At 66.1% G+C, this 57,671-nt stretch carries 51 protein-coding genes (1 of these 51 running past the window's edge); 15 read left to right on the forward strand and 36 right to left on the reverse strand.

Annotated features, from left to right (window positions below):
* Window positions 1-186 precede the first annotated feature (186 nt).
* On the reverse strand, window positions 187-603 hold the full coding sequence (locus BDO18943_RS10215; RefSeq protein WP_175022186.1) for a DUF3995 domain-containing protein: 417 nt from the start codon (window positions 601-603) through the stop codon (window positions 187-189).
* A 331-nt stretch (window positions 604-934) separates the two neighbouring features.
* Here BDO18943_RS10215 and ald point away from each other — a divergent pair, with 331 nt between their 5' ends.
* Window positions 935-2,050: an alanine dehydrogenase gene (gene ald / locus BDO18943_RS10220; protein WP_175022187.1), complete on the forward strand. Its 1,116-nt coding sequence runs from the start codon at window positions 935-937 to the stop codon at window positions 2,048-2,050.
* Window positions 2,051-2,111: 61 nt separating this feature from the next.
* On the opposite strand, the gene polX is transcribed toward ald, so the two are convergent.
* From polX to BDO18943_RS10265, 9 genes are all read right to left on the reverse strand, one after another.
* Window positions 2,112-3,878, reverse strand: a complete 1,767-nt coding sequence (gene polX, locus BDO18943_RS10225; protein WP_175022188.1) for a DNA polymerase/3'-5' exonuclease PolX — start codon at window positions 3,876-3,878, stop codon at window positions 2,112-2,114.
* Window positions 3,879-4,033: 155 nt separating this feature from the next.
* Window positions 4,034-4,426 (reverse strand): TraR/DksA family transcriptional regulator, encoded by a 393-nt coding sequence (locus BDO18943_RS10230; RefSeq protein WP_043183498.1) that lies wholly within the window; start codon window positions 4,424-4,426, stop codon window positions 4,034-4,036.
* A gap of 335 nt (window positions 4,427-4,761) precedes the next feature.
* Window positions 4,762-5,535: an ABC transporter substrate-binding protein gene (locus BDO18943_RS10235; protein WP_235995908.1), complete on the reverse strand. Its 774-nt coding sequence runs from the start codon at window positions 5,533-5,535 to the stop codon at window positions 4,762-4,764.
* 70 nt (window positions 5,536-5,605) lie between these two features.
* Window positions 5,606-6,808 (reverse strand): thiolase family protein, encoded by a 1,203-nt coding sequence (locus tag BDO18943_RS10240; RefSeq protein WP_175022189.1) that lies wholly within the window; start codon window positions 6,806-6,808, stop codon window positions 5,606-5,608.
* Entirely contained in the window at window positions 6,805-7,467 is a 663-nt protein-coding gene (locus BDO18943_RS10245; RefSeq protein ID WP_235995910.1) for a 3-oxoacid CoA-transferase subunit B, read from the reverse strand. Before BDO18943_RS10245 ends, BDO18943_RS10240 begins: the two co-directional genes overlap by 4 nt.
* Window positions 7,442-8,122, reverse strand: a complete 681-nt coding sequence (locus BDO18943_RS10250; RefSeq protein WP_175022190.1) for a CoA transferase subunit A — start codon at window positions 8,120-8,122, stop codon at window positions 7,442-7,444. Before BDO18943_RS10250 ends, BDO18943_RS10245 begins: the two co-directional genes overlap by 26 nt.
* An 11-nt stretch (window positions 8,123-8,133) precedes the next feature.
* Entirely contained in the window at window positions 8,134-9,447 is a 1,314-nt protein-coding gene (locus BDO18943_RS10255; protein WP_175022191.1) for an aminotransferase family protein, read from the reverse strand.
* Between the two features lie 46 nt (window positions 9,448-9,493).
* On the reverse strand, window positions 9,494-10,255 hold the full coding sequence (locus BDO18943_RS10260; RefSeq protein WP_175022192.1) for an amino acid ABC transporter ATP-binding protein: 762 nt from the start codon (window positions 10,253-10,255) through the stop codon (window positions 9,494-9,496).
* Complete coding sequence (locus BDO18943_RS10265; protein ID WP_043183487.1) at window positions 10,252-10,914, reverse strand: amino acid ABC transporter permease; 663 nt, start codon at window positions 10,912-10,914, stop codon at window positions 10,252-10,254. The genes BDO18943_RS10260 and BDO18943_RS10265 overlap by 4 nt, the downstream gene beginning before the upstream one ends.
* 213 nt (window positions 10,915-11,127) lie before the next feature.
* Here BDO18943_RS10265 and BDO18943_RS10270 point away from each other — a divergent pair, with 213 nt between their 5' ends.
* Complete coding sequence (locus BDO18943_RS10270) at window positions 11,128-12,051, forward strand: LysR family transcriptional regulator (protein WP_043183486.1); 924 nt, start codon at window positions 11,128-11,130, stop codon at window positions 12,049-12,051.
* A 110-nt stretch (window positions 12,052-12,161) separates the two neighbouring features.
* Here BDO18943_RS10270 and BDO18943_RS10275 read toward each other — a convergent pair whose 3' ends face one another.
* Together BDO18943_RS10275 and BDO18943_RS10280 are read right to left on the reverse strand one after the other, a co-directional pair.
* The gene (locus BDO18943_RS10275) at window positions 12,162-13,577 is read right to left on the reverse strand and encodes an undecaprenyl-phosphate glucose phosphotransferase (protein WP_175022193.1); all 1,416 of its coding nucleotides are present in this window, start codon (window positions 13,575-13,577) and stop codon (window positions 12,162-12,164) included.
* Window positions 13,578-13,579: 2 nt separating this feature from the next.
* Complete coding sequence (locus BDO18943_RS10280) at window positions 13,580-14,368, reverse strand: Crp/Fnr family transcriptional regulator (RefSeq protein ID WP_175022194.1); 789 nt, start codon at window positions 14,366-14,368, stop codon at window positions 13,580-13,582.
* A 922-nt stretch (window positions 14,369-15,290) separates the two neighbouring features.
* Between BDO18943_RS10280 and BDO18943_RS10285 the strand changes: the two genes are divergently transcribed.
* The 6 genes from BDO18943_RS10285 (at window position 15,291) to BDO18943_RS10310 (ending at window position 22,209) form a co-directional block, all read left to right on the forward strand.
* On the forward strand, window positions 15,291-16,073 hold the full coding sequence (locus BDO18943_RS10285; protein WP_043183483.1) for a Crp/Fnr family transcriptional regulator: 783 nt from the start codon (window positions 15,291-15,293) through the stop codon (window positions 16,071-16,073).
* A 182-nt stretch (window positions 16,074-16,255) separates the two neighbouring features.
* Window positions 16,256-16,507: an acyl carrier protein gene (locus tag BDO18943_RS10290; RefSeq protein ID WP_006490451.1), complete on the forward strand. Its 252-nt coding sequence runs from the start codon at window positions 16,256-16,258 to the stop codon at window positions 16,505-16,507.
* Window positions 16,504-17,700, forward strand: coding sequence for an acyl-CoA dehydrogenase family protein (locus tag BDO18943_RS10295; RefSeq protein WP_175022195.1), 1,197 nt, complete (start codon window positions 16,504-16,506; stop codon window positions 17,698-17,700). Before BDO18943_RS10290 ends, BDO18943_RS10295 begins: the two co-directional genes overlap by 4 nt.
* Window positions 17,697-18,671: an amino acid--[acyl-carrier-protein] ligase gene (locus BDO18943_RS10300; protein ID WP_175022196.1), complete on the forward strand. Its 975-nt coding sequence runs from the start codon at window positions 17,697-17,699 to the stop codon at window positions 18,669-18,671. The genes BDO18943_RS10295 and BDO18943_RS10300 overlap by 4 nt, the downstream gene beginning before the upstream one ends.
* Window positions 18,668-19,726 (forward strand): DUF1839 family protein, encoded by a 1,059-nt coding sequence (locus BDO18943_RS10305; RefSeq protein WP_043183477.1) that lies wholly within the window; start codon window positions 18,668-18,670, stop codon window positions 19,724-19,726. The genes BDO18943_RS10300 and BDO18943_RS10305 overlap by 4 nt, the downstream gene beginning before the upstream one ends.
* Window positions 19,723-22,209 carry a glycoside hydrolase family 2 protein gene (locus tag BDO18943_RS10310; RefSeq protein ID WP_175022197.1) on the forward strand — a complete coding sequence of 829 codons (2,487 nt, stop codon included), beginning with the start codon at window positions 19,723-19,725 and terminating at the stop codon, window positions 22,207-22,209. The genes BDO18943_RS10305 and BDO18943_RS10310 overlap by 4 nt, the downstream gene beginning before the upstream one ends.
* A 46-nt stretch (window positions 22,210-22,255) precedes the next feature.
* Here BDO18943_RS10310 and BDO18943_RS10315 read toward each other — a convergent pair whose 3' ends face one another.
* On the reverse strand, window positions 22,256-23,647 hold the full coding sequence (locus BDO18943_RS10315; protein WP_043183473.1) for a sigma-54 dependent transcriptional regulator: 1,392 nt from the start codon (window positions 23,645-23,647) through the stop codon (window positions 22,256-22,258).
* A gap of 1,454 nt (window positions 23,648-25,101) precedes the next feature.
* Here BDO18943_RS10315 and BDO18943_RS10320 point away from each other — a divergent pair.
* Both BDO18943_RS10320 and BDO18943_RS10325 read left to right on the forward strand, forming a co-directional pair.
* A complete protein-coding gene (locus tag BDO18943_RS10320; protein WP_175022289.1) occupies window positions 25,102-25,686 on the forward strand; it encodes a GNAT family protein in 585 nt (194 codons plus the stop codon).
* A complete protein-coding gene (locus tag BDO18943_RS10325; protein WP_235995912.1) occupies window positions 25,683-27,248 on the forward strand; it encodes a mannose-1-phosphate guanylyltransferase/mannose-6-phosphate isomerase in 1,566 nt (521 codons plus the stop codon). Before BDO18943_RS10320 ends, BDO18943_RS10325 begins: the two co-directional genes overlap by 4 nt.
* A gap of 24 nt (window positions 27,249-27,272) precedes the next feature.
* Here the strand turns inward: BDO18943_RS10325 and BDO18943_RS10330 are convergent, their stop codons facing one another.
* The 13 genes from BDO18943_RS10330 to BDO18943_RS42595 form a co-directional block, all read right to left on the reverse strand.
* Window positions 27,273-28,562 (reverse strand): glycoside hydrolase family 71/99 protein, encoded by a 1,290-nt coding sequence (locus BDO18943_RS10330; RefSeq protein WP_175022198.1) that lies wholly within the window; start codon window positions 28,560-28,562, stop codon window positions 27,273-27,275.
* Between the two features lie 79 nt (window positions 28,563-28,641).
* Entirely contained in the window at window positions 28,642-29,859 is a 1,218-nt protein-coding gene (locus BDO18943_RS10335) for a glycosyltransferase (protein WP_175022199.1), read from the reverse strand.
* A 395-nt stretch (window positions 29,860-30,254) separates the two neighbouring features.
* On the reverse strand, window positions 30,255-32,060 hold the full coding sequence (locus BDO18943_RS10340) for an alpha/beta fold hydrolase (protein WP_175022200.1): 1,806 nt from the start codon (window positions 32,058-32,060) through the stop codon (window positions 30,255-30,257).
* 201 nt (window positions 32,061-32,261) lie between these two features.
* Entirely contained in the window at window positions 32,262-33,470 is a 1,209-nt protein-coding gene (locus tag BDO18943_RS10345) for a glycosyltransferase (protein ID WP_175022201.1), read from the reverse strand.
* 119 nt (window positions 33,471-33,589) lie between these two features.
* Complete coding sequence (locus BDO18943_RS10350; RefSeq protein ID WP_175022202.1) at window positions 33,590-34,828, reverse strand: MATE family efflux transporter; 1,239 nt, start codon at window positions 34,826-34,828, stop codon at window positions 33,590-33,592.
* Window positions 34,825-36,174 carry a DUF6418 domain-containing protein gene (locus tag BDO18943_RS10355; RefSeq protein ID WP_222106650.1) on the reverse strand — a complete coding sequence of 450 codons (1,350 nt, stop codon included), beginning with the start codon at window positions 36,172-36,174 and terminating at the stop codon, window positions 34,825-34,827. Before BDO18943_RS10355 ends, BDO18943_RS10350 begins: the two co-directional genes overlap by 4 nt.
* 101 nt (window positions 36,175-36,275) lie before the next feature.
* Window positions 36,276-37,457, reverse strand: a complete 1,182-nt coding sequence (locus BDO18943_RS10360; protein WP_175022203.1) for a glycosyltransferase — start codon at window positions 37,455-37,457, stop codon at window positions 36,276-36,278.
* A 42-nt stretch (window positions 37,458-37,499) separates the two neighbouring features.
* The gene (locus tag BDO18943_RS10365) at window positions 37,500-39,722 is read right to left on the reverse strand and encodes a GNVR domain-containing protein (RefSeq protein ID WP_175022204.1); all 2,223 of its coding nucleotides are present in this window, start codon (window positions 39,720-39,722) and stop codon (window positions 37,500-37,502) included.
* A gap of 232 nt (window positions 39,723-39,954) precedes the next feature.
* The gene (gmhB, locus tag BDO18943_RS10370) at window positions 39,955-40,527 is read right to left on the reverse strand and encodes a D-glycero-beta-D-manno-heptose 1,7-bisphosphate 7-phosphatase (RefSeq protein ID WP_175022205.1); all 573 of its coding nucleotides are present in this window, start codon (window positions 40,525-40,527) and stop codon (window positions 39,955-39,957) included.
* A complete protein-coding gene (locus BDO18943_RS10375) occupies window positions 40,517-41,248 on the reverse strand; it encodes a nucleotidyltransferase family protein (RefSeq protein ID WP_235995916.1) in 732 nt (243 codons plus the stop codon). The genes gmhB and BDO18943_RS10375 overlap by 11 nt, the downstream gene beginning before the upstream one ends.
* Window positions 41,245-41,826, reverse strand: a complete 582-nt coding sequence (locus BDO18943_RS10380) for a D-sedoheptulose 7-phosphate isomerase (protein WP_043183459.1) — start codon at window positions 41,824-41,826, stop codon at window positions 41,245-41,247. The genes BDO18943_RS10375 and BDO18943_RS10380 overlap by 4 nt, the downstream gene beginning before the upstream one ends.
* Window positions 41,823-42,869, reverse strand: a complete 1,047-nt coding sequence (locus BDO18943_RS10385; RefSeq protein ID WP_175022207.1) for a GHMP family kinase ATP-binding protein — start codon at window positions 42,867-42,869, stop codon at window positions 41,823-41,825. Before BDO18943_RS10385 ends, BDO18943_RS10380 begins: the two co-directional genes overlap by 4 nt.
* A 138-nt stretch (window positions 42,870-43,007) precedes the next feature.
* Entirely contained in the window at window positions 43,008-43,511 is a 504-nt protein-coding gene (locus BDO18943_RS42595; protein ID WP_235995929.1) for a hypothetical protein, read from the reverse strand.
* Between BDO18943_RS42595 and BDO18943_RS10390 the strand changes: the two genes are divergently transcribed.
* Complete coding sequence (locus BDO18943_RS10390; protein ID WP_374101797.1) at window positions 43,510-44,499, forward strand: polysaccharide biosynthesis/export family protein; 990 nt, start codon at window positions 43,510-43,512, stop codon at window positions 44,497-44,499. The genes BDO18943_RS42595 and BDO18943_RS10390 overlap by 2 nt on opposite strands.
* 74 nt (window positions 44,500-44,573) lie before the next feature.
* On the opposite strand, the gene BDO18943_RS10395 is transcribed toward BDO18943_RS10390, so the two are convergent.
* The 3 genes from BDO18943_RS10395 to BDO18943_RS10405 all read right to left on the reverse strand — a co-directional run bounded on the left by BDO18943_RS10395 (window position 44,574) and on the right by BDO18943_RS10405 (window position 48,142).
* Window positions 44,574-47,003, reverse strand: a complete 2,430-nt coding sequence (locus tag BDO18943_RS10395) for a right-handed parallel beta-helix repeat-containing protein (RefSeq protein ID WP_175022209.1) — start codon at window positions 47,001-47,003, stop codon at window positions 44,574-44,576.
* A gap of 390 nt (window positions 47,004-47,393) precedes the next feature.
* A complete protein-coding gene (locus BDO18943_RS10400) occupies window positions 47,394-47,564 on the reverse strand; it encodes a hypothetical protein (protein WP_175022210.1) in 171 nt (56 codons plus the stop codon).
* Window positions 47,564-48,142 (reverse strand): DUF4865 family protein, encoded by a 579-nt coding sequence (locus tag BDO18943_RS10405; protein WP_175022211.1) that lies wholly within the window; start codon window positions 48,140-48,142, stop codon window positions 47,564-47,566. Before BDO18943_RS10405 ends, BDO18943_RS10400 begins: the two co-directional genes overlap by 1 nt.
* A gap of 127 nt (window positions 48,143-48,269) precedes the next feature.
* Between BDO18943_RS10405 and BDO18943_RS10410 the strand changes: the two genes are divergently transcribed.
* Window positions 48,270-49,127 carry a LysR family transcriptional regulator gene (locus BDO18943_RS10410; protein WP_175022212.1) on the forward strand — a complete coding sequence of 286 codons (858 nt, stop codon included), beginning with the start codon at window positions 48,270-48,272 and terminating at the stop codon, window positions 49,125-49,127.
* A 29-nt stretch (window positions 49,128-49,156) separates the two neighbouring features.
* Window positions 49,157-49,807, forward strand: a complete 651-nt coding sequence (locus BDO18943_RS10415) for a DUF2625 domain-containing protein (RefSeq protein WP_175022213.1) — start codon at window positions 49,157-49,159, stop codon at window positions 49,805-49,807.
* Between the two features lie 33 nt (window positions 49,808-49,840).
* Here BDO18943_RS10415 and BDO18943_RS10420 read toward each other — a convergent pair whose 3' ends face one another.
* Together BDO18943_RS10420 and BDO18943_RS10425 are read right to left on the reverse strand one after the other, a co-directional pair.
* On the reverse strand, window positions 49,841-50,293 hold the full coding sequence (locus BDO18943_RS10420; RefSeq protein ID WP_175022214.1) for a DUF4087 domain-containing protein: 453 nt from the start codon (window positions 50,291-50,293) through the stop codon (window positions 49,841-49,843).
* The gene (locus BDO18943_RS10425; protein WP_186248565.1) at window positions 50,269-51,024 is read right to left on the reverse strand and encodes a hypothetical protein; all 756 of its coding nucleotides are present in this window, start codon (window positions 51,022-51,024) and stop codon (window positions 50,269-50,271) included. Before BDO18943_RS10425 ends, BDO18943_RS10420 begins: the two co-directional genes overlap by 25 nt.
* Before the next feature lie 525 nt (window positions 51,025-51,549).
* On the opposite strand from BDO18943_RS10425, the gene BDO18943_RS10430 reads away from it, so the two are divergent.
* A complete protein-coding gene (locus BDO18943_RS10430) occupies window positions 51,550-52,137 on the forward strand; it encodes an IMPACT family protein (protein ID WP_175022216.1) in 588 nt (195 codons plus the stop codon).
* A 346-nt stretch (window positions 52,138-52,483) separates the two neighbouring features.
* Complete coding sequence (locus tag BDO18943_RS43150; protein ID WP_374101796.1) at window positions 52,484-52,660, forward strand: hypothetical protein; 177 nt, start codon at window positions 52,484-52,486, stop codon at window positions 52,658-52,660.
* Between the two features lie 55 nt (window positions 52,661-52,715).
* On the opposite strand, the gene ppk2 is transcribed toward BDO18943_RS43150, so the two are convergent.
* From ppk2 to BDO18943_RS10460, 5 genes are all read right to left on the reverse strand, one after another.
* Window positions 52,716-53,672, reverse strand: a complete 957-nt coding sequence (gene ppk2, locus BDO18943_RS10440; protein ID WP_043183434.1) for a polyphosphate kinase 2 — start codon at window positions 53,670-53,672, stop codon at window positions 52,716-52,718.
* 89 nt (window positions 53,673-53,761) lie between these two features.
* Window positions 53,762-55,156: an OmpW/AlkL family protein gene (locus BDO18943_RS10445; RefSeq protein ID WP_175022217.1), complete on the reverse strand. Its 1,395-nt coding sequence runs from the start codon at window positions 55,154-55,156 to the stop codon at window positions 53,762-53,764.
* Window positions 55,157-55,160: 4 nt separating this feature from the next.
* Complete coding sequence (locus BDO18943_RS10450; RefSeq protein ID WP_175022218.1) at window positions 55,161-56,456, reverse strand: HlyD family secretion protein; 1,296 nt, start codon at window positions 56,454-56,456, stop codon at window positions 55,161-55,163.
* 12 nt (window positions 56,457-56,468) lie between these two features.
* Entirely contained in the window at window positions 56,469-57,473 is a 1,005-nt protein-coding gene (locus BDO18943_RS10455; RefSeq protein WP_175022219.1) for a lysophospholipid acyltransferase family protein, read from the reverse strand.
* Window positions 57,470-57,671, reverse strand: partial view of a peptidase domain-containing ABC transporter gene (locus BDO18943_RS10460; protein ID WP_175022220.1) — the 3' end only. Its footprint extends 1,919 nt past the window's final position; 202 of the gene's 2,121 nt are visible here — the last part of the coding sequence; its start codon lies off the right edge, out of view; its stop codon occupies window positions 57,470-57,472. The genes BDO18943_RS10455 and BDO18943_RS10460 overlap by 4 nt, the downstream gene beginning before the upstream one ends.

Raw genomic sequence — 57,671 nt, forward strand, 5'->3', positions numbered from 1 at the left:
TCAAAACGTATACGCGCTCGACCGATATAGAGCCATTGGCAGCATGACCGAGACGACAACTAGCTTGACTCGCGCCGATCGGCAAGGCCACATGCTCTTCGTCGCCGAAAACGGTACAGGCTGACCGACGCCGTACCGGCGGAATGCCTTATGGAGAGGGATTCGCCTGCGCGCTGAGACGCGCGCTCACCACGGCCAGAACATCGATGCGATGGACAGCGCCAGCGCCGCGCAAAGCGGCGAGTAATACAGCGAGTCCATCCGCGCGAAACGCGACCCGCGAATCCGCTTGAAGAAGCCGACGTAACGGAAATCGCCGACGGCCCGCACCGCGAAAATCAATGCGAGCGCAACGACCGCGAACGTGATCGCGCCGTGATACGGATTCAGCCCCAGCCAGCCGGCACGCGCGGCGACCACGCACGCGCCGCCCAGCAACGCCGCCGCGACGGCAAGCGTGCCGATGGCAGTCGGCCGCAGCAGCGGCACGCCGTCCTGCTCCGGAATGGCCGCTCCCTTGCCGCGCCGCCCGCCCAACGCCCAGTAGACGTGAATGAGTGCGATTGCGCAAAGCGTCGGCACGATGAAATACGCTCCGGTCATGGCGGTCAGTGTCCTCGTCTCGTTGTGTCGTTATTTCGATGTGTTGCCGGCAAGATTCCGGCGCGCGGCCTCGGCCCGCGACACACGTGACGATACCGAAACCCGGCGACGCATGCATTGCGACTTCCGGTCGCAACCCGCCACGACGCATGGTGCGATGCAGTGTGCGCGCGGGCACACGCGGGCCGGCCGCTTGACTTCCCTCCGCGCGCTACTACCCTGTTATTCCAGTACTGCGATCGATACGCCCCTGCGCGATCGGCCGCACGTGCATCGTTCGCCGCATCGCGCACCTGCACGACAACGATAACGAAGGCCATGGAGGCGACTCATGCTGATCGGTGTGCCGAAAGAGATCAAGAACCACGAATACCGTGTCGGCCTCACGCCAGCCGGCGCGCACGAACTGACGCGACACGGCCATCGCGTACTGGTGCAGCGCGGCGCGGGCACGGCGATCGGCCTGCTCGACCACGACTACACGGCCGCGGGCGCATCGCTCTGCGACGGCGCCGACGAAGTCTTCGCGCGCGCCGACATGATCATCAAGGTCAAGGAGCCGCAGCCGGCGGAATGCGCGATGTTGCGGCGCGGGCAGATCCTCTATACGTACCTGCATCTCGCGCCCGATCCCGAACAGGCGGCCGCGCTCGTGAAGTCCGGCGCCGTCTGCATCGCCTATGAAACCGTGACGGGCCCGGGCGGCGGCCTGCCGCTGCTGGCGCCGATGAGCGAGGTGGCCGGGCGCATGTCGATCCAGGTCGCGGCGACCCACCTCGAAAGCCCGCGTGGCGGGCGCGGTCTGCTGATGGCCGGTGTGCCCGGCGTGCCGGCCGCGCATGTCGTCGTGCTCGGCGCGGGCGTGGTGGGCACCGGCGCGCTGCAGATGGCGGTCGGCCTCGGCGCACGCGTCACCGTGCTCGACACCAACGTGAACCGGCTGCGCCAGCTCGACCTCGTGTTCGCCAACCGGATCACGACCGTCTGCTCGAATGCGCACACGATCGACGAAGCCGTGCGCGATGCCGATGTGGTAATCGGCGCGGTGCTCGTGCCGGGTGCGTCGGCGCCGCGGCTCGTCACGCGCGACATGATCGCGACGATGCGTACCGGGGCGGTCGTCGTCGACGTCGCGATCGATCAGGGTGGATGCTTCGAGACCTCGCATGCGACGACGCATGCGGACCCGACCTTCGTCGTCGACGGCGTCGTGCACTACTGCGTCGCGAACATGCCAGGCGCAGTCGCGCGCACGTCGACCTTCGCGCTGAACAACGCGACACTCGGGCATGCGCTCGCGCTCGCCGACAAAGGCTGGAAGCAGGCGATGACCGACGATCCGCATCTGCGCGCGGGGTTGAACGTGTGCGACGGACACATCACGTACGAAGCGGTCGCGCTGGCGCTCGGCCTGCCCTATGTGCCGGCGGCCGACGTGCTGGCATGACGTGACCGCACTCACGCATGGCTGATGGCTTTCGGCTGGCGGCACGCGCCGCCGGCCGCGTTCACTCGCCCCTCGCGCCGCTACGCTTCGACGCACCGTCCGCCCCCATCGTGCGTGCAAGCAGCGGCCTCAACTGCGCAAGCGTGCGCGTATTCAGCACGTCGGGCCGCGTGAGCCAGCCGCGCCGCGCCTGATCGACGCCGTACGCGAGATTGTCGAGTTCGTCCGTGCTGCACGCCTCCGAGCCGATCGCCACCGGCACGCCGGCCTTCGCGGCCTCACGGCACCAGATGTCCGGCAGGTCGAGCCGCCGCGGCTGTGCATCGAGTTCGACGAAGCAGCCGCGCGCCGCGGCGTGCGCGATCACGCGCGGCACGTCGAGTTCGCATGCCTCGCGCTCGCCGAGCACGCGGCCCGTCGGGTGCGCAAGAATCGTGAAATGCGGATGGTCCATCGCGCGCAGCATGCGCGCGGTCTGCGCGTCGCGCGACAGCGCGAAGCCGTCGCGTACCGCACCGACCACGAGATCGAGCCGGCCGAGCATCGCATCGGGCACATCGAGACTGCCGTCCTCGCGAATGCCGGCCTCCACACCCTTGAGCAGCGCGAAATCGTCGAACGACGCATTGACGCGATCGATCTCGTCGAGTTGCCGGGCCAGCCAGTCGAAGCTGTCGCGGCCGACGCCGGCATGCGGTGCCCGGTCGGTGATCGCCAGGTACGCGAACCCGCGTGCGCGTGCCGCATCGGCCATCGCGCGCAGGCTGTCACGGCCGGCCGATGCGTCGGTATGCGCATGCAGATCGCCGTGGACGTGCTTGCGCTCGACCAGCGCCGGCAGCGTGCCCGCGCGCGCCGCGTCGATCTCGCCGCGATCCTCGCGCAACTCGGGCGGCACGTCGTGCAGCCCGATCGCCGCATAGACCGACGCCTCGGTCGCGCCGGCGATCCGTTCGTCGCCGCGAAACACACCGTATTCGTTGATCTTCAACCCGTCGGCCTGCGCGATCCTGCGCAACGCGATGTTGTGCGCCTTCGATCCGGTGAAGTAGACGAGCGCCGCGCCGAACGCATCGGCATCGACGACGCGCAGGTCGACCTGCAATCCGCTGGCGAGCACGACGCTCGACTTCGTCTTGCCGTGCGCCAGCACGCGCGCAACCTCGCCATAGCCGACGAATGCTTCGGCGACGGCGACCGGATCGCGTGCGGTGACGAGGATGTCGAGATCGCCGACCGTCTCGCGGCGGCGGCGGAAACTACCGGCCGGCACGGCCTTGCCGACGCCCGCGATCGCGCGCAGGCGCGCGAGCAGCGGCAGCAGCGAGTGCGCCGCATCCGGCAGCAGGAAGCGTTGGGGGTCGCGCTTCAGCCGGTCGTCGATCGCTTCGAGCAGATGCGCTTCGGTTTTCGCGCCGAAGCCCGGCAGCTCGCGCACGTGCCCGCTCTTCGCTTCCGCGCGAAGCTGCTCGAGCGAATCGACGTGCAGCGCGTCATGCAGCGCCTTCACGCGTTTCGCGCCGAGCCCCGGCACGTCGAGCAGCTCGACGATCGCGCCCGGCAACGCATGGCGCAGCGTTTGCTGCAGCTCGCAGGTGCCGGTCGCGGCGATCTCGCGCAGCTTCGACGCGAGATCGGGCCCGATCGACGGAATCTTCCCGAGATCGTCGCCGTTCGCGATCATCGTCGGGATATCGCGCCCGTAGTCGGCAATCGTCCGTGCGGCGTTGCGATAGGCACGCACCCGGAACGGATTGGCGCCCTGGATCTCGAGCATGTCGGCGATCTCGGCGAACACGGCCGCACACCCGGCATTGTGGATCGGCATGATCGGCGTGGCTCCCTTCCACGTGGATGGCGCCGCGCGCGTGCGCGACGGCGTCTGCCCGCCCGGCGCCGCATGCTGACGCCGCCGGGCGCCCGTTCATCATCGTACGCCGGCCGCGTATCGCGTGCAGCGCCGTTGCGGTCGCGTCGTCGGAATCAGAGGGAGGCGCGCGGCGTCGTGGCGTAGTGCCGCTCGTAGATCGACTGGCAATGCGTGCAGCGTTCGGCGGCCGGGCGCGCCAGCAGGCGCTCGTAGCCGACCGAGCCGTCGCAGTCGATGCATTCGCCGTAGCTGCCGTCGCGCATCCGCTGCTGGGCGCGACCGATCGCGCGCAGTTCGGTCAGCTTCATGCCGATCAACGCATGATCGACGTCGACGAACAGATCCGCATTCGCCTCGTCGCCCTCGTCCGGCGCCGCGCCGGCAAGGTCTGCGTAGGATTCCGACGCGCGCTGGTCTTCGCTCGTGCGGATCTCCGCACGCAACGTCTGTTCGCTCTCGTTCAGCCGCTGTTTCAGCGTCTGCCGTTGTTGTTGGTCGAGCGCCATGGCCGTCTCTCCTGTTCCGGGTTCCGCGCGGAGCATTGCGGCGCGCGGTGTCGCGCCGGTGCGCGGCGGGCAGGCGTCACCGCCTGCCACCGTGTCCGGATGTGCGCCCGGAGACAACAAGTGCCGGACGCATTCGACGCAGGATAAACCCATTGAACACGCATGTGTAGACCGGAATCAGCGTGCACTGCAGCGTTCGGCATGCGTTTCGTGAAACTGGGGACGGACGCGAAATCACGACACGATCGCCAAGCGAAGCGACGCCGCCGATGGCGAGCGCAGGCTCAAACGCCGCGCCCGCCGCCGGCTTGCAACGACCCGGGTGGACTGCGGGCTCAGCGTACGTCCTCGCCGAGCCACTGCTTGCTGATCGCCCCGTACTCGCCGTCCTTGAGCATCGTATCCAGCGCGGCGTTGATCGCATCCAGCAGTTTCGGGCTGTCCTTGCGCACCGCGATCCCCATCTTCTCCGGATACAGCAGCGGCCCGGCGGGCTTCGCATCGACATGCTTGTCGCGTATCGTCAGGATGCCCGCAATGCGGTCCGTCACGAATCCTTCGATACGGCGGTTCTGCAAGTCGATCAGGATGTCGGGCAGCCCCTTGTAGGTCTTCACCTGCACGTCGGGCCGATTCTTGCGCAGCCACGCCTCGTACGTTTCGCCGAGCGTGACACCGATCACCTTGCCCTTCAACTGCCCGATGTCCTGCACCGTGCTGCCCTTCGGCACGAAGAGTTGCGCGCCCGAACGATAGTACGACCGCGTGAAATCCACGGCCTTCAACCGTTCGTCGGTGATGGCCAGGCTGCCGATCACGGCGTCGTACTTGCCGGCCAGCAACCCGCCGACGATGCCGTCCCAGGCGGTCATGACCGGAACCGGCTTCGCGCCAAGCCGGTTCGCGACGCGGTTGCCGATATCGACGTCGAAGCCGGTCAGCTTGCCCGACTCGTCGATGAAACTGAAGGGCGGATACTTGCCGGTCAGCGCGAACGTCAGGTTGCCGGTCTGCCGGACCCTGTCGAGATCGTCGGCGTGCGCCGCGACGCTGGCGGCACCGATGAGCGCCGCGCAGGCCACCCTCGTCAATCGTTGCATCAAAGTCATTTCCAGTCTCCAGAATGTCGATTTGATCGTGAATCGAACGCATCGAGGCGTTCGACGTGGCATCGCGCGGTCACTCGCGCTGCGCGACCTCGAACAACGCGGCGGCGCCCTGCCCGCCGCCGATGCACATCGTGACGACGACACGGCGTACGCCACGTCGCGCCCCTTCGAGCAACGCATGCCCGACCATCCGCACGCCGGTCATCCCATAGGGATGACCGAGCGCAATGCTTCCGCCGTTGACGTTGACGGTTTCATACGACAGTCCGAGCGCATCGACGCAATGCACGACCTGCGACGCGAACGCTTCGTTGAGTTCCCACAGGTCGATATCGGCAGCAGACAGACCCGTGCGCGCGAGCAGCTTGTGGACGGCCGGCACGGGGCCCACGCCCATCTCGTCGGGCCGGCAGCCGGCGACCGCGCACGCGATCATGCGTCCGAGCGGCGGTGCGTCCAGCGTCCGCAACATCGCACCGGATACGACCGCGCAGGCGGCCGAACCGTCCGCGAGCGCACAGGCATTGCCGGCCGTCACGGTGCCCCCGTCACGCACGGTATCGAGCGCGGCCAGCGCGTCGGCCGACGTACCGGGGCGCCTGCACTCGTCTTCGCTCACGCGCAGCGTGCGCGGCACGCTGTCGCCGCTCGCCTTGTCCCGCTCGAGCTTGCACACGTCGACCGCGACGATTTCGTCGCGCAGCCAGCCCGCTTGGGCCGCATGCGCCGCACGATGCTGGCTGAACGCCGCATAGTCGTCCTGTGCGCGACGTGACACGCGATATCGACTCGCGACCACATCCGCCGTCTCGACCATCGGCATATAGGCGTCGGCGTGTCGGGCCAGCAACTGTTCGTCCTGCTGACGATAGCGATTCATGTTGGCGTTCTGGACGAGGCTGATCGATTCGACGCCACCCGCCAGAATCGCGTCGGCTTCGCCGCCGGCGATTCGCGCCGACGCCATGGCAACCGCCATCAGTCCCGACGCGCATTGCCGGTCGACCGTCATGCCCGCTACGCTGACGGGCAGATCCGCCGCCAGCGCCGCCATCCGGCCGACGTTGTAATACTGCGTGCCTTCCGGCAATGCGCAGCCGAGCATCACGTCGTCGATCCGTTCCGGATCGAGACCGCTGCGCGCCACCGCGGCGCGTAACGACAGGGCCGCAAGGGTCGGAGACGTCGTGTCGTTGAACGCGCCGCGAAACGCACGCCCGATCGGCGTCCGTGCATATCCGACGATCCATGCGTCGCGATCGGTGTACGTCATGCGGCCTCCCTGGCAACGGTGAAGTCGGCATCGGTCAGGTTCCGGATGTCCGCCACGCTCATCGCCCCCAGTCGCTCGACCAGCGTCAGCCCGTCCGCGTCGCACCGGAATACCGCGTGTTCGGTAATCACCATCGCGACACGGCGCCGGGCCGTGAGCGGCAACGTACAGTGCTCGACGATCTTCGGCCGGCCGTTCTTGTCGGTGTGCGGCATCGTCACGATCACGCGGCGCGCCTTCTGCGCGAGTTCCGCGCCGCCGCCGATACCGGCCACGAGGCCGCCCGGCACGAGCCAGTTCGCGAGGTCGCCGTAGGCCGACACCTGCAACGCGCCCAGGAACGTGATGTCGACCAGCCCGCGCCGGATCATGCCGAACGACTCGGCGCTGTCCACGATCGCGCCACCCGGCACGACCGACACATAGCCGCCGCCGGCATCGATCAACTCGCGGTCGAGATCGGCCGCGCGCGCGAGCGCACCGACGCCGACGATGCCGTTCTCCGAGTGGATCCAGGCGGCAGGCGGATCGCCGAGATACGACGGAATCAGGGTCGGCAGGCCGATGCCGAGGTTGATCAGTTGCCCACGCGCCACCTCGCGCGCGGCCCGGCGCGCGATCACGTGGCGCGGGTCAGCGCTGGATCGGCTGGTATTCATCGCTGTCTCCGTCGATCTGGATGAGGCCGTGCACGTGAATGCCCGGCGTATGGATGTCGTCGGGTGCCATGGGTGTCGCGTCGACGACGCGTGCCTCGACCAGCACCCGATCCGCGGCCATCGCCATCAGCGGCGAAAAGTTGCGCGCCGCACCGCGATAGCGCAGATTGCCGCTGGGATCGGCCCGGTCGGCGCGAAGCAGAGCGAAATCCGCATGCAGCGCGGATTCGAAATACAGCGTCCGCCCATCGACCGAAATCGTCTCGCGTGTCACGCCGAGTTCCGGCGGCAGTTCGATGTCGGTCACGACGCCGGGCAGGCCGACACCCGCACAGCGAATGCGTTCGGCGAACAACCCCTGCGAAAAGAATTCGACCTGCAGCGCGCCGGACAGGTAGGCGCGCCGCGCGGGCCCGCTCAAGCCGAGATGCGTCGTCAGCAGCCGACGCACGACACCGGCCTCGATCAGTCGCGACACGCCGTAGTTGTCCTGGTTCGCGTCGTTCTTGATGATCGTCAGATCGCGCTTGCCTTGACGTTGCAACTCGGCGAGCAGCGAGAACGGCGTGCCCGGCGACCCGAAACCGCCGACCATGATCGACGCGCCGTCCGGGATCGGTGCGACCGCGTCGGCCAGTTGCATGCGCTTGTCCATGCGTGAATCCCTCATCGCCCGAGCGTCCGGAATGCCCGGTCGAGCCGCTCGACGATCTCGTCGCATTGCGCACGCGTCGTGATCAGCGGCGGTGCGATCAGCGTATGGTCGCCGGTTTCGCCCATCAACGACTTGCGCGGGTAGACGATCACACCCTGTTCACGCGCGGCGCGCGTCACCTGCTCGCCGAACCGGAGCGACGGGTCGAACGGGGTTTTCGCGTCGCGATCCGAGACGTACTCGATCGCCTGCAGAAAGCCGCGTCCGCGCACGTCGCCGATGAAGTCGTGCCGCGTCGCGAGATCGTCGAGCAGGTTGCGCAGGTAGTCGCCGGTCACGGCCGCGTTCTCCACCAGCCCCTCGCGTTCGATCACGTCGATCACGGCCAGCGCCGTCGCGCTCGCGAGCGGATTGCCGGCGTAGGTATAACCGTGCTGGAATCCGCCCGACGCCAGGATCGGGTCGGTCAGCTCGGCCCGGGTGACGATCGCCGACGTCGGGTAGTACCCGGCGCCGAGCCCCTTCGCGACACACAGGATGTCGGCGTCGACGTTCCAGTGCTGAAAGCCGAACCAGCGCCCGGTGCGGCCGATGCCCGTCATCACTTCGTCAAGAATCAGCAGGATCCCGTGCCGCGAGCATATTTCGCGGATACGCGTGAAATACGCATCGTGCGGCACTTCGGCGCCCGTGCTCGCGCCGCCGATCGGCTCCGCGACGAAGGCGGCCACCCGTTCGGCACCGACTTCGCGAATCGCGGCGTCGAGTTCGTCCGCGCAATCGAGCGCATGCTGTTCCGCAGTCTTGCCGGCAGGCACGCGATACTGCGTCGGCGAAGCGACCTTCGGATAAAGCTGGATCATCGGCTCGAACGGCCGGGTAAGCGGCGTGTAGCTCGTCATCGCGAGCGCGCCCATCGTCGAGCCGTGATAGGACGGCTGACGCGCGATGAACACGCTGCGCGCCGGCTCACCGCGGCATACCCAGTACTGGCGTGCGAGCTTCAATGCCGATTCGACGGACTCCGAGCCGCCGCTGGAGAAGAACACGCGATCGAAACGGCCGCCGGCGAGGCCGACGAGTTTCTCCGCGAGTTCCACGGCAGGCTGGTTCTCGAACTGTGTGCGGTACGAGAACGCGACCTTGTCGAGCTGCGCGAGCATCGCGTCGCGGACAGCCGGATGGCCGTGTCCCAACTGGGCCACGATGGCACCGGAACACGCGTCGATGTGACGATTGCCGTCCGTGTCCCATGCATAGATGCCTTCGGCGCGCGCGATGGTCGGCAGCTGCACGGCAGACTGATAAAAGAGATGGTCGCTCATTGACGTCCTTTTCGGGTTGCGTAAGGTAATTCGAGGTCGCGCGCACTCACCGGATGTCGGCGAGGAACGCCTGGGTCCGTTCGTGCGACGGCCGATGAAAGATCTCGGACGGGCAGCCGTCCTCGACGATCCGGCCGTCGGCCATGAAGACGACGCGATCCGCCACGCGCTCCGCGAACCGCATCTCGTGCGTGACGACCATCATCGTCATGCCGGCCTTTGCCAGCCGCTCCATGACCGCCAGCACGCCGCCGACCATCTCGGGGTCGAGTGCCGACGTCGGCTCGTCGAACAGCATGGCGTCGGGCTTGAGGACCAGCGCCCGCGCAATCGCGACGCGCTGCTTCTGGCCACCGGACAGATTGCCGGGATACACATCCTGCTTGTCGAGCACGCCGACCTTGTCGAGCAGTTCCCTCGCTTCGTCGCGCGCCTGCGCGGCCGCCATGCCGAGCAGCTGCATCGGCGCGAGCGTCAGGTTTTCGAGCACGGTCAGGTGCGGGAACAGGTTGAAATGCTGAAACACCATGCCGACCTTCATCCGCATCGTATTCAGGTAACGCTCCTGGGCACCGTGTCCGCGGGCGGGATCGTTGACGAGACTGCCGAGCACCCTCACCTCGCCCCGCGTCGGCGTCTCGAGATGATTCACGCAACGCAGCAGCGTGCTCTTTCCCGATCCGCTCGGGCCAATCAGCACGACCACCTCGCCCTTGCGAACCTCGAGTGATATGCCTTTCAACACCTCGAGCGCGCCATAGGTCTTGTGGATGTCGTGCAGGACGATCTGCGGCTGGGCCCCGTTCATGCGCGACCTCCCTTCAGGATCAGACGCTGTTCGAGCTGGCGCAGCGCCATGCTCGTACCGGTGGTCAGCAATGCATAGATCATGGCGCAGGCGAAATAGAGTTCGAATGGCTTGAAAGTCGCGCCGACCAGTTGCTGCGTGCGCATGAACAGCTCCGCGAGCGTAATGGTCGACACGAGCGACGTGTCCTTGGTGAGAATGATCAGGTTGTTGCCGAGCGGCGGCACGATCAGCTTGAGCGCCTGGGGCAGCACGACGAGCCGCATCGTGCGTGCGGCGCCAAAGCCCAGCGACCGCGACGCCTCGATCTGCCCATGCGGAATGGCGAGGATGCCCGCCCGAATCGTCTCCGCGTTGTAGGCGCCGACGTTGAGCGCCAGACCGATCACGCCGGACGTGAACGGCGACAGTTCGATGCCGAACTGGGGCAGCCCGAAATAGATGATGAAGAGCTGCACGAGCAGCGGCGTCGAGCGGATCAGCCAGATGTAGGCGCTCGTGGCATCACGCAGCACACGATGGCGCGACAGTCGGCCGAGCGCGGCGCCAAGGCCGATGACCAGGCCGAATACGGTGGCGAGCAGTGTCAGCTCCACCGTCACGGCGGCCGCTTCGAACAGCATCGGCAGGTACTTGAACACGAGATGGAAATCGAACATGGCATGGCGGACAGCGCGCTGCGCGGCGGCGCAACGGCGCTGAAGGTGTCTCCGTAAGATGAGTGACCGATTTGATTCATCATCTGCCGACGGCTCGAAAGCCAATACAGCAAAAGGAACCGGCCTGTTGCTTGACTGGATCGCAGTCTCGCTTTGAATTATTTTTCGGTCAATATATGATCTTTTTTAATCAATTGATTGACCGGAGCGAACATGCGGAGCGACTTCAGCCTGCGCGACATCGAAATCTTCCATGCGATCGCCACGGCCGGCTCCACACGGCAAGCGGCCGTTCAACTGGGCATCACGCAATCGGCAGTCAGTCATGCCCTCGCGAGGCTGGAGGACAGCCTGCGCATCCGGCTGTTCGCGCGCGAGAACCAGCGCCTGCAGATCTCGCCGGCCGGCCGCTACATGCTCGACGAGGCCGTGCAGTTGCTCGACCGGCTGAATCGCATCGAAGAGGAAATTTCGCTATTGCAGGACAACGGCGTCGCGTCGCTGCGCATCGGTTGCGCGCCGGGGCTGTGCCACAGCTTCGGGCCCCGGCTCGCGCAGCAGTATGCGCAGGCGCATGACGGCACAGGTGTCGCGCTCGACGTCGCCGCGAGCGGACGGCTCATCTCGGATGTGGAAGGCGGTCGCCTCGATCTCGCGATCGTGTCCTACGAGATCCACGAACCGGGCCTGATCTTCGTGCCGGTGTTCGGCGCGAAGATGGTCGCGCTGCTGACACGCAAAAACCGGCTTGCCGCGCGCAAGCTGCTGACCTACGACGATCTTGCCGATCAGCAGTACATCAAGCCGATCCAGTCCGACCATCTGATCTACGACGACTCAAGCGATCGCCGGCGGCTCGGTTACGAATTGCGCGTCAGCATGAGTTCGCTCGGCGAAGTCATCCGGCTCACCGACGGCGTCAGTCTGCTCAATGCGCTGACCGCGGCCGACCTGTGCGCGAACCGCGAACTGGTTGCGCGTCCGTTCGATTCGAGCCAGTGGTTCAATTTCTACCTCGTTCACCAGCATGCGCTGAAGAACAATCCGGCCGTGCGCGACGTGCTCGACATCGCGCAAGCGTGCGTCAGGGATACCGCCGAGCGCTCGGCCTATCCCGACGCGTTCGTGATGCGCTGACGCGCGTTCCCGCCGCCGCGCGCCGCGATGTGGAGCACGGCACGCGTGATGGGCCAGCGCGATGGCACGCCGTACTCGAATTCGCCGCTGACGGAATGCCCGGCCGTCGGTCAGAACGCGTTGCGCCCGATGAAGCCGCGCACGACCGTCAACAGGATGATCTTGATGTCGAACCAGAAGCTCCAGTTCTGCATGTAGAACAGATCGAACTTCACGCGCGCTTCCATCGCCTCGACCTTGCGCGTCTCGCCACGATAGCCGTTCACCTGTGCCCATCCGGTGATGCCGGGCCGCACGCGATAGCGATACATGTAGCAGTCGATCAGTTGCCGGTAGAAATCGTCGTGTTCGATCGCATGCGGACGCGGACCGACGACCGACATCTGCCCGAACAGCACGTTGAAGAACTGCGGCAGTTCGTCGAGCGACGTGCGCCGCAGGAACGCGCCGACGCGCGTGATGCGCGAATCGTTGCGCGACGCCTGCCGCACGACGCCAGGCTGGTCGCGATGCACGCGCATCGTCCGGAACTTCAGGATGTCGAACTCGCGGCCGTCGACGCCCTTGCGGCGCTGCCTGAACAGCACGGGCCCCGGCGACGACAGCTTGACCGCGATCGCCAGCATCGACAGCAGCGGCAGCAACGGAATCAGCACGCCGAACGCGAACAGCCGGTCGAACGCGAACTTCGCCCACAGCTCCGGCGCCGAGCGCGGCGTGGTCGCGAGATTGATCGCCGGCATGCCGAGCACGTCGGTCGCCGAGCGATCGACCACGGCCATCTGGCGCACGTCGGGCAGCAGCCGCAGTTCCACGAACTCGTCGCGCAACTCGCGGACGATGCGCTGGATCCGCCATTCGTGCGACATCGGCAGCGTGAGCCAGACCTCGTCGATCTCGCCGCCGCGAATCAGGTCGCGCAACGCGTTCCAGTCGTCGATCACCGGCACGCCGCCGATGCCGCCGGAGGCTGCCTGCGCATCGTCATCGAATACGCACACCGCCGCGAACGGGCCCTGCGGCGCAAGTTGCATCCGCTCGACCGCGACACGCCCGTACGCGGTTGCACCGACCACCGCGACACGGCGCTGCCGCGCGCGCGGGTCGTCGCGCGTCAGCGCGAGCGCCAGCAGCGCGGCGCGGCCGAGCAGCAGCGCGGCGTCGCCGGCCAGCACCGTACGCACGATCCAGCGTGTCGTGACCGTGCCGCCGCGGTTCATGATCCACGTCGCGGCGGCCACCGTCAGCACGCTGGCGCAGACGAGCGCCACCATCGTCTGCGTCAGCGCATGCGTGCCGCCTTGCGGCGCCACGCTGCCGCGCACGGTGCGCAGATAGCGCGGCAGCAATGCCACGGTCAGCACGCACAGCAGCGCGATCGCGCCGCGCTGCGCGTCGGACAGCTCGCGCCACGCGAGGCCCGACGCCGCCTGCGCCGCGAGCGCGCCTGCCAGCACGAGCACGACGTCGGTCGCCGCGATCGCGGCACGCCGTATCGCATTCGTTCCACCGGACCTCGACTGCATCGTCACGCACCATGCGCCGGGAACCCGCAACGCCCCTCCGGCATGCGGGGGCGAACCGGCGTCGGCGTCGGCCGCGCCGTCCCGCGCGTGCCGAGCAACCTGCGATAGTCGGCGCGAATCAGGTCGTAGCATTCACACGCGTGATGTTCGAGGCCGTCGCGGTCGAGCACCGTGATGCGGCCGCGGCGCTGCCGGATCAATCCGGCTTCCTGCAGGTTGCCGGCCGCTTCCGTCACGCCTTCGCGCCGCACGCCGAGCATGTTCGCGATCGTCTGCTGCGTGACGGCCAGTTCGTCGCCGTCAATGCGATCGTGCGCAAGCAGCAGCCAGCGGCTGAGCTGCTCGCTGACTGAGTGATGCCGGTTGCACAGCGCGCTGCGCGAAATCTGCGCCATCGTCGCCTGGCAGTAGTTCAACAGCAGACGGTAGGTCGCCGGCGATCGCTCGAATTCGGCGCGCATCACGCAGCTCGGCACGCGATAGGCCATCCCGCCGATGCGCACCTCGACCCGGTGCGACACCGAGGCGCCGCCGGCCAGCGTGGCCAGCCCGACCACCCCCTCTCGGCCGATCTGCGCCACCTCGACCATCGCACCGTCCTCCATCAGGTGCTGCACCGACATCATTGCCGTCGTCGGGAAATGCACGTGGCGCATCGGCTCGCCGACCCGGTCGAGTGCCCCGGCCTTGACCCTGACCAGTTCAAGATGCGGCGCCATGGTGCGGATGCTGTCCTCCGGGAGGGCTGCGAGGATGGCATTCGCCGAGTAGCTCGAGTGAAGATGAAGCATGTCTGTATCCCTTTTATTGTCCGCACCGCCTGCTGCCGCGTGCACGGAACTCGTTATCGCAATGCGCGCCCGGACGTTCACAGCGGTTGCGGCCCACAACCCTGATTCCGACCGACCATCGGCTTGTCGCCGCCGGATCGAGTCGACCGTCCCGTTTCGACACGCCAGCCCGAATAAGCGATTTACGTGCCAATACATGCCCATCCTTAATATGTGAATCACGCCGGATTTAGATCGCCCGAATAATCGGCTAGAAAACAAAAAACCGTCTCATTTCCGGACACTCTTCCGGTCCTTGGACACTGCACGCCATTTGACTGATCATTTCTTTTGCATCGAGCCGAGGCAACCAAACCGGCGCCGCGAGGCTTGTCGTTCATATACTTACAGTCTATTTTCAATTGTTTACATGACGTCCCCGACTACGCTCAGCGGAGACACCCCACCCCACACGGTCGTTTGAAACTGTCTCAAATTTGAATCGACGCACTAATTCAATACTCTGTCATCCATCGCACACTTCGCATGTAACACACTGATTTTTCATCAAATTCTTGCGAGCACCATTTATTTGTCAAATAATGTTCAATGCCCGCCACGTACTCTCCCCGCGCGATGCGCGCCGCCGCTCGATTGATTCACGGCTGACACCGAATGAATCGCCGCCGTCGCATTCTGTTTTCAGATGATTAATTCCGGCGAAATGAATCATTAAATCCGGATAACGTTTGCACTCAGGCAAAAATCGTCAAACTTTGTGAAATGACGCAATGTGCAATTGATCTAATTCAATAGCGTGCTAGCCTTTTCACCAGTACCGTCACTCCATTCATGACGAACACAAGTCCGCACGAGCGTGCGAATTCCCCTTTCCGGGGTATCGCCGCGACGACGCGCGACCGCCACCCTACGAGGATGCGCCGTGACTCACCAGGCCCCTGACGCCGTCGCGCACGCGAACGGCATGATCGAGCTTTCCCACAGCTTCGACGCGAACCGGTTTCTCGCGGCCATCGACCGCGACGAGCTCGCGACGCTGGCGCCCCACCTTCAACTCGTCCACCTGAAATCGGGGCAGGTGCTCTGCGAACCCGGCGAAATGCTCGCCGCGGTCTACCTGCCCGTCACGACCGCGATTTCGCTGCAGTACGTGTCGTCCGGTGGCATGACGCTGGAAGTGGCGGAGATCGGCAGCGAAAGCGTGGTATGCGACGACGTGATCGGCGGCAGCGGCCGGATGCCCTGCCGGGCCGTCGCCTGCCGCGACGGGTTCGTCTACCGGCTCGACCGGCGCATGTTCGCCGCCGCGTTCGATGCGTCGCCGGTGATCCGCCATCTCGTGTTCGTCTGCGTGCGGCTGCTGATGGCACAGGTCTCGCAGATCACGTTCTGCAGCCGTCATCACGTGCTCAAACATCAGCTATGCAGATGGTTCCTGCTGGCATACGACCGCACGCGCAGCATCGAGATCCAGGTGACGCACAGCATGCTGGCGCAGATGCTCGGCGTGCGGCGCGAGACGGTGACCGATGCGGCCGGCGAAATCCAGAAGCTGGGCCTGATCCGGCAATACCGGAGCTCGATCGAGCTCGCCGACCTCGACGGCCTCGAAAAAATGTCGTGCGGCTGCCGGGCGATCGTGCGCGACGAGATGAAGCGCATCCTGTCGGCCGACTCGGGCGTGCCGGCCGCATCGCGCACCTGACCGGCCCGCCTGCGCGGCGCGGCGCTTCGTTGCGCGGGGTTAGCTCGGGGTTAGCTGTTTGTAGGGTGGCGAACAGAACGCAGTGTCTGCCAATGGTCTACTGATGCCGGACTGCCGGGGGGACGTCAGCGCGTATCGCGCGTCTGCCCGAGCGGACGACACCACGCACGCCGGAGCAGCACGTGAAAAACGAAATCAGAACCATCCTGAAGCACGTCGCCCACCTCGAAGCCGCGATCGATTCGATCGGCGACGGGGACGACCTCTACGAAGCAGGCCTCTCCTCGCTCGACACGATCCAGCTGATGCTCGCGATCGAGAAGCAATTCAACATCGAGATTCCCGACGAGATGCTGAACCGCAACCTGTTCCGCAGCATCGATGCGCTCGCGGACACGATCGCCACGCTGCAACGCACCGAGCATTCCGCATGAGCGCGCCGCTTCCCGAACTCGCGGCCGACAGCGATTCGCGTCGGCTCGACGAGGCCGCGCATGCCGTCGCACAGATCGCCGCGCAGCACGCGGACGCGGTCGACCGCGACGCGCGCTGCCCCGTCGAGGCGATCGAGGCGATGCGCGCGCGCCGCCTGCTCGGCGCGATGGTGCCGACCCATCTGGGCGGCGCTGGCGCGTCGCTGGAAGACATCGTGTCGGCCTGCTCGATTCTCGGCCAGGCCTGCGCGTCGTCGGCGATGGTGTTCGCGATGCACCAGATCCAGGTCGCGTGCATCGTCGATCACGCAGCCGACCAGGGCTGGCACAAGCTGTTCCTGCAGCAGCTCGTGCGCCACCAGTGGCTGCTCGCATCGGCCACGTCGGAAGACGGCGTCGGCGGCAACCTGCGCGCGAGCCAGTGCGCGCTCGAAACCGACGGCGGCGAGTTCCGGCTGCGCAAATCCGCGCCGACGATCTCGTACGGCGACTATGCGGACGGCATCCTCGCGACCGCACGACGCGATGCGGACGCGCCGGCTTCCGAGCAGGTGCTCGTCACGCTGCTGCGCGACGGCTACACGCTCACCCGCCGCGGCGAATGGGACACGCTCGGGATGCGGGGCACCTGCAGCAACGGTTTCGAGCTCGACGCGCAAGGCGCTGCCGTCCAGTGCCTGCCGGTGCCGTTCGCGAAGATCGCCGAGGAAACGATGGTGCCGGTATCGCACATCCTGTGGGCCGCGGTATGGATCGGCGTGGCCGGCGACGCGTTCCATCGCGCCCACCAGTTCTTCCGCGCGCAGGCACGCCAGACCGACGGCGCACCGTCGCCCGCGTCGCGGCGCATTGCCGAATCGCTCGCGCTGATGCAGGCGATGCAGGCCCGCGTCGACAACGTGCTGCGCCTCCATGCGAATGCGACGGCGCGCTCGTGGTCGGCCGGCATGGCCTGGGCCGCCGAGATCAACACGCTGAAGACCTACGTGTCGACGACCGCGCTGGAAGTCGCGCACCAGGCCATGATGATCTGCGGGATGGCCGGCTACAAGCAAGGCACGCCGTTCAGCATCGGCCGCCACATTCGCGACCTGCACGCGGCGCCGCTGATGATCAACAACGACCGCATTGCCGCCAATACCTCGAACCTGCTGCTCGCGCTGCGTCCTGCGACGCTGGAGAAACATTCGTGAACGATCGCCTTGCCGTGCCCTCCTCCGCCTCCGCTCCCGCCGACGCGCCGCTCGACCGCGCGGGCGTCAACCCGCTGCGCGACGAACTGATCGACGCGGGCCTGCTGGTCTCGACCGGCATCCAGGGCCTGTTCGGCCGCAGCGAACGGTTCGAGCGCGTCGTCGAAGCGCTCGATGCGTTCGTCACGCGCATCGGTGCCGACCAGCAGGCGGAAGTGCTGCGCTTCCCGCCGGCGATGAGCCGCACCGAGTTCGAGCGCAGCGAATACATGAAGAGCTTCCCGCAGCTCGCGGGCAGCGTGCATGCGTTCTGCGGCGACGAGCGCCAGCACCAGCGCGTACTGCAGTGCCTCGATCGCGGCGACGACTGGACGGAAAGCCAGAAACCCACCTACGTCGTGATGACGCCGGCCGCGTGCTACCCCGTCTATCCGGTCGTCGCGCGCGCGGGCGCGCTGCCGGCGGACGGGCGGATCGTCGACGTCTTCTCGTACTGCTTCCGCCACGAGCCGTCGCTCGATCCGACCCGGATGCAGCTGTTCCGGATGCGCGAATACGTGCGGATCGGCACGCCCGAGCAGATCGTGTCGTTCCGCGAGACGTGGATCGAACGCGGCACGCGGATGATCGAGGCGCTGCGCCTGCCCAACGCGATCGATCTCGCGAACGATCCGTTCTTCGGGCGCGGCGGCAAGATCGTCGCGAACAGCCAGCGCGAGCAGAACCTGAAGTTCGAGCTGCTGATCCCGATCGAGCACGACGGTCGCCAGACCGCCTGCCTGAGCTTCAACTACCACATGGATCATTTCGGCCTGCTGTGGGACATCCGCACCGCGACGGGCGACGTTGCGCACACGGGCTGCGTCGGCTTCGGCCTCGAACGGCTCACGCTCGCGCTGTTCCGCCATCACGGCTTCGACCTCGACGCATGGCCGCGCGAAGTCCGCGACGTGCTGTGGGGCACGCCATGAGATTCGTGTCCCGCGACGGCGAAGACGCGTCGTTCGAGGATGTGCGCCACCGCGCGCGCCACTACCGGCCGCATCCGCTGCACAGCCAGGAGATGGTCTGGAAACAGACCAACTGCTACGTCGACATGTGGCTCGAGGTGCTCCGGTGGTGGGGCTTCAATCCGTACGCGGCGCTGCCGTTCACGATTGCGCTCGACTTCGAGGGCGACCAGTTCACGTTCTTCAAGTTTCCGCACGACGAACTGGAGCGGCTGTACGGCATCGTCGTGCAGGAGCACTCGATCTACGAACCGCTCGACCTGCACATCGAGACGCAGGTCGCGCGCGGCCACCTGATGATCGTCGAAGTCGACGCGTGGTTCCTGCCCGATACGCGCGGCAGCAGCTACCGCACGCAGCACACGAAGACGACGATCGGCATCGATGCGATCGACCGCGCGAAGCGCCAGATCGGCTACTTCCACAACAGCGGCTATTACGTGGCCGAGGATTTCGACTACAACGGGCTCGTCGGCGGCAGTTCGCCGATGACGCTGCCGCCGTACGTCGAATGCGCGAAGCGGCGGTTTGCGCCGCTCGACGAGCGCGCGCTGTGCGAAACATCGCTCGCCGCGCTGCAGCGCCACCTGCGGCGCCTGCCGGTGGTCGACCCGATCGCCGCGTTCCGGCGGCAGTTGCAGACCGACGCGCGGACGCTCGCCGACTCACCGCTCGAGCACTTCCATGCCTACTCGTTCAATTCGGTTCGGCAGCTCGGTGCGAATTTCGAACTGTTCGGCCACTACGCGCGCTGGCTGCAAGCCAGCGGCTGCGTCGGGCCGTTCGCCGAGATCCGCGCCGCGTGCGATCGCATCGCGTCCGAAGCGATGGTGCTGGAATTCCGGCTCGCGCGCGCCTGCGCGCGCGGCAAGGAGGAGCACGGCGACTCGACGCTCGAAGCGATCGAGGCCGCGTATGCGGATGTGGTCGCCTGCGCGCGGCAGATCGGCTTGCCGCTGCGGCACCTGACGCCCGTACATAGCGACACTGCGGCACCCGTGCCGGTCATGCGGTGACGCGCACGCGTGCCCTGCCCGCGTGGTCGATGCTGGCGACGGCCGCGGGCGCCGCACGGGAACCGCGCGACCTCCCGACCGCCGGCGCCGACTGGATCCCGGCGACCGTGCCCGGCACGGTCGCGCAGTCGCTCGCGCTCGCCGGCCGGCTCGACGAGGCCGAATCGCTCGACGAGCGCGACCACTGGTACCGGATCGAACTGCGCGGACACGGGCCGCGCGTGCTGCGCTTTCACGGCCTTGCGACGCTCGCGCAAGCGTGGCTCGACGACACCCCGATCCTCCGCTCCGACAGCATGTTCGTCGCGCACGACGTATCCGTGTCGCTCGATGGCACGCACCGGCTGACCCTCTGTTTCCGCGCGCTCGCGCCGCACCTGCACGATACGCGCGCGCCGCGCCGCGCGCGCTGGCGCACGCGGCTCGCGGAGCCGGCGGCACTGCGCACGATCCGCACGTCGCTGTTCGGGCACATGCCCGGCTGGTTTCCGCCGCATGTGCCGACCGGCCCGTGGCGGCCCGTGGACGTGCTCGATCCGGCCGACGGCCCCGTTCTCGTCGAATGCGACCTGCATGCGCGCATCGAAGGCGACACGGGCTGGCTCGACGCGGAACTGACGTTCGCCGCACCGCTGCCCGACGCGCTCGCGGCACGGCTGTCGTGCGGCAAGCACCACGCCACGCTCGAACGGGCCGGACCCGACCGTCTGCGCGCAAGCGTCGCGGTGCCCGGCGTGCGCCTCTGGTGGCCGCATACGCACGGCGAGCCGGTGCTGTACGACATTGCACTGCATATCGGTGACGAGCGGCGGCCGCTCGGCGCAACGGGTTTCCGCACGATCGAGGTCGACGCCAGCGCGGACGGCAAGGGTTTCGGGCTGCGCATCAACGGCGTGCCCGTGTTCGCGCGCGGCGCGTGCTGGAGCAGCGCCGCGCCGCTCGCGCTGCACGCGGACGACGCCACCTACGCCCGCCTGCTCGGGCTCGCGCGCGAAGCCGGCTTCAACATGATCCGCGTCGGCGGCACGATGGCCTACGAGGCCGATGCCTTTCACGCCTGGTGCGACCGGCTCGGGCTGCTGGTCTGGCAGGATTTCATGTTCGCGAACTTCGACTATGCGCTCGACGATCCCGCGTTCGCGGACAACGTCGATCGCGAGGCGCGGCAGTTCCTCTCGCGTCACGGCGCATCGCCGTCGCTTGCCGTACTGTGCGGCGGCAGCGAGATCGCGCAACAGGCCGCGATGTCCGGGCTCGGACCGAAGCAGCGCTTCCTCGAGTTGACCGCCGACCGGCTGGCCGGCCTTGCGGCCGCATGCCGGCCCGACGTCCCGTACGTGCCCGATTCGCCCGACGGCGGCGTGCTGCCGTTCGCGCCGCGCGAACGCGTGTCGCACTACTACGGCGTCGGTGCGTACCTGCGCCCGCTCGACGACGCGCGCCGCGCGGACGTGCGCTTCGCGAGCGAATGCCTCGCGTTCTCGAACCTGCCGTGCGATGCGACGCTCGCCGAGCTCGGCTGGCCCGGCGTGCACGAGCCGCGCTGGAAGGCCGCCGTGCCGCGCGACCCCGGCACGTCGTGGGATTTCGAGGACGTTCGCGACCACTATCTGCAGACCCTCTACCACGTCGCACCCGACCGGCTGCGGCGCGAGGATCCGGCGCGCTACTTCGAGCTGTCGCGCGCGGTGATCGCAGACCTGATGCGCGACACGTTTTCCGAATGGCGTCGCACCGGCTCGCGCTGCGCCGGCGCGCTCGTCTGGCAATTCCTGGACGTGATGCCGGGTGCCGGCTGGGGCGTGATCGACGCCGCGCACCGGCCGAAATCGGCGTGGCATGCGTTGCGCCAGGTCCTGCAACCCGTGCAGGTGCTGCTCGTCGACGAAGGCTTGAACGGGCTCGACGTGCATGTCGTCAACGAGCGCCCCGCGCCGCTGTCGGCAACGCTCGAGCTGGTCGCGCTGCGCGACGGCCGCACGCCGGTCGCGCGGACCGGCTGCCCGGTACGGATCGCGGCGCACGACACGGTGCGAATCGGCTCGGCCGAGTTGCTCGGCCGCTTCTTCGACTGGACCTATGCGTACCGCTTCGGGCCCTGCGAACACGACACCGTCGTCGCAACGCTACGCGCCGCCGACGACGGCATGCTGCTGTCTCAGGCGTTCCATTTCCCGTCCCGCACGCACCCTGCCGTGCTGGTTCGCCGCGAACTCGGGCTGGAGGCGTGCGTGTCGCGCACCGGCGACACGTGGCACGTCGACATCGACACACGGCACGTTGCACGCCATGTGCAGATCGATGCGCCGGGCTTCATGCCGCGCGACGACTGGTTCCATCTCGCGCCCGGCACGCCGGCGCGTGTCGTGCTCGTTCCGCTCGAAATGGGCGGGAAGAACGGGGCCGCGGCCGATGGGCCGCCAGTGGTGGAAATCCGGGCCGTGAACGCCGCACGCGCGGTGCGCGCCACGCAGGCCGGTTGACGCGACGCTCGCGGCTGCCGAAAGCCGCGAGCGCCCCGGTCGAATCTCAGTCGGACGAGCCCGTCCCGCGCGGCCGCTCGATTCCGTAAGCCTCCATCCAGCGATACAGCGTCGCACGCGACACGCCGAGCTCGCGGGCCGAAGCCGCGACGCGCCCGCGCGTGCGCAGCAGTGCGGTTTCGATCGCCTCGCGCTCGATCGACTTGCGGATGTCGGCCACCGACGGTGACGCGGCATCGAGACAGTATTCGAGTTCGAGATCCTGCGCGGTAATCAGGCGCCCTTCCGTCATCACGACCGCGCGGCGCACGCGGTTGATCAGCTCGCGAACATTGCCGGGCCAGTCGTGCTTGTAGAGCGCCGTGATCGCATCCGTCGAGAAGCCGCGCACGCGATGGCGCGCATCGCCGCGAAAGCGCTCGAGCATGTGATGCGCGAGCAGTTCGATGTCCTTGCCACGCGCGCGCAGCGGCGGCTGGTCGATACGCATCACGCACAGACGATGGAACAGGTCCGGCCGAAAGCGTCCTTCCTCCATTGCACCGCGCAGGTCGACGTGCGTCGCCGATACGATCCGGACATCGACCGGCACCGGATCGCTGCCGCCCAGGCGATGGATCGCGCGCTCCTGCAGAAAACGCAGCAGGCTCGCCTGGCTCTCGTGCGGCAGGTCGCCAATCTCGTCGAGCAGCAGCGTGCCGCCGTTTGCCGCTTCGACATAGCCGATCTTGCGCGCGTTCGCGCCGGTAAACGCGCCGCGCTCATAGCCGAACAGTTCGGACTGCAGCAGATGCGGCGGAATGGCCCCGCAGTTGACCGCAACGAACGGGCCGTTGCGGCGCTCCGAATGGCGATGGATCGCGACGGCCGTCAACTCCTTGCCGGTGCCCGTTTCGCCGAACACGAACACCGGTGCATCCGTGCGTGCGAAGCGACGCACCGTGTCGAACAGCCGCAGCATCGCGCTGCAGGTGCCGACGATACCTTTCTCCTCCGATTCGAGACGTTCCCGGTCGCGCGCGAACAGGCACTCCATCCCGTATGCATGGCCGACCGTATCGGCGATCCGCTGGTGCGATGCGGGCAACGTGACGTAATCGAAGCAATAGTCGCGCAACAGCGCGCGCACGTTCGGCGAAGCGGTCTGACCGGCGTCGACGAGTGCGACCCAGACGACGTCGCGCATCGACGCGCAGGTCGACGCGATGCTGCCGATCGCGTCGGCATGGCCGCCGCTGAGGTCGAGGATGCCGCAGGTGATTTCGCCGGACGTTTCGCGCAGGTCGCTCGCCTGCGCGACGATCGACACTTTCCAGTCGCGTCGCGCCAGTTCCTTTCGCAGCATGACGGACGGCGACTGCGTCCAGTAAATCAGCGGACGCTGCCCGTTACCACTCCCCGCGCCGGCGCTCTTATCGCGCGTTATTGGCATATTCATAGCGAACCATCACTTTCTCCACTCCGCGAACCGTTCGCGTGCGCTGCGGCCGGCGGCGCATGGCCGCCTTTCCGCGCTGCGTTTCCGCAGCTTTGGCGAAGATCGAAACTGCACACGGCGAGAGCCCCCGGAGGTCGAGCCGGATGTCATCCGGCCTCGTTGTCATCGAACTCGAAGGGAACGCGCGGCTGCGGGAGCCACGACGTCCCCGCTTTGAGGCGACCCGCCATCCAGGCGGAGCGCGTCGGCAGACGGGAATGCCGTCGGCATGTGCGTCACGTCGTACACGACAGGTGCGCCCGATGCTGAACCGAATGGCCGCCAACCCGCTGCCGGAATGACCGCCGCATCCCATCCGCTTCTGAATTTACACCCCGTTTGGAGATGGTCTTGTTACCAAAAGATAAACCTGAATCAACCGGTTACGCGACTGGTCGCCCCGCACTACACGCGTTTGACCACTGAGATTTGATTATCTATGAGCATTCCAGTCAATCAGTGGCAAATACTACTTTTCCGCAAAATGGGGGGTGGCCGATTGCCCGTGATTTCCATCGAAATCCCCAGGAAAGGCCGGCACCGCGCTCCACTCACCGCATAATCGCGCGCGCCGCCGGACGGCCGCATCGTATCGCGATGGCGCACGGCTCGCTCATCCCCCGGTCGACCGTTACACGCCGTAATCAACCGCCCCCCATCGCGCATCGAATTTCGCGGCGCCGACGCGCGGAGAAGCGCATGTCGCTCGCGCCGGTCGTCCTCCGGCGCATCGTCGCGGCCACGCGTGAGACCGGTTGTGCCGGCACCGATCTCCCGCAGTGCAGCATGACGGTTCGACGCGCCACGCATAGGCCCACCGCGACTGTGCGTTGCACTCCGTCGGCGCGAATGCGGCCAGCACCTGGTCGCAATTGGCCAGGCCGCACCGCGCGACTGCCAGCAGCACCCACAGCAGATCGGTGCGGTGGCGCATGCGGTCAGACAACGGCATGCGGATGAAGGACGTGTACGCCGCACGGGCACGCACGATCCTGAAGAAATTCGACTAGGCGGCACAGGGTCGGCCTGCGCGAGGCTGCCGACCGCGTGCGTGAGTATGTGCCCGGTACCGCCACGCACGACCGGCCCGTCGTGATCGCTCGCAATCTTCAAGTCCTGCCCCCGGTTCTTTATTGACATGCGATGTTGACTGGCCACGCATCGAGGCGGGCCACCAGGATCGAGGCCATTATGGAAAGGCACCGGCTGCCGCGGTGTGTGCTACCGCACTTAGCGACGCTCGCGCGGCAAGCCGCGGCTGCGCGTGCCGCGCCTGCCGTGCGAATCCGGATCGTGAGTACGCTTTCGAACAGACCGACGCACGGCGCACCCGGATGATGAGGATCGCCGCGCCGCACGGAACGATCGCGTCCGTGCGGCGCGACGTGCCGAAGGCATCACGCGAGGACAGCATCATGGAATGGCATTGTTGTGAATTCGAACATCTGGGCGCCGTCGATCTCTATGCAATCCTGCGCGCGCGCAACGCCGTGCTGGTGGTCGAGGACGCGCACACGCATCTCGACATCGACGGCAAGGACGCGGGCGCGCTGCATGTCTATGCGAGCGTGCGCGACGGCGACACGATGGAAGTCGCGGCCTACGCACGCATCCTGCCCGGCGACGACATCGATCCGGACGTCGTGATCGACAAGGTACTGACGAGCGAGAGCCGTCGCGACGACGATACGCTCGAGCGGCTGATCGAGCGTGCCCTCACCGCCGCGCAGGCTGCGTGGCCCGACACCGCGGTGCGCACGCACGTGCCGGCGCCGCGCCAGGCGTTCTACAAACGTTTCGGATTCCGCAAGGCCTACGGCCCGTATCTCGAACAGGGCACGCCATTCATCGGCCTGGTCCGGCCGGCCTACCGCGCCGCAGGCGCGCTGCGCAACCTGCTCACCCGGACCGTTTCGGCGCACCGGTCGCGCAACGACGATGCGCGAACCGACAGCCATGCACACGCCCGGCTGCCCGCCGACACTGGAGCCAATCGATGACCCGCACCCTTCGCCCGGTTCCCGAACCCGACCTGCCGCACATCCTGCCCGTGATTCTCGCAGGCGGCTCGGGCACGCGACTGTGGCCGCTGTCGCGCGAGCAGTATCCGAAGCAGTTGATCGAGCTGGTCTCGAACGAATCGCCGTTGTCGACGACGGCGCGCCGCCTGAACGGCATCGCGAATGCGTCGCTCGGCGACACGCTGCTGCTGGTCTGCGGCGAACAGCATCGTGTCATGAGTGCCGCACAGGTGCTCGGCCGCGCGGCGCCCGCCCGCATCCTGCTCGAACCGGCCGCACGCAACACCGCGCCCGCGCTCACGCTGGCGGCACTCGACGCGAGCCAGCTCGCGGACGATCCCGTGCTCGCGGTCATGCCGGCCGACCACGTGATCGCCGACGTCGGCGCATTCCAGGACGCGATCGCACGCGCGGCGCGCTACGCGCAGGAAGGCGCAATCGTCACGCTGGGCGTGCTGCCGCGGCGCGCGGAAACCGGCTACGGCTACATCCAGGTCGGCGAGCCGCGCGCGGGCCGCCACGGCGGCCAGGGTGGCTACGCGATCGGGCGCTTCGTCGAAAAGCCCGACGCGGCGCTGGCCGAGCGCTACCTGCAATCGGGCGACTACTGGTGGAACAGCGGGATTTACGTCACGCGTGCGTCGGTCTGGCTGCGGGCGATCGGCACGCTCGCGCCCGACATCCATGCGGCCTGCGAAGCCGCATGGCGTGCGGGCATCGCCGAGGATCCGTTCTTCAGGATCGACGCGGCGGCCTTCGACGCGTGTCCGTCGGACTCGATCGACTATGCGGTCATGGAACGGCTCGCGGAACACCGCGAACTCGGCATCGAAGGCATCGTGGTGCCGCTCGCGGCCGGCTGGTCGGATGTCGGCACCTGGGATGCGATCTGGGAGATCATGCCGAAGGACGATCACGGCAACGTCGCGCGCGGGCCGATCGTGTTCGAGGACACGCAGGACAGCCTCGTGCGCTCGGAGGGCCGCCTGATCGCGTGCGTCGGCATGAAGGACGTCGTCGTGATCGAGACGCCCGATGCCGTGCTGGTCGCGAACAAGCACGACGTGCAGCGCGTGAAGAACATCGTCGCGCGGCTGAAGACCGAACGGCGCCCGCAGGCGAGCGAGCACCGCAAGGTGCAGCGACCGTGGGGACACTACGATTCGATCGATCTCGGCGAACGCTTCCAGGTAAAGCGGATCGTCGTCGAGCCCGGCAAGCGGCTGTCGCTGCAGTTGCACCATCACCGCACGGAGCACTGGATCGTCGTGCGCGGCACCGCGAAGGTGACGCGTGGCGATGAGACGTTCCTGCTCTGCGAGAACGAGTCGACGTACATCGCGGCCGGCGAACTGCATCGCCTCGAAAATCCCGGCCGGATTCCGCTCGAAATCATCGAGGTGCAATCGGGCGACTATCTCGGCGACGACGATATCGTCCGGTTCGACGATCAGGTTGGCCGGCCGACCTGCGGACCGCAGGAACCGGATGCGTCAAAGCCGGCCGCGCGTGCCCTGCCGACGGCGAACGATGCGCGATGATCGCGCCGCTGTCGCCCGCGCGCGTCAGCGCACGACGATGGCCGCCGACACGACGTTCTCGATGAACGGCTTGCCGACCGCCTTGATGAAATAGGTGCCCGCCCGTCCGTCCGGAAGCGGCATGCTCGTCGTGTTGGCCGGATAGCGGCCGGCCAGCCTGAACGACGCAGCGCCGAGCTGCTCGTACAACTCGAGATGGTCGACGGTTTCCTGATGGGTGATCCGCACTGCCACACTTGCGCCCACCGGCTGTGCGTCGATCGCGGTACAACTGGCAATGCCGGTTTCGAGCGCGCTCCCCTCCTCATAATCGTTCCACGTAATCAACTGGACGAACGGCAACTGCTGCCGCGCGCTGTAGCGCTCGTTGATGCTCTTGAACGTATCGAGCCAGGTCCGGCCGCACGATGGCGCGAGAAAGCGTGGCGCCGCGGCGCCCCACGGCGCCTTCGTATCGTCGAACGCGCTCCATACGCCGCCGACCGTGATCGTCCCTGGCGGCTGGTTCCGCGCGACGTTGTAGAAGCGCTCGCGATACTGCAGGTCGTACCGCGTGCCAGCTGCCTGCGGCATGGTCCGCGACACCGGCTGCGTCCAGACATACGCGCCCTTGCTGTACGGAAAGTCGAAGCCTTGCACCAGCGTGTGGAGCCAGTAGATGTCGGGATACGCCGCGTGAATGCGTGCCCAGTCGGCCGGCTCGAGTGTGTCCATCCCGAACTCGGATACGACCGGATGGCCTTCGTAGCGCAGATACTGGTCCGACGTGAAATATTCGCGGCTGATGTAGGCCAGGTTGTTCAGGATCGTCGCAGTCACATCGCAGCCGCGACATGCATTGAACTTGAAGGAGCCGCTGTCGATCATGATCGAGAACGTCATCCCGGGAAACTTCACCAGTTCAGGCATGGACGCCCGCCATGCCGTGTCGACGAAATTTCCTTGGCCGTACCAGTCGACGATCACGCCGTCGATGCCGCGCGAGCGCATGTCCGCGAAGGTACGAAAGGCCTGGCGGGGGTCGTCGGATCGATAGCCGACGTTCAGGCCGCGCGGGTCGGGCCCCCACCACGGCAGGTAATGGGCCAGCACCTGCGTCGTACTGCCCGGGTACAGCAACGTATGCACGTCGACTTTCGATATCGATGACGTTCCGGCGAGGAGCCCGTTCGACGACCCCTTGAATTCGCGGCTGGCGGACGTATTGGCCGGCGCGAGCGCCGCCACCCGCTCGCCGTCATGGCAGTAGCCGTGACCGGCCGACAACGCGAGTGCGCCAAGCGCGACCGCCACGATGCGTCGATGTGCCCGCATGACATTCCTCTTCAGTGAGCCTCGCGGCCGGTCGTGTCCGGCGACGCATCCGCGCCGCGCGCCAGGGCCTGTTCACGCCCTAGTCTCTCTGCTGCCCGCCGAGCCCCATCCACGACGCAAGCTGCGCCGCGTAGTGCGCCGGCGTATAGGCCGAACAGTCGTAGTGCCGATCGGCGGTACGCAGGTGACGGTCCAGTTCGTCGAGCGCACCTGTCAGGGCGGCCGGCGAATTCCGGTACAGGATCTTGTTGCCGATCTCGCTGCCGAACGTCGACAGGCTGCCGATTTCGTGCGCGAGTACCGGCAACCCCAGCGTCGCCGCCTCGACCATGACGAGCGGCGCGTTTTCGGCCCAGACGGACGGTAAAACCAGCGCGTCGTGTGCGCGCAATGCATGGAACAGCGCGTCGTGGCCCAGCCGCCCGGCAAAGCGCAACCGTTCGGCCTGGACCAGATCCTGGTGGCGTGCTTCGAGTTCCGCGCGCAGCAACCCGTCGCCGTACAGCGTCAGGCTGCCGATACGACGGAAATCCGTCCGGCGCGCCAGTTCGATGAATTCGTGAATGCCCTTCTCCGGGGCGAGCCGCCCCACATAGGCGAGATCGAACTGCTCGCGCGCACACACGCGCGGCGGGAAAGGCTCTGCGAACTGGCTCACCGGATTCGGCAGCAACGCGCTTTTCGTGATGCCTCGCCGCGCCAGTACCGTGCGCATATACGGACTCGGACACAGGAACAGGTCGAATACGTCGCGCGGATCGCAATACGCGTACACCGCATGCCAGTGCAGCTTCTTCATCGCGTCGTAGAGGCGGCCCTTCGTGCTCGCCAGCCCGAACAGCCGCGCCAGACCCGACAGCGCCTCGACCGGAACGGGTACCGGGCGGCCGTCGCGATAGGTCAGCATGTTCGGGTTGTAGAAAACCAGATGGTAGTCGTGGCACGTGAGATACGTGCGGAATCCCTGTTCGCGGCGGCGCCGCGCGAGTACCGGCAGGATCGATTGCGTCAGCAGGTTGTGGTAGTTGTGCACGAGCACGCGATGCGGGCGCACCTCGTCCAGCAGCGCCGCCAGCGCGCTCGACGCGGCGCGGTTCCAGCTACGCACGAGCGTGCCTTCGCCCGGCGGGAAATTCGTGTCGTCGAACGAGTACACGTCGACGCCTGGAATGTTTCGCAGCACCTCGATGGAAGCCTGGTAGACCTCCTCCGCGCCCCCCTTGCGTCCCGCGTAGTCGTTGATGACGACAACGCGCGTGGCTTCCGCGCGCGAGCCGGTCGACGGGAAAACGTTCAATTCGGTATCCGGAGCGTATGTTGAACAATCCGATATCGCGGCACACCGCCGCAGCCATCAGGCACCTTTGCACTCGCCAGCATCCTCTCCACTCCGTACAGTCCATCAATAACCACGACGCCGATTCGTCCGACATTGACGGCGCGCTGCCGCGTGTCGAGCCACTGTCGAGCGCCCGCCAGCGACACGAATCGCCCGGCGTGGTGCGTCCGGATGACGTCTGGACCGCGATGACGCGCATTGCGCCGATACGGTCCAGACGTCCGGAGCTGACGGGATTCATCGTCAGGGTCGCGCGGAGGCCGGGCCGTGTCGTCGAAGACAGTCGAGTGACTCTATCAACGCACCGGTTCACCGACTGTGCGACATCTGACACAGCCTCCGCCGGCCCCGAATCACGCGGGCGATTCCGCCTTGACGATCCGCCCTGCCGGTGCGCGACGCGCATCGAGCCCCTTGACGAACTCGCTGCACAGTCCAACCACCGCGTCGGCCGCGTGCGAGCTGAAGACGCTGTGATCGAGATCGTCGAGCACGACGGCGCGCGCGCCCGAAAACCGGGACAGCCGCTTGCCGCGCGGGCCGAAGTACGTCGTCATCAGGTCCAGGCTGGTGTCGTATGCGCCGCACACGAACAGCGTGCTCACCTCCTTGCGCTGCAGCGTGCGCAGGATGTCATGCGGATCGACCGGCATCGTCTCCGTGCACGACCATCCGGCAATCCGGCGCCGCCACGCGCCGATCGTGACGGCCGCTCGCGTCGTCACGCGCTTCAGCACGAGCCGGACGAACGGCATGATCCGGCGCTTGCCGGTCAGCACCTGTTTCCATTTCTGGAGCTCGAAGAACGACGATCGGTAACCGGCCATCGAATTGGGGCGATGCTGGCGCAACGCGTCGGACGACAGGCCGTCGGGCATGTGGAAGCTCTGCAGGTTCACCGAGATGACGCCGGACAGCGCCCGCCCCACGAGCGCCGCGCGCAATGCACTGTATGCACCCGAGCAGATGCCGAAGGACACGACATGTCGATACCCTTGCTCCTTCAGCCAGTGGGCTGCCGTCGAGACGTCCTCGACGACCGCGCTCGAATAGACCGGCTGACGCACGTCGTCCAGCGTGCCGTCGCGTCCCGATGAACTGTCGCCGATCCCGCGGCCGTCGAAGCGCAGCGACGCGATGCCGCGCCGCGCCAGCTCCCGCGCGATCCGCACCGACAGCCGGCTATCGCCGACATGCGCGCTGGCCGACGTGTTCGTGATCAGCAGAACCGGCCCACGGTCGTGCATCGCATGCGGCATGCACAGGATGCCGAACAGGCCGGCCATGCCGAACCTGACCGGCTGTTCGCAGGCCTCCGGCGTGCGGAGCATCAGGTCGGTATCGTGGCCCGCGTTCGATACGGCACGTGGCGGCGGTGCCTGTCGGACCGTCGCGGCCGCAACCCAGTCGACCACCGCGTCGAACACACGCGTGGGCAGACTCGAGAACGTCGTCTCCTGCATGAACGCGGCATAGCCTTCGAAAGACCGGCGCTCGACCGAGCCGCCCAACCCTTCGAGCCGCCGGTGCAGCGGTTCGCTGCCACCGGCATTCACGTCGACGATCAGCGTGCCGGACGCCGGCGCGCCGGTGCGGTCCTTCAATGCGTCGACCGCGTCGAACGCATTGAGCCGTGCGCGGAACGCCGGACTGTAGACCTGCCCGAGCACGTTGAACGGCGCGTCCTTCGGCTGCGCCTCCCGCAACGGTGCCGGCAGTTGGTCGAGCCAGATATTGCGCATGATCGACAGCTCGCGCACGTAGCTGCGCCCGCTTGCCACCGGCGCCAGCAACACGAGCTGGTCGACGTCGCATCGGCCGGCCGCTGCCAACGCGAATGCCGCGCCCAGCCGCAGGCCGCACAGCGTCACCCGCGTCACGCCCGTTTCGTCGCGCAGCCGCGCGATGGCCGCGCACACGTCGTCGACGGCCGTCTCGAACTGGTCGCTCGCGCCATCGCCCCCCGCGGAATCGCCCGTGCCGCGGTAATCGAAGCGCAGCACCGGCATCCCTCGGTCAGACAGGCGGTCTGCGAGGTTCCGCATGCCGCCGTGACTCCAGACGGATTCGTGTCCATAAGCGTTGCACAGGACGACGCCCCGCGTCCCGCTGCCCGGATGCAGCCATCCGAACCGCCCGCCAAATATGATCGGTCTCATTTTCTATTAGGTATCGGTGAAGAATGGTAACGGCGCCCGTCGGCCGAACTGCTGAATCGATCGGCCGCGGGACGGCAAATCGCTCGCGGAAGACGTTCCCCTTTCCGGCGGCCACGCTGCACATGCGAGGTCCGGAAGCCGGTCGTCCGCGAGTCGTTCAGGTCACGACATCGATGCCCTCCTCTACGCTGTATGGGCCCGTCACGACGGGCTGTCAGGCGGTGGCGCGATCAGCACGCGCCACCGCCCGTCGAATACCGGCATGCTGAAGTGCTGCTCGCAGTAGGCGGCAAAACGCGTCGCCGCTTCCACGACGTGCTCCAGCTCCGCGGCCGGCTCGACGACGAACCGCTCGAGCCGCGCTTCGCTCATCGCAAGCGCGTCGTCGTGGAACCCGAGCCCCTCGAAGGCTGCTTCGTTCCCGACCGGCACGCAGCCGTACGACACGGCTTCCAGCACCTTCGACTTGATGCCGCCGCGCAGGAACGCGGGGCACAACGCAATGGAGCACGCGGTATAGACATCCGCCTGGGTCGGCGCGAATCCGGCGAACTCGACGTTCGGCACGGGATCGTAGCGGCCGGCCATGCGCCCGTAGATCACCAGCGGCGTCGCCGGACCGACACGTGCCCACAACGCCACCAGATACTCGATCGCCAGCCGGTTCTGCAACTGCCGGTCCGACCCGATGAAGACGAACCGGAACGGCGCCGCCGGATGCCGCATCGGCCGCAGCGCATTCATCGGCGGCGCGATCACGTGCGCCTTCACCGCTTCGTCGTTCGTGAGCGACTGCCGCAACGCGTGCGCGTCCGCCACGGAGACGAGCGTGACGGCATGCGACGACCCGATCGCCGCCCGCTCCTGCCGCTTCAGCGCGTACGCCTCATAGCCCAGGAGCGCGTTGCGGACCAGCTTCGCGTTGGCGAGCCTGACGAACGGCCCCGGTAGCGACTTCTCCAGATATCCGGCCGACAGCGGAAAATCCTGCTCGCGCAGGATGTCGGCGCGACGCGACATCAGGTCGTCGAAATCCACGACGATCCGGCATCCGGGCACGTGGCGCCGAACCAGGATCGCGTAGTCCACGAGCCGGATGCCGTCGAAATAGATCACGTCCGGCTTGAATGCGTCGATGGCGCGAAGCAGCGCCGCCCGCTTGCGCGGATGCGAAAACATCGCCACCTGAAGCGCGCACGGCGCGCCGCGCAACACGCTCCATCCCACGCGCAGCACCGCGCCGATCTTCGCGCGGATACCGCCGTCTTCGAACACCGAGCGGATCTTGAATTCGGCCACTTCCGTGTGCTCGCCGATCGCCTTCCGGATGAAGCTCAGCGTGCGCTCCCGCCCGTTCGATACGTCCTGCGGAATGTCCCGCGTCATCACCATCAGCACCCGGCTTGTCACGAGCGACCTCCCTGTCGATCCGAAACCCTCTTGCTTGCATGCGTCGTCCGCGGATGGCGGCGCCCGCGTCCGGCCGGGTGCCGGCGCAACGGGGCCCGTGTCAGCGCGAAACCGGCCGTTCATGGACGCACCCTGTTATGGAAAAGATGGCCGAGCACGACGCACCAGAACACGACGAGCGAGACGGCAATCCCGGTCGAAGGCGCATACATCACCAGCGCGCGCGGCATGACGAACGGTGCGGCAACGATCGCCGCGACGATCAACACCTGCTTGACCACGATGAGCCGGTAGCGGCGCACGGCCAGGAGCCACGTGCTCAGCCCCGCATCGACGAACGTGGCGATCGAGCAGCCGGTCGCGTAGATCATGATCGGCACGCCGTCGACGAACGCGGGCCCGTAAATCGTCAGGAACACCGGGCGGCCGATGAACCAGCTGCCGACCCACGCGACACAGCCGACGAGGCCGAGATACAGGCCGAGCTTCAACGCCTTGGCACGCACCAGCGACTCGGTCCGCGCCGCAAAGACCATGCTCGGCGCCAATGCCAGCGCCAGCGTCGTGCCGACCGAGTTCCACTGCTCGACCAGCGACGCCGCCGACGCGTAGATGCCGAGATCGGCCTTGGAGACCAGCACGCCGAGCAGCAGCCGGTCCATGCGCAGGACCAGCACGCTGGCCGCAATGGCCGGCCAGATCCGCAGCCCGCGCACGACCAGCGCTTTCGTGACGGCCGCGCTGCCGCGGAACGATTTCGGCGACTTCAACGCCAGCGCGCGATAGCGGCTGAACGGTGCGGCAGCCGCCACGCATGCCTCGAGCGGCCAGGCGAACGCAGCGACGACCACGCCCATCGACGCGTGCGCCGCGATGTACAGCCACAGTACGCGCACGCAGCTTGCATAGGCCCTCGCCCGCGTGATGACCCACGGCCTGGACTCGGCATAAGCCATCAACGAACCGAGCGCGATCGGCTCCACGATCAGTGCAAAGGCCGCGATCAACGTGAGTTCCGACACGCTCGACGGCCGCATGACGATCACCACGATGCCCATGAACAGCACCATGACGGCCAGCGTCAGCGTGAGCCGCAGGCGGAACGCGCGGTAGACGACCATGTGCCGCAAGCGCGGATGCTTGCCGAGGATCGGCTGAATCACCTGTGCGCCGAAAATCAGCGCAAGGCTGCCGATCACGTACGCGAGCGACAACGCGAACTGCAGCTCGCCGAACAGTCGCGCGCCGTAGATGTTCGCGAACAGGTGATTGCTCGCGATCGCCGCGAGCGCCCCGATGATCTTTTCGCATACCACGCCCGCGAACGACGAAAACAGAAGCCTGACGAACGCGTTCAAGATGCCCCCGTGCCCATCCGCTTCGCGTCGGCGTTCGCGTGCCGTGCATCGATGCAATACCACCAGACCAGCGCGATCGCCAGGTAGAACAGCGTGCGCACACCGAACAGCGTCCAGTAATCGCCTTGCTGGATCGCATAGGTCGCGTACGCAAAGATCTTCGCGAACAGCCACAGCATCACGACCCCGCCGCGCATCGCGATCCGGATCAGGATCGCGCTCGCCGCGCCGTAGATCGCCCCCGTCAACGCGACAAAGAGTGCGCCGCCCGCGTAGCCGAACCAGTAGACCGGCACCGCCACGTTACCCATCGTGAACGTGACGTCGTCGAACACGTACGCCTTCAGGATCTCGGGCGTGCCGTACGACAGCATCAGGTCGCGCAGGCCGCTCACCGGCGCACCGCTGAAGAACGTCGGCTCGGTGAACGAGCCCAGCGAACCCAGGAAGCGCCCGAACGCCGCCATGCCGCCCAGCGTCGGTGCGCTGAACAGATGCGCGTCGCCGTCCACGACGTACCACGCCTGCCCCTGTTCGAGAAAGCGCGACACCACCGTCTCCGCGATGTCCAGCCCTTGTCCCCGGTACGCATAGAACACGGACACGCTGCCGATGACGAGCGCGACGACCGAGCCGATCCCGAGGTAGCGCATCACCGGCTTGCCGTTGATCGCATGAATGGCGATGAACGGGATCAGAAACGTCAGGCACACGTGCAGTACGGCCATGAACTGCTCACCGTGCAGGGCTTCGAGCACCAGATCGGCGACGATCAGGACGACGGACACCCATCGCACGACGCGGTTCGAACTTGTGCAGAAAGTGCCGAGCAGTACGGCGACGAACGTCTGGTTGTTCAGGAACAGGTTGAACAGCGCGCTGTTCGACGCATCGTTGCGCAGCGCGTAGCGGTTGACGCCGCTCAGCACCGCGAAGCCACCCGTCAGGCCCGCCAGCACGCCCGTCACGAGGATCGCGCCGGCCAGCCCCAACCCGAGCGCGACGCTGACCGGCTGACGCGTCATCCGCGCGCGAATCGGCCCGTGCACGTCGCGCTCGTTCAGGCACCGCTCGAACGCGTACAGCGCGCACACGACGAAGATCGCGTAGAACGACAGCAGCCGGCTGAACGCGCCGTTCGCAACCCCGAAGATGTCCGTTTCGCGCAGGAATCCGCCGGATTCGATTCCCACGCCGGCAACGAACGCGGTCAATCCGATCACCAGCGGGTACAGCATCGACACGGCGAATACCGGGCGGGCGACGACCAGCGCGGCCAGCCCCGCGACCGCCACCAGCAACGTACAGGTCGCGCTCGGCTCCATCGCGCCGAGCGCCGGCAGCATCGCATTGATCGCCAGCGCGAGGATGAACAGGGTCGACACGGCCAGCCCCGCGAATACCGCGGCCCGGCCGTCGGCCTGAATCGTTCGCGTCACCGCCTCTTTCACGCTTCCGCCCGGCCTGCGCGCGGCCGCTCAAGCACGGCCCGGTCCAGCGCGTCGTGCAATTGCGCGCTGACCGCGCGAGATGAAAAGCGCTGGGCGTTCGCGCGCCCGGCGCTCACCAGTTCGGCCCGCAGCGACGGGTCGCCCGCGACGCGTTCGATCTGCCGGCCCCATTCGGCCGCATCCATCGCATCGGCAACGGCCACGAACGACTCGCCCATCGTGTAGCGGTACACCGGCAGATCCGACGCGACGACCGGCAGGCCGACGAGCTGCGCTTCGATCACCGTGCGGCCGAAGCCTTCGTGCAGTGTCGGCGACACGTACAGATCCGATGCCTGGAAGAAGTAGCCGAGATCCTCGTCTCCCACGTTTTCGGCGAAATGCACGGCGATTCCCGCCTGTGCGGCGATGTCCCGGCATTCGTCGCGATTGGCCTGGTTCTGTGCGCTGCCCACCCGCAACACCATCACGTCCTTGCGCCCGAGCGATGCCAGCGCGCGAAACAGCGTCGCATTGTTCTTGCGCGTTTCGTCCGAACCGACGTTCAGCACGACCAGCGCCGCGTCGACGTGGATACCGAAACGCGCCAGCAGCATCGCTCGCGCCCGTTCGCGCACGGCCGCGTCGATCGGCGTATAGCTATCGTCCACCGCACTGCCCACGACCTGTATCCGGTCGGCACGGATGTGAAGGTCCGCCCGCGCTTCCTGCGCCGTCATGTCCGAGGGCACGAGCACCACGTCCGCGGTCGCGATCAACGATTGCGTGAGCCGCATGTACGCGTTCTTCAGCTTCTCGACGACGCCGCGCACCTGCTCCGGATGCGGCACGTGATGCAGCACGATGCCGACCCGGCCACCGGCCCACCGGACCAGCGGAATCATGAAGGCCAGGTCTTCCTGGTACAGCATCACGAAGTGCCCGGCGCGCGCCGCCGCGACCGCTCGCAGCGGATACAGCACGAACTGCGTCCAGTAGCGCCGAAACGAGCGCGGCGCGGCCGGAATGTCGACTGGCTCCACGTCGAATTCCGCCATGGCCGGAATGAAGTCGATACATTTGAGGCTGTATCGCATGACGCCGTTCCAGCTCACCGGCCGCGGCCCGAGAAACCACACGATCCGCGCCGCATGCGCCACGCGCTGCAATTCCTCCTTGCTTGTCGCCGAATCACTCATGCGATCCGCTCCTCTCCCAATAGCATTGAATCCCCCGTTCGATCAGGCGCGCGCCGCGGCGAAGCCGGCGCTGATCCGGCGGACGCCGCGCAACGGCGACGGTTCGAAGCCGTTGAACACCAGCCCGTCGATGCGCACGCCGATCTTGCCCAGGCTGTCGAGCGCGTCCGTGATGCCGGCCGAGTTCGCAGAACCCTGGCGGGCCACCAGCAGCGTCATGTCGGCAACGCGCGACAATGCCGCGAGGTCGGCCACCGGCGAAGCGGACGGCGCATCCACGATGACCATGTCGTAGCGGCTCCGCAACGACGCGACCAGCGCGTCGAGACGCGCCATGTCGAACAGATTGCGCGTCGACGCGCCCTGTTTTCCGGCGGACAGCGCATCGAGCCGACCGTCGACGACGGTGATCGCATCATCGGCCGACAGCTCGCCTTTCAGTACGTCGGACAGGCCTTTCGCCGCATTGACCGGCAGATAGCGATGCAGCGCCGGCGCGCGCACGTTGGCATCCACGATCACCGTCTTGAGCCCCTTCTCCGCGTACAGGTACGCGAGATTGGCGGCAATCATCGACTTGCCCTGCGCCGGCGCCGCGGACGACATCAGCACGACCTTCGCGTCGCCGCCATACGCGGCCAGCCGGTGCCGCAACGTCAGCGCCAGGCTGTCCATCGCGTCGGCCAGCGGCACGTCGGCCGGTTCCTTCGTCGCGATGAATGCCGGCGTGCGGTTCGCATCCGCTTCGGCCTGGCGGCGCGAAGTCGGCAGAACGCCGAGCATCGGAATGCCGAGCGCCGCTTCCAGGTCGTGCGGATCGCGGATGCGCCCGGCCAGCAATGCTCGGCCCTGCGCCGCGAGAAAGCCCAGCATCAGTCCGGTCACGGCACCGGCCAGAATCACGATCAGGCGCTTCGGCCGAATCGGCTTGTCGCTGACGACGGCCTTGTCGACGATCGACGCGTTGCCGACCGTGCCGGCTTCCGCGATCTGCAATTGCTGCGTGTTGTTCAGTAGCCCGACATAGAGCTGATTGTTGACCTCGACGTCGCGCGCCAGACGCAAGTACGTCTGCTGTTGCGACGGCAGCCGCGCCGCCTTTTCCTTCAGCACTGCAGCCTGCGCGTCGAGTTCCTTCAGCTTGTTGGCCGCCGCCACGACCTGCGGTTGTCCCGGCACGTATTTCGACAACAGGTCCTGGTACGCGAGCTTGGTCTCGAGCCGCGACTTGTCGACGAACGCCAGTTGCTCGACGAGCAGCCGGATGTCGCCCTGCGCGTCGATCGAGCCCTGCTGGTTGCGAAACGCGTTCAGCGCCTGTTCGGCCTGTTGCAGCCGGGCCTTGACGATCGGCATCTGCGCGTTGAGGAACGTGAGGCTGCGCTCGGCATCGTCAGCCCGGCGTCTCGCGTTGAAGTTCAGGTAGGCCGTCGCGACTGCGTTGAGCATGCGCATGGCAAAGACCGGATCGGCGTCCTCGAAATTCAGCTGCATGATGCCCGACTGCCGCTTGGTCTCGGTCACGCCCAGCTTCTTCAGGATCGCTTCGAGACGGACGTCGGTGGCGACGCGCCGCACGCGGAATTCCGCACCGGGGCGCGCAACGATCCGCGCCACGTCGACGCGATAGCCGTTGCTCGCGCTCGGCACGCCGACCACACCGCTCAGCACCTCCTGACCGCTGCGATCCTTCAGCCGAAACCGGTTGCCGTCGAGATAGTCGAACTCCAGCGCCTTGCCGACCTGCGCGGCTGGCACCTCGAACGCCCTGAACTCCAGGCGCTCGCCGCCCCATGCCCACGACGACATCCCGAGTGGCGCGTCGACGAGACCGTTCGCGTCCTTCGGCATGAACGAACCGATGAGGCCGCCGACGATCGGAAACCGGTTCTCGACCGACACCTCGGCCTGTGCGGCCGTCGCATTCATCGCTTCCAGGACGACCGAACGCGAGCGGACGATGTCGATCTCGCCGACCACGGCCGAATTCTGGATATCGAGTGCCTTGGAGATCGACGACAGCGATCCCAGTGCGCTGGCCTTGTTCTCTTCGATCTGGATCAGCGTGTCGGCCGAATACACCGGCGTTGCCGCAATCGCATAGACGATCGCCAGCAGCAGGCAGGCCGCGAACACGGCCGCGAAGAGGCGCCCGTTGTCGAGCACGTTCTCCAGCAAATCGATCGACGACAACCGCGTCGCATTCCGGCCGGCGTGTTTCGTTTCGTTTTGATGCCCGGTAAATGCAGGTCGGTCCATCTTCATGCTGAACTCCAGAATGGAAGATCCGGCTGTCTTCGCCGCTTTACGCGCGTTGTTGTTCACGTTCATGCCTTTGAAAATCCGGCTGGAAACCCTTCAGTGCCGATCCGGGAAGCACCGCACGGGGAATCTGGATGCCCTGTGTGTTGCCGCCCGACCGGCGCAACGGCCGGCAGTCCGTTCCCGAGCCCTCGCTCGTTTCATTCCGCCAGGCAGTCGTCGATACTGCCGCCACCTACGCACCCGCAGCGGCGATTCCCTTGCCCTGCAGCGCCGCGCCGATATCGGCCAGCCGTGTGACGACGTCGGCCGCCGGATCGGCTTCCGCATGGCCGGGCTGGTCGCCCACGAACAGGAAGCGACGCCCGACGCCGGCGCGCGCGCCCGCATCGAGGTCGGACTGCTTGTCGCCGACCAGGATCGACGCGGACAGGTCGAGACCGAGATCACGCCGCGCGTCGTGCAGCATCCCCGGCTGCGGTTTCCGGCATGTGCACGCTTGCCGGTAGCGGCCCATCCCGGCCACCGGGTGATGCGGGCAGTAATAGACGCGGTCGATTCTCGCGCCCCGCTCGTCGAACCTGCGCCGCATCCAGTCCATGAACGCGACGAACTGCGACTCCGAAAAATACCCGCGGCCGATACCGGCCTGATTCGTCACGACCACCACCTGGTGACCGGTTGCATTGGCCAGCCGCACGAGGTCGAAGATGCCGTCGACGAATACGCAGTCCTGCTGCCGGTGCACGTAGCCGTAGTCGACATTGATCACGCCATCGCGATCCAGGAACAGTGCCTTACGCTTCACTGGTTCGCGTCTCCAGCATTGGCGGAATGACGGTTTGCGCACGTCGGTAGTCCGCCGGCACACCGATGTCGATAAACTCGGTGACCTCGGGAAACACACGCATGTCGAGCGATTCGACCCGTTCGCCCAGGAAGTCCTGCTCGAACGAGAATTTTTCCGGCAGCGCGAAACCGAGCAGCGTGCGCGCGTTGACGACATACGTGCCCGCGTTGATGTAGCCCTGCGCCGGGCGCTTCTCGCGGAATGCCGACAGCCTGCGCGAGCTCGCGTCGAATTCGAGCGTGCCGTAGCGCGACGCATCGTCGACCCGCGTCGCCGCCACGACGAGATCGGGGCACGTCGCGCGGTAGAACGCCGACAGCGCCTGCACATCCAGGTTCGACCACGTATCGCCGTTCATCACGATCATGTCGCGCTCACCTTGGGCCTTCAGCGCGTGAACGATCGCGCCGCCGGTGCCGAGCGGCTCGTCCTCCTCGACCACGGCAATCGCGATGCCGAAGTCGCGCGACGTCACGAGCGCCTTGATCGGGCCGCTGCCGTAGCCGAGCGACAGCACCACCTCCGTCACGCCCTGCTGCCGGAGCCCTTGCAACATCCAGCACAGAAACGGCTCGCCGTCGATCGGCGCGAGCGCCTTCGGCAGCGCGTCGCCCAGCACCGGGCGCAGCCGCGTGCCGAGGCCGCCGGCAAGGATCAGGCACGGCAGCATCGCGCTCATGCGAAGATCCGTTCTTCGACGATGCCGCAGATGATGTGGCCGCACACGAGATGCCCTTCCTGGATCTTCGGTGTCGATGCGGACGGAATCTCGATGCAGAGGTCGGCACGACTGCGCATCTCGGCGGCACCAGGCCCGTTACCGGTGAACCCGACCGAGAACATGCCGGCCGTCCGGGCCACTTCCAGCGCACGGAGAATGTTGGGCGAACGCCCGGACGTCGAATACGCCCAGAAGACGTCACCGGGGCGACCCGTCGCCTGGATCTGGCGCTCGAACAGCTTCTCGTAGCCGTAGTCGTTGCCGATCGCGGTCATGACCGAGCTGTCCACGGTCAGTGCAAACGCCGCGAGCCCCGGCCGGTCGAAGTTGAAGCGGCTGACGAATTCGCCGGCGATATGCTGCGCATCCGCCGCGCTGCCGCCATTGCCCGCGAGCAGGATCTTGTTGCCCGCGCGCAGCGCCTCCGTCACGCGCTCGGCCACCTGCTCGATCCGCGCCAGTTGGTCCCGGTCGGATACGAGCGCCGTCAGCACCGACAACGTCTGGCGAATTTCGCTCTCTACCGTGATCGTCATTGTTTCTTTCTCCACGACTGCGCACCGATATCGGTGAACGTACAGTTCAGCACCTGGCCGTTGATCCCGTTGCATGCATCCAGCGCACGCATCACGGCCGGCCGATCCACCGGATCGACGAAGAACATCATGAAGCCGCCGCCGCCCGCACCAGACACCTTGCCCGCCTTCGCGCCCGCCCGCACCGCGACACGGTACAGTTCGTCGATCATCGAGTTCGAGATGTTCTTCGCCATCCGCTTCTTCGATTCCCACGCGTCGCGCATCGACGCGGCGAACGCGTCGAAATCGGCGCGCAGCACGGCCTCCTTCATGCGAACGGCTTCGTCCTTCACTTCGTGCAGCGCGGCCAGCGAATCGGCCACGCCTTCCGCCACGTTGCTGCTCTGTTCCTTGATGATGTTGGCCGACTCGCGCGAGACGCCGGTGTAATACAGCACGAGCGACGCCTCCATCTCAGCCTTGATTTCCTGCTTGATCCGCAGCGGATTGACGATCACGCGATCGCCGTAGAACTCCATGAAGTTCAGCCCGCCGAACGTCGCCGCGTATTGATCCTGCTTGCCGCCGGCCAGCCCGAGATCCTCTCGCTCGATGTCGTGCGCGAGGTGGGCGATGTCGTATTCGCCGAGCGGCAGCGACAGCAGTTCGCAGAAGGCCCTGACCAGCGCGACGACGATCGTCGACGACGATCCGAGCCCGGATCCCGGCGGTGCTTCGGAGCACGTCGTGATCGTGACGGCCAGCGGGTGGCCGCCGTGGAAATCCCGGACGATCCGGTTGTAGACGCCCACGTGCAGCCCGAGCCCGTTCCGCACTTCGAGCACCGGCGACACGGGGCCGATCCATCGGGTATCCGTATCGGCGGCGACCAGCTCGATCTTCGCGTCATCGCGCGGCGCGATCGACGCGTACGCGAACTTCTCGATCGTCACATTGAGCGCCAGACCGCCGAACCGGTCCGAATAAGGCGGCACATCGGTTCCGCCACCGCCCAGACCCAACCGCAAAGGAGCCCTCGAACGGGCAATGAAGCGTGTCATGAAATCTCTCGCAGACAATGAGCCGGACGCCGGCACGATGCCGTTCCCGCCCCCGCACACTCCGCCGGGAATGCACGGCCATGTTCGGTGATGCCACTATGCGATAGATGTCCTGCACGCTGCGTGCGATGGCTTACATTAAGCCGCCGCCGCAATTTCCAAGCGTCCAACCTGCGTTACGCTCTGTTCGCGATCGGCACGGCGACGTGCGAAACGGCATGCAAAACACCGGCACGTTCCCGCCTTCGCACGACGACGTCCTTCCGTCATTGCCAGTTTTTGACAATTGCTGCCGGAAGCGATGCCGCGGTGGAACATGCGCCGATTGCCCGGTGCCTGCCTGCCGCCGGGAAGCGTCATCACGATGTTCAGAACGAAACGGGCACGCGACGTCCGGCCCGAATTCGATCTGGATAACGTATCAATCGATTCATCGATGCTGGACACAAAAATGAAAAACGTTCTACCGTTCGATTCCGTGGCGCCGGGCCACGCTCGCACTGCCATGCGCGGCATGTGCATCGCGCTCTCCTGCGCGACCGTTGCGATGCTTTCCGCATGCACGGTCGTTCCGGGGCAGCACATGAGTTCGACCGCGTTGCCGGTCACGACCGCCGACAACGGCGACGTGACCAGCGACATGCAGGTTCCGGTCAAGCAGATTGACCTGACGCAGATCGAGCAGATCCGGGCCGAGCAGAAACACGCCCCCGCTGCGTCGATCCCGCCGACCCTGTTTGCAAAGTCGGACATGTACCGGCTCGGTGCCGGCGACGTGCTGCAGATCACGGTATGGGATCACCCCGAATTCGCGACGGCCGCCGGGCAGCCGGTGCAGAACACGAAGGCCGCGGACGCCGCGCCCGGCTTCGTCGTCGACAGCAGCGGCAACGTGCAGTTTCCATACATCCCGCATCCCATTCACGCCGTCGGGAAAACCGTCGCGCAGATCCAGCACGAGGTCAGGACCGAGCTCAGCAAGGTGTTCGTCAAGCCGCAGGTCACGGTTCGCGTCGCATCGTTCCGCGCGACCCAGGTCTATGTCGACGGCGAAGTGCGCAATCCGGGCGCGCAGGCGATCAACGACATTCCGATGACGCTGATCGAAGCCGTCAGCCGCGCGGGCGGATTCGCGCCGACCGCGGATCAGAGCCGCGTCACGATTACCCGCAACGGCACGATCTATCCGCTGAACGTCGCGCAGATGATGAAGTCCGGAAAGAATCCGGCGGACATCATGCTGAAACCCGGCGACATGCTGCATGTGGGCGCGCGCGACGACAATCCCGTGTACGTGATGGGCGAAGTGGTCAGGCCGCAAGCCGTCGCGCCGCTGCGCGACGGTACGCTCACGCTGAGCGAAGCGCTCACGCAGGCCGGCCAGCTCAACCAGCAGACCTCGAATGCCAAGCAGGTGTTCGTGCTGCGCAAGGCAGCCGACAGCGCACCCGTCATTTATCACCTCGACATGCAGTCACCGGTGTCGATGCTGCTTGCGAACCAGTTCCCGCTGGCGTCGAAGGACGTCGTCTATGTCGACAACACCGGGCTCGTCCGCGCAAGCCGCGTGCTGAACCTGCTGCTGCCGGCGATCAGCGCCGGGTTGACCGGCGCGCTCGTCACGAAGTAGCCGGGCCGGCCGTACGCAGGGAGCGGGTCGGCATGATTCGCCGCTCCCTGCGTGCAGGTCGACCCGAACGTGCGCTATTGCCCCAGTCTCGGAATCATCGTGACGGTAGGCGCAGCGCTATAGGTGACGGTCATCGCGTCGCCCGGCTTGAGATCGATCAACCCGTTCGTCAATCCGGACGCATAGGCGGCCTGCCCGTTTCGGGACACACCGATCGACGACACGGTGCCGCCGGCGATCGACATGCTGACCGCACTCGGGTAGCTGTTCGCGAACGACCACGGCGACGCCCCCACTGTCTGCACAACCGGCGTCAGTTGCACGCCGAAGCCAACGAAGCCGTTTTGCGCCAGGTTGTCTTCGCTCCACGACGTGTAGGCCCATGAGTTCGACGAGATCAGCGAGTCGATTGCGCGAGGATAGTTGACCGGCTGGGCCATGTAGTTTCCTCGCAGTTTGAGCGATGCCCCGGCCGTGAGCGCCCCGACCGTGATGAGGCGAGCGAAGCCGTTGCAGCAGCCGATATTCTCCCCGGTGTTGCCGCTGATCTCCGTGAACGACGTGCAGGATCCGTCCACATAGATACCGTCCTTGGAGATGCCGGACATTTGATTCTTCGAGACGATGCACCCTCGGGTGTTATACAGCGCGATTCCGGAAACGGCGCTCAGTCCGCCGGTCCCGGTGAACGTGATCGACGCGCCACTGGCAATGCCGCTGCCCGTGACATTGCTGGACAGCGTGACGGTCGGGCCATTTCCGTTGCCGGAAACCGACGTCACGTAAGTGCCGACCGGGATATTCGTTCCGGATACGCCTTGCCCCACCGCGCAGCCGCGTGCCGACGGATACGGCGTGAACGTCAGCGTGCTGGTTCCCGGCGCCGCTGCAGCCGAGGTCGTGATCGTCTGGGACGTCATGGCGACCATCGGCGCAAAGACGATGGAAGCGCCGCTCGCCACGGTGCCGGTCGTCGCCTTGCTCAACGTCACCGAATTCTGCGTCACGCCGATCACGAAGGTGCCAGCCGCGATGTTGGTCCCGCTGACGCCCTGCCCGACCGACACCCCGGTCGTTTCGTTCCCGGGTGACCCGAAACCATAGTTGTCGTTGTACGTCACCCCGGTCGTCGTGGCGAACGTCAACGACGTCGCGGCACTCGGGGCCGACGCGGTAGTCTTGATCGTCGCGCCGAACAGACCGACACCGGAAAAGATCACGGTGCCGCCGCCCGGCACGGTCGCACTCCGGTTCAGCGTGACCGTCGATACGCCGGCCGATACGACCGTGCCGATCGGCACGCTGGTCGACCCGTTGAAATACCAGGCCGTCATGCCGACGGCGACGCCAGGGGTATTGGCAAAGTTCAGCGTCGTCGATGCCGACGTCGCGGCGATCGTCGTCAACGGGAATCCGTTCTTGTTGTTCGGATCCCATGCATTGCTGATCGTGTTCTGCGAAATGTTGATGTGGATGTTGTTCCCGGCCGGCTGCCACAGTCCGATCGGCGTGCCCGCGGCATTCTTGATCGTGTTGTTGACGATCGTGATGTTCGAATTATTGAATCCGGCCGTCGCGGTCACGACCAATGCCCCGTAGCCGATCGGCCCGTTTGGCGAATTGACGATTGCGCCGATGTTGGATTGAACTCCGCACGTATCCAGCACGTTATTGGCGACCGTCACATTGTCGTTGCCGTACGACTGGTAAACGCTGGTCAACTCCGATGCCACATAAATACCGGCCGCCATCGGGTTGTAGATCTGGTTGTCGGTCACCGTGATGTCTTGGGCACCGACGATCGCGATGCCGCGCGCATATTTGGTGCCGACAACCCGGTTGTTTGCGATCGTAATGCGGCGGGGCCGGACGCCCTCGTTGAAGTAACCGACCACTGCAAACGCGTCATCGCCGCCGTTGATCACCTCGTTGTTGGTGATGGTGATATCCGAGCTTGCCTTGGTCACATGAATACCGTCATGCCAGATATCGAGCAGGGTATTGCCGAACACCTTGCCGTTGGTACAACTGCGCATGATCGCGCCGCCGCCGGCCGAGTTGTTGAACTTGCACCCCGAAATTTCAAACTGGCTGCAGTCCAGCAAGTTAATTGAACCGGCGTTCTCGTCCGGATAATAGGCGGTCGCGTTCTTTGAAAAAAACTGCAGATTCTGAATTTTGAATTGACTGGCTCCGCGCCAGTAAATCACCGAATTCTCGCCTTGCGCCGTCGTGCACTGCAAGATCGAGCCCCACCCGGCTCCGACGATCGACGCCGTTGCCGTCAGCGTTGTGTTGTACAGATAGGTACCCGGCGGAAAATACAGCGGGACCCCGGCGCCAAGCGCCACCTGTAGTGCCGCCGTATCGTCGGTCACACCGTCACCCGTTACCCCGAACCGCCTCACGCTCATCGGGAGATCGACCAGTTCCTGCAGAAGCGGGCGGGCGGTCAGGCCCGTTGCGGTACCCACAACGTATGTAGCCGGAAATTCTGCTGTCATTCAGGCGCTCCGTATCGTCGCGATTCAATCGCGATGCAAAGAAGTCAAAAAAGGGAATCTGAAGAGCATGAGCGAGCACGATCGTTCGTACTCGCCCATTCCAGAATAGAAGCGCCATTTTCGACACACCGTGCGCGACATGACTGAAACCAAGTTCGATGCGTACGCAACGACCCGGAACGCATGCGCCGTCCGATTTCCTCGCAAAGCGCCTGCAGCCAGGCACTTCTTACCCAGCCATGCCTCCGCCATCGGGAACGATGACCGCCTTTCCACCCCGCTGCGCGATCATGCCGAAGAAAGGCAGGGGCACTGAGCAGGAATGCCCCCACGGAAGAGCCGCGCACGTCGTGCCCGGCTCTTCCGTATCCCCCTCCGCACTGGCGAACCTTATCGGAACAGTAACGCCAGCAACGTCGCGAGCGCGGCAATCGCGACGATCCCTGCCGCCATCCCGGCCAGATGCGCGGTGACCACCAGACCGGCCGGCAATCGCGTCGATGCCGCGCCGCTCGCCCCATCCGCCAGCCGGGCCCGCGATTGCGACGCGACGCCGTTCATCACACCCCGCTCCCCTCGAGCGTATCGAGCAACGGCCGGGCCAGATGCAGGACCTGGTACACCGTGCCCGCGCCGCCATCGTCCGGTTCGTGATCCGAAACGAGTACGCGCGTCAGCCGCCAGCGCAGCGGATCGAGGCTGACGGCGGCCGCGACCGTGCCCTGCCGCGCCGCCGCTTCGCGATTGCGTGCGACCTCCCGTACCAGCGTCGCATCGAGGTCGGCATCCGCCGGAATGTCGATCGCTTCCAGCCGCACGAAGCGCCCCGTCGACGCACTGCCCTTGCGCGCATCGAGCGCGACCTGCACGTCGATCGGCGCGCGTCCGAAGCTGTCCGTCACGCCCCGGTAGCGGCCATCCGTGACGAACCTGGCGAACGCCTGCTCATTGCGCCACAGATAAAGCGATGCATAGCCGTTTTCCGTCGCGCCGTGGCGGCCGGCCTCGCGCAGCAGGAACCCCTTGAACACCAGATCCGGCGTGTCGTCCCAGAGCCTGCCGCGCTCACGCACGCGATTGCGGATGATGTCGAGGTCGTAGTCCGTCGGCAGGCGGTGCACGTAGTACGCGGTCAGCATGATCGACTCCTGGGAACGATAAGGGAGATTCCGAACGGCTTGAGAACAGCGTAGAAGACCTTGAATCATTTGAAAATACGATGGCAGAATATTTCAATGATTTCATTTCTCAATGGATGCGTGTGCGATGAAAACGCTCGACATCGAGGCCGTGCAGGCGTTCGTGCTGACCGCCGACCTCAAGAGCTTCACGCGGGCCGCCGAGGCGATGGACACGACGCAGTCCGCGGTGAGCCTGAAGATCAAGCGGCTCGAAGACGGCCTCGGCCGCCGCCTGCTGGAACGCACGCCGCGGCAGGTTCGCCTGTCGGCCGACGGCACCGCGTTCCTGGAGCCGGCGCGCGAACTCGTGGCCGCTCACCAGGGTGCGATCGGCGCGTTCGGCGCCGGCCAGCGGCGGCTGGTGATCGGCGTGAGCCATCATGTCGTCGGCGCGGATCTACCGATGCTGCTTCGGCGCATGAGCGAAGCGGAACCGGGGCTCGTACTGGAGATCCGGGTTGCCGCATCGCGCGACGTGCTCGATGCGTTCGACCGCGGCCAGCTCGACGCCGCCGTCGCGCTGCAACACGACAGCCGGCGGCTCGACGGTGAAACCCTGCTGTCGGAATCGTTCGGCTGGATGGCCGCGACCGATTTCGAGTACCATCCGCCGCAACCGCTGCGACTCGCGACACAGGCCGAGCCGTGCAGCGTGCGCCGCATGGCGATTGGCGCACTGGACGAAGCCGGCGTCGCCTGGACGGAAGTGTTCGTCGGTGGCGGCGTGGCGACGATCGGCGCGGCGGTATCCGCGGGGCTGGCGGTCGCCGCGCTCGGGCATCGCGTGGCGCCCGTCGGATCGGTCGACGTGGGTGCGCGATACGGGCTGCCGCCATTGCCGACGCGCGATGTCGTGCTCTACTCGAGCCTGACCGATGCGCGGGCCCGGCAGGCGCTACGCACGCTCGGTGCGGCACTGCGTTCGTCGGTCGGCGTGCGGTGATGTCGCGCTTGCACAACCCGGAGAACAACATGCGCCCGCTGGACGAACTGATCAACGAACGCGAATCCGCGCTCCCGACTTTGCTCGAGTGGGCGGCGGCAGCCCGTCACCCTTGCGAAATACTGCCCGCATCCGATCGGCGTGGCGAAGTGCTTTCAGCGCTTCAGGTATCCACCCGATCGACCCTGGGGGCCATCGCCTATTCGACCGGCGGCATCCTGGTGGAAGGCGGCTACCTTCGTCTGCTTGGCTCGGGCCATCCCAGGCTGCCCAGAGACATCGTCGGCTGGAACACGGGGCGATCGTCCGGTTTTCTATTGATCGCAGACGATGCCGTCGGCGGCTTCTTCGCGTTGAACGGCGGCGCACTCGGGGATGACACGGGTTCGGTGTATTACTTTGCACCCGACACGTTGAGATGGGAGCCTCTCGAGATCGGGTATAGCGACTTCGTGCGGTGGTCGCTCAGCGAAAAGCTGCACGACTTCTATGCGAGCTTGCGCTGGTCAGGCTGGCAAGCTGATATTCAGCATCTGACGACGGATCAATGCGTCCACTTCTATCCGTTCCTGTGGACGAACGAAGGCTCGGTGGAACACAGCAGCCGCAAGGCGGTCAGCGTTTCCGAGCTGTACGCGCTTCATGTCAGTCCTGGATCCGCGGCGTCACGACAACCCTGATCGGGCCACAACCGTTGAATAGCCGCCACCCGGCTAATTCGGCGGCTGCCATAAATTCTTGTCGCGCAGGCAGCGATCAATCGGAATGAGGCGTGCCCGGTGCATCTTCGTCACGTCGCCACCGTCAACGGACTCGAATACCATGCACGCGCATGTCAAATAATCCTCTTCGCGAACCGATGAATACGTATACGACTTCGTGGTATTCGGATACATGTCCGACTGACGAATGACCGGCCATTGCCCGGCCTCCCTGTCGACCATCCAGATCCGCTCGCTGTCATGAAACTCGATTGCATTGTTCTTCGACGAATTCCTCGACAGATCCAGCCAGCCACATCGATCCCCTGACGCGTCAGCATGGATCGGGCACATCAACACCAACGCCGAATACAGCATGCCGATCCATGTCTGAATACGGTGGACGAACCGCCGCCGGGTATCGCGCATTGCCACCTCGATCAGGATTTCGGGGCAAATTTCCATTTGCCTTCGCTGTATTCCAGCGATACATACTTTTCCAGCCCGGTGCCCCAAATCATCATATCTCCGAGCTGGCGAAACGGATAATATTCGGCCTCGTTACGGACCTTGTGTCCGTGCAACTGCATGTCGATGGAATTTGCCCACTCGTCGAATCCCTGCGCAGCCCGTATCGAATACCTGACATCCGTCCTGTACGCGCCATCAAGATCCTTGTAGACGCTCCCGTTGATCCTCGACCGGTCCGACGAATCTCCGACAAAAAAGTCCGCCTCGAGCGACGTGAAGCTATCGTACACATAGCGGCCAAAGCAAAGGGCCTTCGACGCTCCGCCGGCCCCGGATGTACCGGTTTGATTGCGCTGTTCGCGCACATACGGCTTCGCTTGCGGAGCAATGTCGTAAATCCGCTTTTCGTGCGGATAGAACTGAACCGGCCCGGCATTCCGGTGCGGCACAACCGTTCTGGTGACGAATCCAGCATTGGCCAGCGCCTCCATCAACGCCAGCGTATATTTGGTCTCGGTGTACACCGGCGCGTCGAAATCGTAGACGACAGGCCAGTTGCGATAATCGTCGCAAATTTCGTCGGTCGTGTAGCGCAACGCGTCCTGACGCGCAAACGCCTCTGCCTGAGTTTGGGAGGGGGGACTCGGGAATGTGGTCGAAGACTGACGAGATAGCTTGAACCACGCATAGCCTGCGATGGCGAGCACAACGACAGGAACCATCAATATGGATATCGTCTTGAATCGCGTCTTCGCTATCACGATCAATCACTCGCTGCAGTTTCCGGAAGGAATCGCGCGATACTAGCACGCAGCCCTGGACGACCCGGTTATCAAGAGATGCGCAATACCGGATCGAGACTGGTATTTTTTATTCGAACATCGGGATACGCGACCCGCAGCTCGCTTTACGTCCGGCAATCAACAGTTGATGGCTCTCGCGCTCAATATCCGCTCGCGGCCGGCGCATCCGGCATACGCCGCACATCGACGGGTATCCCGTGTTCGGCATCACGGGCGACGGCACGTCCGCCACCCTCGCACCATTCACATCGGTGCGCTTTGTCTTGATGTATCCGGCACATCGCCCGGGTCAGGTTCAGATCGCATCGAAATGCTTCGATGCGCGCCACGGTAAAATTCCGCCTTCATCCCGCCCGTGCAGCCGGCCAACGCCTGCCCGGGTGAGCATCAACAGAATCGACACGCCGCCATCATCTTGATTTCTTTACATTTTTCACCTCGCGACGCATGATGTACTCGCTCGCCACCACCTACATCCGGGAACTCGAGATCCGCAAGAGCCGCTTCATCGCGTACGCAATTCCCGTCGAAGACCGCGACGCGGCGATGCAGGCGCTGCAGCGCCTGCGCGACGAACATCCGGCCGCCACCCACGTATGCTGGGCACTGCTGGCGGGCGGCCAGTCGGGCATGTCGGACGACGGCGAGCCGTCGGGCACTGCCGGCCGCCCGATCCTGGAAGTGCTGCGCCATCACGATCTCGACGGCGTGCTCGGCGCGGTCGTGCGTTACTACGGTGGCGTGAAGCTGGGCGCGGGCGGGTTGGTACGCGCGTACACCGATGCAATCGCGTCGGCGCTGCTCGATGCCGAGCGCGTCGAACGCATCCGCTACACGCGGCTCGCGATCGAGATCGGCTATCCCGAGGAGGCACGCGTGCGCCGCTGGATCGAACAGGCGGGTTATGAACTGGTGGGCAGCGCGTACGGGATGACGGTGAAGCTCGTGATCAAGCTGCCCGAGACCGCCGACGGGAATGCGCGAACCGAGTTGTTCGACCTGACGCAAGGCCGATCGGGCTTTCCCGATCTGTGACGAACGGCAACCGTCCGCTCCGTCGCCCCGGCTATCTGCACATTCCGCCGAAAAATCAGATACATCCGATAGAAAAAACGCGCGCCGCCACTTGATCTCACCGGGTTCCCGGCGACTCGCGCCACATACGTCTTACCCGCAGGCCGGCACAGGCAGCACGCAACCGCCACCGGCCGCGGCGGCACGCCAAGGCCGGGCATGCCGACGTGCGGTTCGTCGCGCGTCGCCACTCATCCAAACTCGGCTACGGGATAACGGACGCCTGCACCAAGTACAGACACTGCAAGCCCAGCTTGCGGAACTCGATCGGCGCATCAAGGCGGCACGGAGCCGCGAACGCAGCGCGGTGCCGGCGCAGGTGCGCGAGCTCGTCACGCGCTACGTGCTGACCGCACGGGAAATCTTCGGGCAGGGTGACAGCCATCGTGCAAAGCTGTTCACCGTCGGCGTGAAGTATCGCGACCCGGCAACCGGAGCGACATGGAGCGGGCGCGACCGCACCGCGTTCCTGATCCGGGAGTAACGCGCGCCGCGTTGCACGGCGCGCCCCTTCATCGCATCGAACCCGCCACGACCGCTCAGTAAGTATCCGGCACGATCATGTCGTCCGGCGTCGGCCGGCGGATGTAATCCTCGTGATGCTCGCGCGGCGGCAGGTCGATCGGCGCGTGCGGCACCTCGTGATACGGCACCTGTTGCAGCAGATGGTGAATGCAGTTCAGCCGCGCGCGCTTCTTGTCGACGGCCTGCACGACCCACCACGGCGCCTCCGGAATATGCGTGCGCTGCAGCATCTCTTCCTTCGCGGCCGTATAGGCTTCCCAGCGGCGGCGGCTTTCCAGGTCCATCGGACTCAGCTTCCACTGCTTCAGCGGATCCTCGATCCGGCTCTGGAAGCGCACTTCCTGCTCGTGATCGGTGATCGAGAACCAGTATTTGACGATCTGGATCCCGCTGCGCACCAGCATCTTCTCGAACTCCGGCACCGAACGGAAAAACTCCTCGTATTCGTCGTCGGTGCAGAAGTTCATCACACGCTCGACGCCCGCGCGGTTGTACCAGCTGCGGTCGAACAGCACGATCTCGCCGCCGGCCGGCAGATGCGCGACATAGCGCTGGAAATACCATTGCGTGCGCTCGCGGTTGCTCGGCGCGGGCAGCGCGGCGACCCGGCAGACCCGCGGGTTCAGCCGCTGCGTGATGCGCTTGATCGCGCCGCCCTTGCCGGCCGCGTCGCGCCCCTCGAAAATGACGACGAGCCGGTGCCCCGTGCTCACGACCCAGTCCTGCAACTTCACGAGCTCGCCCTGCAGCCGGAACAGCTCGCGGAAATACTCCTTGCGTGCCTCGCGACGCTCCTGCGAGAACAGCAAGTCGTCGTTGTCGTCGAAGCGGCGGTCGTCGAGCTCCATCTCGAGCTCTTCGTCGTACGCGTCGACCAGATCTTCCTCGAAACGGCGCTGGCGCGCCTCCATCGACTCCATCTCGGTGAGGTTGTCGGTTCCGGTCTCGGTGCGGGTATCGTTGTCGCCCATGGGGCCTCCTTCCATCATTGACGCAGCCAAACTCCGCCATTATCCCAGTGTCGCGCGTCAAAATCATGAAATGAGGGCCGCCACGCCCGTCAGAAGCGGTACGCGAGCAGCACGCTGGCCAGCACGGGGTTCGCGGAGATATCGAACGTGTTCGACGCGAGCTGCCGGTTCGGCTGGTCGATGTCCAGCGTAATCCTGGTCCGCAACGGGATATAGGTCACCATGCCGGTGATCCAGAACTGGCGCGTGATCTGGTAGCTCGCGCCGACGGTGAACACCGGCTGCCACACGCTCTTCACCTTCGCCGATACGTTGGTCTTCCCCGACAGCAGCAGGTCGCCGCCGGCATCCCAGATGCGCTGGAACAGCGACGGATCGAGCAGCAGCGACTGCAGGCTGCCGATGTCCCCGCCCGCCGCGAGCAGCCCGCCGAGCGACGCGAGCTTGCGCTGGAACACGGGATTCAGGTTCGTGTTCGTGAAGCGCGTATAGCTGATGCCGATACCCGCGAACGGGCGGAAACGATCGTCGCGCTCGCCAAGGTAATACTTGAACACGACGGACCCGAGCCACGCGCGCGTGGTCGCGAGCGGGTTGCTTTGCGTGTTCGCGAGATCGATCAGCGGCAAGCGCCCCTGGACACCCGAAAAAATCCGGTCGAGCGGCAGCGCGATACTGCCGTTCCCGCGCAGCGTCAGTACCGGCGGGATGCCCCCGCCGAGTTCGGCCGCCCAGTTCTCCGAGAAAAAGTGGGTAAACGTGAACGCCAGCGTGTTCGTATTGCTGAGCGACAGGCTCGAACCCTGGTTCTGGAAGCTGTTCAGCCCGAGTGCGTCCGTGTGCGTCGTCACGGGCGTCGATCGGCCGGTCGTGCCGACGAAGTGCCAGCCGAGGGCGACCATGTTGCGGTCGTCGCCCATCAGTTGCGTCAGCAGCGGCGGCGCCTGGGCGGCCGGCAGATCGGGCAGCCGCGACGGGTCGATGGGATGCAGTTCGTACGGCATGCGGTCGGCGTGGACGACGCCGCGCGCCGGCGCGTCGTTCGCCGCCTCCTGCGCGGCGCCTGGCTTGCAGCCGGTGCCGGCGTCACCGCCGCCGTCATCGAAGCCGATGCCGGCCGCGCCGTCGTCGCGCGTGGCCCCGCATGTGCGCCCCGCCCCGCTGGTTCGCTGGCCGAGCGTGATCTTGCGCGCCGTCAACGGGACGGCGTCGGGTTGCGGCCCACCGCCCGAATCGTCGCGCCCGCGGCGGGCCGGCCCCGCATCGGTCGCCCACGCGCTCGCATCGAACCCGTCCGCGTCGCCGCCCGGCCAGAAGCCGATCCCGTCGGCCCCGGCCTGCCAGCGTGGTTCGGCGTCGCCGTCCGGCTGCGGCGCGCCATGCGCGGCGGCCGCGCAGGCGAACAGCGTCGCGCCGAGCCAGCGCGACAGCGGACGCACGGCGCCCGGCCGCACGCGGCGGCGGTCCTTGTCCCGGCTCACCATCGGCTCAGGCCGGCACGCCGAACAGGCGTTGACGGATCCGGTACAGCGGCTCGAACAGCCATTCGAGCAGGCTGCGCCGCTCCAGCACGATGTCGGCCTTCAGCATCATCCCGGCCCGCAGCGACAGCGGCCGCCCTTCGAATGCCGGCGCACGGTCGGCCAGCTCGACCCAGGTCTTGAAGTAGGTCTGAGGCGTGGCGGCATCGCCCGGCAGGTTCAGTTCCTTCGCGGAAAACGCGACAGGCGAGATCGACAGCACCTTGCCGAGATACGTGCCGAACTTCTCGACCGGATAGCTTGCGTACGCAACCTTCACTTCCTGCCCCTTCTTCACGAAGCCGGCCTTCGACGACGGGATGTAGACCTCGGCGATCAGCCCGTCGGCCTTCGCGGGCAGGATCTCGACGACGCGCGTGCCCGGCGGGTCGATCACGCCGCCCTGCACGACGTCGAGCCGCACGATCTGCCCGTCGGCCGGCGCGTACAGCACCTGGTTCACGTTCTCGTCGATGTTGTATTCCTTCGCGTTCAGCTCCTCCTGCTTGATCTTCAGTTCCGCGTTCGCGCCGTCGTACTTGCTCTGCATCGTGTCGAGGTCGCCGCGCAGCTTCATCGCGTTCTTCGCGAGCTCGGCGCGGCGCAGCAGCAAGTCCTGGTACGCCTGCCCGGCCTGCAGGTACTGCGTGTTGACCTGGTTGTACTGCTCGAGCGTCACGACCTGCTCGTCGAGCAGCTGCTTCACGCGCGCGCGCCGTTCGCCGTACTCGTCGACGATGCGCTTCTGGTCCTGGATCTGCCGGTCGATCAGCCCGCGGCTCTCGCCCTGCGCGGCGATCTGCTGGTTGATCTGCTGCACCGACGACTTGTATTCGAGGCGCGCCGCGTCGATCTGCTGCGTGACCTCGACGCGCTGCCGGTCGAGCGCCGCGCGCATCCCCTGCACGTTGTTCGCCTGGCTCACGAAGCTCGTGTCGCGCGTCACCGCCAGCAGCCGCTGGCCGGCCTTCACGTGCTGGTCCTTGCCGACGTAGATGTCGCGCACGGCCCAGCCCGGCGGCGCGCTGACGCCGATCAGCCCCGAGCGCGGCGTCAGCATCCCCGACACGCTCTCGGTGTTCGCATAGCTCAGTTCGACGAGCGCAATCACGAACATCGCGAACATCGTCAGCGACAGATAGCAGAAGAACCGCATCGACACCGGCACGTCGACGACGCCGTGGATCACGGTGCCGAAGGTCGTGCCACGCGCGAGCTTGCGCGACGGCTTCTGTTCTCGGAGGGCGGAGTTCCAGGTCGGCATGGGGCGGGCTCGTCAGGAGCGACGCCGCGCGGCCGCATCGAGCAGCGGCGCCGGCATCAGGTAAGGCGTGAAGTGTTCCCAGAAATGCCACTGCTCGGGCTGTTGCACGAGCGCCTGCTCGAGCCGGTCGACGATGCGCTGGTGCGTCGCGCGCACGGGCGACGCGTCGTCGTCCGCGCCGAGCATCGGCGCGAGCGGGCTGGCCGCGAGCTCGGTGAAATGCACCGCGCAGCGATCGCGGAACGGCACGCCCGTCGCATACGCGACGAGCAGCGGAATGCCCTGCTCGACCGCGAGCTTCACGCCGCCGCCGGCCATCCGCACCCAGCGGCCGCCGAGCCGGCAGCGGTTGGTCTTGCCGAACTTGCCGTGCAGGTCGGAGAACAGCAGGAACACGGGCGCCTCGCGGCGCAGGCTCGTGATCAGCCGGCGCAGGTGCACGCGCTCCTCGATGTCGATGAATTCGACTTCGCCGGCTCCGTATTCGGCGACGAGCCGCAGCGCATCGTCGAAGAACGCGCCCGGCGCATCGCGGTGCAGGATCACCATCAGCTTGCGGTCGTCGGGAATCATGAAGCGCAGCTTCGTGACGAACAGCATCAGGTTGCCGAAGTGCAGCCCCGCGAGCATCAGCGGGCCGCCGCGCGCGAGCGCCGCCTGCAGTTGCTCGTCGCCTTCGCACGCCATCCCGTCGATCATCGACTTCATCGCTTCGAGGCTGTGCGTACGCAGTTTGAGCCCCGCGAACTCGGCTTCGAACAGTTCGCGCACGATCGCCGCCGACACGTCCCGCACCCGTCGCGGATCGTCGTTCAGGTGTGCGCTCAGCATGTATGCGACCGCGCGCTCGATCGACTCGCGAATGCACGGAAAGCAGCGCAGGCATGCGCCCGAGCACCAGCGCATCAGCCGCAGCCCGCGCGCGGGCGAGGTGCGCAGCGCGACGGCACGCACCGCGCGCCGCACGAGGAACGCATACGAGAATGAATTGAACAGAAAGAGTCGTCCGAGCATCACCGCGTCTCCTCGGCCGAACGCCATGCGTCGGTCGCATCGGTCAATACGCCGTCCTGCATCTCGTAGATCCGGTCGACCATCGACAGGATCGACGCATCGTGCGTGACGAGCACGATCGTGCACGGCAGCGTCAGCACGTTGCGGCAGATCTCATGCGTCGTCGCCTGGTCGAGGTTCGACGAAAATTCGTCGAGGATC

It is taken from the genome of Burkholderia aenigmatica, assembly GCF_902499175.1.
Taxonomy (GTDB): Bacteria; Pseudomonadota; Gammaproteobacteria; order Burkholderiales; family Burkholderiaceae; genus Burkholderia; species Burkholderia aenigmatica.

Coding starts and splice junctions, on each gene's coding strand:
- BDO18943_RS10305 (WP_043183477.1), top strand. CDS start 18,668: ATGAGATTCGTGTCCCGCGACGGCGAAGACGCGTCGTTCGAGGATGTG.
- ppk2 (WP_043183434.1), bottom strand. CDS start 53,672: ATGGGCGACAACGATACCCGCACCGAGACCGGAACCGACAACCTCACC.
- BDO18943_RS10405 (WP_175022211.1), bottom strand. CDS start 48,142: ATGCTGACCGCGTACTACGTGCACCGCCTGCCGACGGACTACGACCTC.
- BDO18943_RS10245 (WP_235995910.1), bottom strand. CDS start 7,467: ATGAATACCAGCCGATCCAGCGCTGACCCGCGCCACGTGATCGCGCGC.
- BDO18943_RS10445 (WP_175022217.1), bottom strand. CDS start 55,156: ATGGTGAGCCGGGACAAGGACCGCCGCCGCGTGCGGCCGGGCGCCGTG.
- BDO18943_RS10450 (WP_175022218.1), bottom strand. CDS start 56,456: ATGCCGACCTGGAACTCCGCCCTCCGAGAACAGAAGCCGTCGCGCAAG.
- BDO18943_RS10380 (WP_043183459.1), bottom strand. CDS start 41,826: ATGACGATCACGGTAGAGAGCGAAATTCGCCAGACGTTGTCGGTGCTG.
- BDO18943_RS10360 (WP_175022203.1), bottom strand. CDS start 37,457: ATGAGTGATTCGGCGACAAGCAAGGAGGAATTGCAGCGCGTGGCGCAT.
- BDO18943_RS10400 (WP_175022210.1), bottom strand. CDS start 47,564: ATGAACGGCGTCGCGTCGCAATCGCGGGCCCGGCTGGCGGATGGGGCG.
- BDO18943_RS10375 (WP_235995916.1), bottom strand. CDS start 41,248: ATGAGCGCGATGCTGCCGTGCCTGATCCTTGCCGGCGGCCTCGGCACG.
- polX (WP_175022188.1), bottom strand. CDS start 3,878: ATGCCGATCCACAATGCCGGGTGTGCGGCCGTGTTCGCCGAGATCGCC.
- BDO18943_RS10320 (WP_175022289.1), top strand. CDS start 25,102: ATGGAATGGCATTGTTGTGAATTCGAACATCTGGGCGCCGTCGATCTC.
- BDO18943_RS10340 (WP_175022200.1), bottom strand. CDS start 32,060: ATGAGACCGATCATATTTGGCGGGCGGTTCGGATGGCTGCATCCGGGC.
- BDO18943_RS10280 (WP_175022194.1), bottom strand. CDS start 14,368: ATGCTTCATCTTCACTCGAGCTACTCGGCGAATGCCATCCTCGCAGCC.
- BDO18943_RS10420 (WP_175022214.1), bottom strand. CDS start 50,293: ATGGAAATTTGCCCCGAAATCCTGATCGAGGTGGCAATGCGCGATACC.
- BDO18943_RS10390 (WP_374101797.1), top strand. CDS start 43,510: ATGCAGGTTCCGGTCAAGCAGATTGACCTGACGCAGATCGAGCAGATC.
- BDO18943_RS10355 (WP_222106650.1), bottom strand. CDS start 36,174: ATGCTGCCGGCGCTCGGCGCGATGGAGCCGAGCGCGACCTGTACGTTG.
- BDO18943_RS10365 (WP_175022204.1), bottom strand. CDS start 39,722: ATGAAGATGGACCGACCTGCATTTACCGGGCATCAAAACGAAACGAAA.
- BDO18943_RS10230 (WP_043183498.1), bottom strand. CDS start 4,426: ATGGCGCTCGACCAACAACAACGGCAGACGCTGAAACAGCGGCTGAAC.
- BDO18943_RS10265 (WP_043183487.1), bottom strand. CDS start 10,914: ATGTTCGATTTCCATCTCGTGTTCAAGTACCTGCCGATGCTGTTCGAA.
- BDO18943_RS10330 (WP_175022198.1), bottom strand. CDS start 28,562: ATGCGGGCACATCGACGCATCGTGGCGGTCGCGCTTGGCGCACTCGCG.
- BDO18943_RS10415 (WP_175022213.1), top strand. CDS start 49,157: ATGCGCCCGCTGGACGAACTGATCAACGAACGCGAATCCGCGCTCCCG.
- BDO18943_RS10410 (WP_175022212.1), top strand. CDS start 48,270: ATGAAAACGCTCGACATCGAGGCCGTGCAGGCGTTCGTGCTGACCGCC.
- BDO18943_RS10315 (WP_043183473.1), bottom strand. CDS start 23,647: ATGAATATGCCAATAACGCGCGATAAGAGCGCCGGCGCGGGGAGTGGT.
- BDO18943_RS42595 (WP_235995929.1), bottom strand. CDS start 43,511: ATGTCGCTGGTCACGTCGCCGTTGTCGGCGGTCGTGACCGGCAACGCG.
- BDO18943_RS10240 (WP_175022189.1), bottom strand. CDS start 6,808: ATGACGTACACCGATCGCGACGCATGGATCGTCGGATATGCACGGACG.
- BDO18943_RS10275 (WP_175022193.1), bottom strand. CDS start 13,577: ATGCAGTCGAGGTCCGGTGGAACGAATGCGATACGGCGTGCCGCGATC.
- BDO18943_RS10250 (WP_175022190.1), bottom strand. CDS start 8,122: ATGGACAAGCGCATGCAACTGGCCGACGCGGTCGCACCGATCCCGGAC.
- BDO18943_RS10395 (WP_175022209.1), bottom strand. CDS start 47,003: ATGACAGCAGAATTTCCGGCTACATACGTTGTGGGTACCGCAACGGGC.
- BDO18943_RS10325 (WP_235995912.1), top strand. CDS start 25,683: ATGACCCGCACCCTTCGCCCGGTTCCCGAACCCGACCTGCCGCACATC.
- BDO18943_RS10385 (WP_175022207.1), bottom strand. CDS start 42,869: ATGACACGCTTCATTGCCCGTTCGAGGGCTCCTTTGCGGTTGGGTCTG.
- ald (WP_175022187.1), top strand. CDS start 935: ATGCTGATCGGTGTGCCGAAAGAGATCAAGAACCACGAATACCGTGTC.
- BDO18943_RS10430 (WP_175022216.1), top strand. CDS start 51,550: ATGATGTACTCGCTCGCCACCACCTACATCCGGGAACTCGAGATCCGC.
- BDO18943_RS10270 (WP_043183486.1), top strand. CDS start 11,128: ATGCGGAGCGACTTCAGCCTGCGCGACATCGAAATCTTCCATGCGATC.
- BDO18943_RS10260 (WP_175022192.1), bottom strand. CDS start 10,255: ATGAACGGGGCCCAGCCGCAGATCGTCCTGCACGACATCCACAAGACC.
- BDO18943_RS10295 (WP_175022195.1), top strand. CDS start 16,504: ATGAGCGCGCCGCTTCCCGAACTCGCGGCCGACAGCGATTCGCGTCGG.
- BDO18943_RS10215 (WP_175022186.1), bottom strand. CDS start 603: ATGACCGGAGCGTATTTCATCGTGCCGACGCTTTGCGCAATCGCACTC.
- BDO18943_RS10255 (WP_175022191.1), bottom strand. CDS start 9,447: ATGAGCGACCATCTCTTTTATCAGTCTGCCGTGCAGCTGCCGACCATC.
- BDO18943_RS10235 (WP_235995908.1), bottom strand. CDS start 5,535: ATGACTTTGATGCAACGATTGACGAGGGTGGCCTGCGCGGCGCTCATC.